Here is a 57,104-nt window from a genome sequence, read left to right as displayed (position 1 = left end):
GTGCCGCCCACCCCTTCGGGGTCGTACAGGCCGGCGTTCTCGTAACCGCGGCTCTTCAGGTCGACGATGCGTTCGGCGGCGTGTTCCTTCATGTCCTCCTTGCTGCCGAAGACGATGGCGCCGGTCGGGCAGGTCTTCACGCAGGCCGGCTCCATGCCCACCGAGACGCGGTCGGAACACAGGCTGCACTTGTAGGCCTTGTGGTCCTTCTGCGAGATCCGTGGGATGTCGAACGGGCAACCGGTGATGCAGTAGCCGCAACCGATGCACTTGTCCTGGTTGAAGTCGACGATGCCGTTGGCGTACTTCACGATCGCCCCCGGGCTCGGGCAGGCCTTCAGGCAGCCTGGCTCAGCGCAGTGCATGCAGCCGTCCTTGCGGATCAGCCACTCGAGGTTGCCGGCCTCGTTCTCGTACTCGGTGAAACGCATCACCGTCCACGAGTCGGCCGTCAGGTCCATGGGGTTGTCGTAGGTGCCGTGGTTGTGGCCGACCTCGTCGCGCAGCTCGTTCCATTCCGAGCAGGCGACCTGGCAGGCCTTGCAACCGATGCACTTGGACACGTCGATCAGTTTCGCCACTTCCTCCTGGTTCCGCACCGAGGGCATCGGCGTGGTGGTCGCGGAGCGGGCGTGGATGTCCTGACTACTCATGTTTCACCTCACGCCTTTTCCACGTTGACCAGGAACGACTTGAACTCCGGCGTCTGGGTATTCCCGTCGCCCACGAAGGGGGTCAGGGTGTTGGCCAGGAAGCCGTTGCGCGCCATGCCGGCGAAGCCCCAGTGGATCGGGATGCCGACGTGGTGCACGGTCTTGCCGTCCACCTGCAGCGGGCGGATGCGCTTGGTCACCACCGCCACCGCCTTGATGTAGCCGCGGTTGGAGGAGACCTTGACCTTGTCGCCGGCATTGATGCCCAGCTCCTTGGCCAGCGCCTCGCCGATCTCGACGAACTGCTCGGGCTGGGTGATCGCATTCAGCCGGCAGTGCTTGGTCCAGTAGTGGAAGTGCTCGGTGAGCCGGTAGGTGGTCGCTGCGTAGGGGAACTCGTCGGCCGTGCCGAACAGTTCCATGTCGTTCTTGAACACCCGTGCCGCCGGGTTGCTGATCGCCTTGCGGTTGTCGCGGTGCAAGGGGTTCACCCCGATCGGCGTCTCGAACGGCTCGTAGTGCTCGGGGAACGGGCCTTCGGCCATCTTGTCGACGGCGAACAGGCGGGCCACCCCTTCGGGGTTCATGATGAACGGGTTCATCCCGGCTTCCGGCGGTACGTCGGCCTTGTAGTCGGGCACGTCGGTGCCGCCCCAGGACTTGCCGTTCCACCACACCAGGCGCTTCTTCTCCGGGTCCCACGGCTTGCCGCTGACGTCGGCCGAGGCGCGGTTGTAGAGAATCCGCCGGTTCGCCGGCCAGGCCCAGGCCCAGCCGAGGGTCTGGCCCATGCCGTAGGGGTCGCTGTTGTCGCGGCGGCCCATCTGGTTGCCCTGCTGGGTCCAGGAGCCGGCGAAGATCCAGCAGCCGCTCGCCGTGCTGCCGTCGTCGCGCAGCAGGGCGAAGCCCGGCAACTGCTCGCCGGCCTTGGCCAGGATCATGCCGTTGGCCGGGTCGACCAGGTCGCTCAGGGCCTTGCCGTTGAACTCCCGGGCCAGTTCGTCCGGGCCCGGTTCGTCGGGCTTGAGGTAGGACCAGTCGAGGCCGAGGATCGGGTCGGGGAAGGCCCCGCCGTCCTTGCGGTACATCTCGCGCAGGCGGTGGAACAGCCCGGCCATGATGGCGATGTCCGGACGCGCCTGGCCCGGCGGCTCGGCGCCCTTCCAGTGCCACTGCAACCAGCGGCCGCTGTTGACGATCGAGCCGTCTTCCTCGGCGAAGCAGGAGGTGGGCAGGCGGAACACCGTGGTCTTGATGCTGGCGGTGTCGACGTCGTTGTACTCGCCGACGTTGCGCCAGAACTCCGAGGTCTCGGTCACCAGCGGGTCCATCACCACCATCCACTTCAGGCGCGCCAGCGCAGCGCCGACCTTGGCCTTGTTAGGGAACGAGGCGATGGGGTTGAAGCCCTGGCAGAAGTATCCGTTGACCTTGCCCTGGTACATCATGTCGAAGTAGCGCAGCACGTCGTAGCCGGCGCCCGGCATGTCGAGCTTGGGCAGCCAGTCGTAGCACCAGTTGTTTTCCTTGGTCGCCGACTTGCCGAACCAGGCCTTCATCAGGCTGACATGGAACTTGCCGTAGTTCTGCCAGTAGGACAGTTGTCCCGGGCGCAGCGGCTTGGCCGTGCGCTTGGCGATGTAGGCGTCGTAGTCCTGCTCGGCGTCCATCGCCAGGGTCAGGTAGCCCGGCAGCGAGTTGGACAGCAGGCCGAGGTCGGTCAGGCCCTGGATGTTGGAGTGGCCGCGCAGGGCGTTCATGCCGCCGCCGGGCATGCCGATGTTGCCCAGCAGCAGCTGGACCATCGCGCCGGTGCGGATCATCTGCGCGCCTACCGAGTGCTGGGTCCAGCCCAGGGCGTACATGATGGTCATGACCTTGCCCGGCTTGGAGGTCTCGGCGATTTCCGCCCAGACCTTGAGCATCATGTCCTTCGGCGTACCGCAGATGTTGCTCACCACGTCCGGGGTGTAGCGGCTGTAGTGCTGCTTGAGCAGGTTGAACACGCAGCGCGGGTGAGTCAGGGTCGGGTCGACCTTGGCATAGCCGTCCTCACCGATCTCGTAGCCCCAGGAGGACTTGTCCGGGTAGGTCCGCTTCTCGGCGTCGTAGCCGTTGAACAGGCCGTCCTCGAAGCTGAAGCCTTCCTTCACGATGAACGAGACATCGGTGTAGTTGCGCACGTATTCGTGCTGGATCTTGTCGTTTTCCAGCAGGTAGTTGATCAGGCCGCCGAGGAAGGCGATGTCGGTGCCGGTCCGGATCGGCGCGTAGTAGTCGGCGACCGAGGCGGAACGGGTGAAACGCGGATCGACCACCAGCAGCCGCGCCTTGTTGTGCGCCTTGGCTTCGGTGACCCATTTGAATCCGCACGGGTGGGCTTCGGCGGCGTTGCCGCCCATGATCAGCACCAGATCGGCATTCTTGATGTCGGTCCAGTGGTTGGTCATGGCTCCACGGCCAAACGTCGGGGCAAGACTTGCCACCGTCGGGCCGTGTCAGACACGCGCCTGGTTGTCGAATCCCAGGATGCCGAGGGAGCGCATCACCTTGTGGGTGATGTAGCCGGCCTCGTTGGACGAGGCGGACGCGGCGAGGAAGCCGGTGGTCAACCAGCGGTTGACGGTCTGGCCCTGCTCGTTCTTCTCGACGAAGTTGGCATCGCGGTCTTCCTTCATCAGCTTGGCGATGCGCTCGAGGGCTTCGTCCCACTCGATGCGCTTCCACTCGCTGGAGCCGGCCTCGCGCACTTCCGGATACTTCAGGCGGTTCGGGCTGTGGATGTAGTCCAGCAGGCCGGCGCCTTTCGGGCAGAGGGTGCCGCGGTTGACCGGATGGTCGGCGTCGCCCTCGATATGGATGATGTTCTGCGCGACGTTCTTGGCGCCGTCGCCCTGGCTGTACATGATCAGGCCGCAACCGACCGAACAGTAGGTACAGGTGTTGCGGGTCTCGACCGTGTGCGCCAGCTTGAAGTGGCGGACCTGGTCGGCGAAGGCCTCCGTGGGGGCCATCCCGAGCGCCGCAAGGCTCGATCCTCCAAGGCCTATACCGCAGACCTTGAAGAATTGCCGACGGTTCATATCCATCGTGCATCTCCTGCATCAGGCAAAGGACACCCGGGACATGGCCGGATGTCTCTGGTTAAAAGATAGCCAGCCTGGCGAGGTACGCCAGCCGGGCATGGCTACGGGGCAGCGAACCCTACACGAACGCTGGGTTTTTCTGCCTTGACCGGAGTCATTACACGGCGGCGCAAACCTTGTCCAGCAAGGTGCGCGGAATCGGGACAGGTCCGAACGCCGCGAGGCGCGCGAACAGGAGGTGATATCCAGGTGCCATTAGACCAAAGACTAATGCCGGGTCGCCTAGGGCTGCGGCGACCCGGCGAGCGGATCAGAGTCCGACGTTCCTGAGGCGATTGGCATGCTGCCGATAGACCTGGGTCGGGTCGCTCTCGAACAGGCTGACCAGGCCGAGCAACTGGTTGACTTCGTCCAGATGGTCCATCCGGTAGTTGTCCTTCACCACGCTGCCCAGGTGGCTGGAGCATTGGCCGACCAGACCGTCGTTGGCCTCGCCGAACAGCAGCCCGGTCACCGCCAGGCCGGCGGAGCTCGGGTCGAGCGCATTGGTCAGGGAGCCGGTGCCGCTCATCGAGTAGTAGCGCACCCCGGCTACCGTCTCCGCGCCCTGGCCACAGGCGCTGGCCGGGATCGCCTGCGGGAAGCGCTGGTTGAACCGCGCGGTGCCGGGAGTGTTGAGACTGTTCAGGGCAGCCAGCGCGTCGCCCTTGACCCACTCGCCGCCGTCGACGATGTCGACCACCGAGAACAGCGCCTCCACCGCCGAGGCGATCACCTCGGTGCCGATCGGCCCGAGGAACTCGCTGAAGCCGGTCACCGCGTCGGCTACCGGCGTGCCCTTGTGCGGCGTGCCCATGGTGGTGACCGAGGCCACCAGTTGCGGCGCCACCCCGGCGACGTAGCGCACGGTCATGCCGCCCTGGCTGTGGCCGATCAGGTTGACTTTCTCCGCGCCGGTCAGGGCCAGGACTTCCTCCACCTGCGCCAGTAGCTGTTCGCCGCGCACCTCGTTGCTGTTCACCGGCGACTGCGAGGTGGCGAAGACCTTCGCGCCGTCCTTCTCCAGGGCCGGCACGATAGCGTGCCAGTAGTCCACCGGGCCGACGCTCTTGAAGCCGAACAGACCGTGGGACAGCACGATGGGATAGCGCGTGCGGGTGTAGTCGGTCGCAGCGTGCACGGGAAGGCTGGCGGCCAGCGCTACCAGCGCCGCCGCGAGGAACGTCTTGTTCTTGTTCATCGTCGAGACTCCGTTCGGATTGGACAGGCAGTTGGCAAGGCACGTGCTGAGCGGGCCGGAACCCCAGCCTGACAGCGCCGCCAAAGGCGTCGAGCCGTGCTTAAGTTGGGCTCCCGGCGCACGCCATTACCCCGGGTAACAGCGCCGCCGTTCCCATTCCGCCCGCCGCGCCGCAAGTGCTGTCGGAGAGCTTTCGACGCCTGTCACCCGGGGCCACAGCGGTGCAGCGCAGCGAGCACCTATCCGATCAGCCAGTCCGCCGGCTTGACCGAAATGCCTGGCGGTTCCGGCAAGCGGGCCGCATTCGGCGGCGGCGCAACTTCCTATGGTGAAGCGTCCCTGGCTACCGGAACCGCGCCATGCGCAACCCCTACCCGCCGCTCGCCGCCGCTCCCTATCCGCACCTGCTGGCCCCGCTGGACCTGGGCTTCACCCGTCTGCGCAACCGCGTGGTGATGGGTTCGATGCACACCGGGCTGGAGGATCGTCTGTGGGACTTCGGCAAGCTCGCTGCCTACTACCGCGAGCGCGCCCGGGGCGGCGCCGGGCTGATCGTCACCGGCGGCTTCGCGCCCTGCCGCGAAGGTTGGCTGCTGCCCTTCGGCAGCAGCCTCACCAGCGCCCTGGAGGTGCCCGCCCATCGTCGCCTGACCCAGGCGGTGCATGCCGAGGGCGGCAAGATCCTGCTGCAGATCCTCCACGCCGGGCGCTATGGCTACCACCCGATGGCGGTGTCCGCCTCGCCGTTGAAGTCGCCGATCAGTTGGTTCACCCCGCGCGAACTCTCCGAGCGTGGCATCCGCAAGACCATCCGCGCCTTCGTCCGTTGCGCGCGGCTGGCCAAGGCCGCCGCCTACGACGGCGTGGAAGTGATGGGCAGCGAAGGCTACCTGCTCAACCAGTTCCTCTGCCCGCGCACCAACCGCCGCGACGACCAGTGGGGCGGCCCGCTGGAAAACCGCATGCGCCTGGCGCTGGAGATCGTCCGCGGCATCCGGCGGATCGTCGGCGAACGCTTCATCCTCTGCTATCGCCTGTCGCTGCTCGACCTGGTCGAGGGCGGCAATACCTGGGACGAAGTACGGCGCATCGCCCTGGCCCTGGAGGAAGCCGGCATCACCCTGCTCAACACCGGTATCGGCTGGCACGAGTCGCGCGTGCCGACCATCGTCACCTCGGTGCCGCGCGCGGCCTTCGCCGAGGTCAGCGCACGGCTGCGCCACGAACTGAAGGTGCCGGTGATCGCCAGCAACCGGATCAACACCCCGGAGGTCGCCGAATCCCTGCTCGCCGCCGGCAAGGCCGACCTGGTATCGATGGCCCGGCCGTTGCTGGCCGACCCGCAGTTCGTGGCCAAGGCCGGTGCCGGCCGGGCCGAGGAGATCAACACCTGCATCGCCTGCAACCAGGCCTGCCTCGATCATGCCTTCGCCAACCGCCGCGCCACCTGCCTGGTCAACCCGCGGGCGGCCTTCGAGACCGAGTTGCGCTACCGCAAGGCGCGCACGCAGAAGCGCATCGCGGTGATCGGCGCCGGCCCCGCCGGGCTCTCCGCCGCCTGCGTGGCCGCCGAGCGCGGGCATCGGGTCAGCCTGTTCGAGGCGAGCGGGGAAATCGGCGGGCAGTTCAACCTGGCCAAGCGGATTCCCGGCAAGGAAGAGTTCCGCGAAACCCTGCGCTACTTCCGCGTGCGCCTGGAACGCCTCGGCGTCGACCTGCGCCTCGGCCACCGGGTGCGCCAGGGCGAGCTGGACGGTCAGTTCGACGACGTGGTGGTGGCCACCGGCATCCAGCCACGCCGGCCAAGGATCGACGGCATCGGCGGACCGACCGTACTCAGCTACGTGGACGTGCTGCGCGGCGCGCCGGTGGGCGCGCGGGTCGCCATCGTCGGCGCCGGCGGCATCGGCTTCGACGTCGCCGCCTTCCTCGTCGCCGCACCCAGCGACGGCCAGCCGCGGGCGCTCGGCGAATGGCTCGCGGAATGGGGCGTGGACCTCGACAACAGCCAGCCCGGCGGCCTCCGCGAACCCGCTCCGACGCAGCCGGCGCGCCAGGTCTGGCTGCTCCAGCGCAAGCCCGGCGCCCCCGGCGCGCAGCTCGGCAAGACCAGCGGCTGGGTGCACCGCGCGCACCTCAGGCACAACGCCGTGCGCATGCTCGGCGGGGTGGAGTACCTGAAGATCGACGAACGCGGCTTGTTGATCCGCGTCGACGGCGAGGAACGCTGGCTGGAGGTGGAGAACGTGGTGATCTGCGCCGGCCAGGAGCCGCTGCGCGAGTTGCAGATCAGCCAGGCGGCGGAAAGCCTGCGCTTCCACCTGATCGGCGGGGCGCGGGTGGCGGGGGAACTGGATGCCAAGCGGGCAATTCGCGAGGGGGCCATGCTGGCGGCGCGCTTGTAGGGGGATAACGCCGTTGGCGGCATGGCGGCCGTAGGGCGAACAACCGCTCGCGATTACCCGCCGGGCGGAATCCGAGGGCGTGCGATGGGGCCTCGCGTTTTCCTCCCCCGCCCCCGCTTGGTGCATACTGTGCGACTCCCCGTACCACTCCGGCCCGTCCCTCGCCATGCGCGGGACGCGCTCGCCGTCATCGTTCCAGGAGTCTTGCATGCCCACTCCCCCCTGGTGGCTGTTCGTCCTGCCCCTGCTCGCCGGCGCCTGCCTGCCGCTGCAGGCGGGGATCAACGGCCAGTTGGCCAAGCAGGTGTCCAGCGTCCTCGCCGCGGCACTGATCTCGTTCTTCGTCGGCACCCTCGGGTTGCTCGCCCTGACCCTCTCGCAGCGCGAGTTTCCCGGCCTGGCGGCATTGCGCGGGCTGAGCTGGTGGCACTGGTGCGGCGGTTTCCTCGGCATGTTCTTCATCTTCATCGCCGCCTTCGCCGCGCCGCGCATCGGCGCGCTGATGTTCATGGTGCTGGTGCTCGCCGGCCAGTTGGGCATGGCCGTGAGCCTCGACCACTTCGGTTGGGCCGGCTTCCGCGAGGCACCGATCAGCGCGCTGAAACTGGGCGGGTTGGCACTGATCGGCGCCGGCATCTGGATGATCCGCAAGGGCTGAGTGCGTCTTGCCGCGGACGCGTCGGCCGGCCTATAGTCGGCCTCGGCGTTCTCCACGCCTCCCGTCCGCGGAAAGGGCAGCGCCCAGGCGATCCACCCCACGTATCGCGCATGCGACTCCAGGCCTGATGGCGGACAAGGCTGCAGAGGAGATCGTATGTCCTTTTCCCGCACTCTCGGCGACGGCCGGATCAATCTCGAACAGCAACGCAAGCGCGCCAAGGAGCTGTTGCGCCAGTGGCGCCGCGACCCGGCCAGCCGTACAGGGCTTCCGGGGCAGGAGCCGCGCCTGGCCGACGCCCAGTGGCAGGTGGCGCGCGAACTGGGCTTCGCCAGTTGGCCGCGACTCAAGGCGCATGTCGACGCCATCGCCTTCGCCAGCCGCCACCCCGATCTGGTCGGCGGCGATGAGGCCGCGACCCTGCACCTGCGTTGCGGCAACGACATCGCCCACGGCCTGAAGCTCGCCGGCTTTCGCAGCGACTTCCGGATGTTCGCCGACCCGCTGACCATGGGACCGGTGCCGAACCTGCCGTTGCCCGAGTTCCTCGCCCTGCGCAGCGACTACCTGAGCCGCGCCTTCGACCTCGACCCGGCCGACGCCCAGGCCCGCCAGCGCCAGGAATACGCCGGGCTCGAGCGGCTCGGCGAATACTCGCGGGTGGCGCTCTGGTGCGAGGCGGATGCCTACGACCAGTTGTTCCTGGTCCGGGTGCTGGCAGGAATGCAGACGCCGCCGGAGCATCTGGAACTGATCGAGATCGACCGCGTGCCAGGCGTCGAGCGCTTCGTCGGCATCGGCCAACTGGCGCCTGAGCTGCTCGCCTGGCTATGGACTCGGCGTCGCCCGCTGGACGCCGAAGCCCTGGCGCTGGCCCGCGCGGCCTGGGACGCCTACCGCGATCCGGCGCCACTGCGCTGGGCGCAACTGGCCGCCGCGCCAACCCCGGCGCTACCGTTGCTGGGGCCGGCGCTGCGTCGGCAACTGCATGAACTGCCGGCCCTGCGCGACGGCCTGTCGCTGAGCGAACGGCTGACCCTGGAGATCGTCCGCGACGGCGAGCGGCCGAGCGCCGGCCAGGTCTTCGCCGAGCTGACCGCACGGCGCGAGCCGCTGCCCTATCTCGGCGACCTGATGTTCCGCGTCCTGCTCCGCGCGCTGCTGGAAGAGCCCGGTGCGCTGCTGCGCACGCCGGCGCCGGAACTGCCCTGGGAACGCCAGCCGCTGGCGCTGACCGCTGCGGGCCGCGAGGTCCTGGCCGGGCGGCGCTACCGCCTCGACCTCGGCGCCCCCGAACGCTGGGTCGGCGGCGTACGCCTGCGCGCCGGCACCGCGCACTGGGCTCTGGACGAGCAGGACCGGCCGGTATGGCGGGAGGACCCACGGCACTGACGCTCATCGCCCGGACGAGCGCAACGGGCGCGCAGCCACTATCATTGCGCGCCCGTTTTCCCCGCCCCCGCCCGCCGATGAAGAAGATCCCGCTCGCCGCCGCCGACCCCGACCGCCTGGATACCTGGGTGAAATACCGCGAAGGCCTGTGCGGCGAGTGCAACGCGACCTGCTGCACGCTGCCGGTGGAAGTGCGCATCGACGACCTGATCCGCATGCGACTGGTCGACGAGTTCGAGCGCGAGGAGCCGGCCAAGCGAATCGCCAAGCGACTGGAAAAGGATGGCGTGATCGAGCACTTCAACCACAAGCGCGAGATCTTCACCCTCACCCGCATGGCCAACGGCGACTGCCTGTACCTCGACCGCAAGACCCGCCTGTGCACCATCTATGCCCGCCGCCCGGACACCTGCCGCAACCACCCGCGCATCGGCCCGCGTCCCGGCCACTGCGCCTACCGGCCGAAGTAGCCTCAGCCAGGCGGCGCCACGCCCTGGCATAGCTGGTACTGTCCCACCGGCGGCCGGCAGCGCAAGCGCTGGCGCACCTCGTCGGGCAAGGCGCCGAACGAACGCGAGCGGATCGCCAGCAGGGCGTCGCGACGCAACCAGCCGGCCAGTTCGCTGTCCTCCGCCCGTTGTGCCCGCCCGCCGCTGTAGAACACTGCCGAGTACGGCCGCTTCGGCCAGAACACCAGCGGCCGCTCGCGCCAGCCGGCGTCGCTGGCCAGCAGCGCGGCGGTGGACTTCTGCTCGGCGCGCGAGCCCAGCAGCAGGGAGCCGAGGAACAGCGCGAACAGCAACGGCGTCAGCGCCAGGCAGGCCAGCCCGCCACGCCGCAGCCAGGCGCTGCGCGCCAGCGGCGCGCGCAGCAGGTCGGCGGCGAGCAACGCCAGGGCCGGCAGGCCGGGCAGCACGTAGGTCCAGAGGACGTTGCCGGCGAAGGTGAAGAACAGGCACGGCGCCAGTCCCCAGAACAGCCAGTAGCGCCTGCGCGAGGCGACGCCATCGACCACCTCCCCGCGCTGGCGCCAGCCCAGCCAGAGCAGCAGCGGCAACCAGAGGCTCCAGGGAAACGCGGCGGCCAGCAGGAACAGCCAGACGCTGCCGTAGGGATAGGCGTGGGCATTGCCGTAGCGGTCGCCGTCCCAGCCGGCGGTGACGAAGCGCTGCCAATGCTCGCCGAGCAGGAAGTACTCGAGGAAGCCCGGCGTCTTCAACTCCGCCAGCAGGTACCAGGGCGCCGCCACCAGGAGCATCAGCAGGCTTCCGCGGATCCATGGCAGGCCCCGCCAGAGCGCGCGCCAGCGCCACTCCAGCAAGGCCCACAGGCCGATCGGCAGTCCGGCGAGGATCAGCGTCAGCGGCCCTTTCGCCAGCAGCCCGAGGCCGAGGCCGAGGAACATCAGCCAGCCCTCGCGGCGCCGGATTCCCTCCGCGCCATGCAGGCCCAGCCAGAAGCCGCGCATGGTCAGGACCAGGGCCAGGGCCAGGGCCATGTCGGTCATCACCGCCCCGGAGGCGACGAAGAACAGCGCCGAACTGCCCAGCAGGACGCAGGCGATCCGCGCCTGCCGACGATCTTCGCGAGCCTGCCAGTCCCATACCAGCCACAGCACCAGCACGCCCAGCAACCAGTGCGGCAGGCGGCTGGCGAACTCGTTGGCGCCGAGCAGAAGCTGGCCGCCGGCGCTGAGCCAGAAGGCCAGCGGCGGCTTGCCCCAGAACGGCACGCCGACGTCGTACCAGGGCGTGATCCAGTCGCCCAGTTCGGCCATCTTCCGCGCCACCTCGCCATAGCGGGCCTCAGTGGTGTCCATCAGCGGATAGCTGCCCAGGCTCAGCAGGCGGATGGCGAAGGCCAGGGCGAGCAGGAACCAGGCCAGCGGCCAGCCGCGCAGCGCCCTCACGGATTGGCCCCGCCGACCTGCGCCGGCAGGTAGCGGTCGATCAGGTAGAGCGGGCGGCGCCGCGCTTCCATGGTCATCCGCCCGAGGTATTCGCTACACACGCCGATGGCCAGCAGTTGCAGGCCGCCGATCAGGAACAGCGCGGCGATCACCGGCCAGTGTTCGTGGATCTCCTGCTGGCCGAAGATCCCGGCGAGCAGGGTCGCCAGGGCCGCCAGCAGGCTGAGCAGGCCGAGGTAGCCGGCGACCTTCAGCGGCGCGGTGGAAAACCCGGTGATGCCTTCCAGGGCGAAGTTCCACAGCCGCCAGTAGCGCCACTTGCTGTGGCCGGCGACGCGGGCGGCGCGGCTATAGGCGATATCGACCTGGCGGAAACCGACCCAGGCGAACAGTCCCTTCATGAAGCGATTGCCTTCCGGCAGCTCGCAAAGGGCATCGACCACCCGCCGGTCGAGCAGGCGGAAATCGCCGACGTCGCGCGGGATCGGCACCTCGCTGAGGCGGTTGATCAGCCGGTAGAAGGCGCTCGCCGAGGCGCGCTTCAGCCAGCTTTCACCGGCCCGGCTACGGCGGCGCATGTTGACCATTTCGGCGCCGCCGATCCAGGCGTCGAGCATCTGCGGGATCAGTTCCGGGGGATCCTGCAGGTCGGCATCGATGACGATCACCGCGGCGCCGCGCGACAGCTTGAGCCCGGCGCTCATCGCCTGTTCCTTGCCGAAGTTGCGGGTGAAGCGGGCCACGCCCACCCGGCGGTCGGCGGCCTGTAGCTGGGCGAGGATCGTCGCGCTGCGGTCGGTGCTGCCGTCGTCGACATAGAGCACCTCGCAATCGTCGCCAAGGTCGCCGAGCACGGCGCCGAGGCGCTGGTGGAAGGCTGGCAGCACCGCCTCCTCGTTGAACACCGGCACTACCACGCTGAGCAGGCAGGGGGCCTCGAGCTTCGACGCCAGGGAAGGTTCGATCATCATGAGAAGGTCCAGAGTCGATGAAGGTGATAGGTCGCCAACAGCAGTGCGCCGGTCGCGGCGAGCTGGGCCAGGCGGTAGTCGAGTCCGGCGAGGTCGCCGAGCAGCAACACCAGGACGGCGTTGCCGAGTACGCAAAGCAGGCTGACGGCGAAGAAGCGCGGCAGCGAACGGAACACCGGGCCACGGTGGCGGAAAGTCTTCCGGCGATGCCCCAGGTAGGCAGCCAGAGCCCCGCAGCCTGCTCCCGCCGCGGCGGCCACGGCGGCGCCGACGGCGAAGCCCTCGACCAGGAGGGTCAGCACCAGGTAATGAACGGCGGTGGCACCGGCGCCGACCGAGACGAAACGCCCCAGGAGCATGCATGGCTTCCTCTGGAAACAACCGACGCCGGCATTCTAGGAAGGTGCGCAAAGCCCCGCGGTTAGCGCTGCGCAAGCTTCCTGACAGGTTTTCGCAGGGTTCCCCGCGGCAGGCCTGGAAGCCGCGTCGGACAAGGAATACACGGCAGGCAGAGGTCTGTTACCGGATATGAAAAACGGGTTTTCCGCAGGCCTCGCCGCCGTCGCTATACTGCCCGGCCGATCCGGAGGACCCCATGAGCCTGTTGCGCGATGCCTGGCGCCACGCCCCGACCCACCACAGGGTCTGGGCGCTGGCCGGGCCGATGATTCTGTCGAACGTTTCCGTTCCCCTGGTGCACCTGGTGGACAGCACGGTGGTCGGCCACCTGCCGCACGCCTACCAGCTCGGCGCGGTAGCCGTGGGCGGCAGCCTCTACACCCTGATGGTCGGCGTGCTCGGCTTCCTGCGCATGGGCACCACCGGCTTCGCCGCCCAGGCCGCCGGCCGCGATGATGGCGGCGCGCTGCGCCTGATCCTCGCCCAGGGCCTGGGCATGGCGCTGCTCCTGGCCCTGCTGCTCGGCGCGCTGGCCCTGCCCCTGAGCGGCTGGGCCCTGCAACTGATGCAACCGTCGGCGGAACTGACCGGCGAGGCCCGCGCCTTCTTCCATACCCGCCTGCTCGGCCTGCCGGCGGCCCTGGCCAGCTACGCACTGGTCGGCTGGTTCCTCGGCACGCAGAACGCACGGGCGCCATTGGCGATCCTGTTGACCACCAACCTGAGCAACATCGCCCTGGTGCTCTGGTTCGTCCACGGCCTCGACTGGGGCGTGCAAGGCGCGGCCCGCGCCTCGGTGCTGGCGGAATGGAGCGGCGCCCTGCTCGGCCTGGCCCTGACCCGACGCGACCTGGCCCGGCGCCCCGGGCGGGCGCAGTGGCAACGCCTGCGCCACTGGCTGTCCTGGCTGCCGCTGCTGATGGTCAACCGGGATATCTTCATCCGCAGCCTGGCCCTGCAACTGGTGTTCTTCCTGCTCACCGTACAGGGCACCCGCCTCGGCGACGCCACGGTAGCCGCCAACGCCCTGCTGCTCAACGGCCTGCTCCTGACGTCCTACGCCCTCGACGGTCTCGCCCACGCGGTGGAGGCGCTCTGCGGCCACGCCATCGGCGCCCGCGACCGAACTGCCCTGCGCCGCGCGCTGGTGGTGGCCGGTGGTTGGTCGCTGCTGGCAAGCCTGGCGTTCGCCGCGCTGTTCGCTCTGTTCGGCCACCTGTTCATCGACCTGCAGAGCGACATCGCCGGCGTCCGCGAAGTCGCCTACGCCTATCTGCCGTACCTGGCCTGCCTGCCGCTGCTGGGGATGTGGAGCTATCTGCTCGACGGCCTGTTCATCGGCGCCACCCGCGCCCGCGAGATGCGTAACGCGATGCTCGTCGCGGTGGCCGCCAGCCTGCCCCTCGGCTGGCTGTTGCAGGGGCTGGGCAACCACGGGCTATGGCTGGCGTTCCTCGCCTTCATGCTGCTGCGCGGGCTGGTCCTGGCCGCCTACGGCTGGCGCCTGACCCGCCGCGATGGCTGGTTCGCCGCTCAGGGCGCCGACAGCGGGCGATAGGCGAGCATCAGCGGGACGTCGGCAGCGTGCGCGACCTGTATCAGTTCGCTGGCCAGGCGCCCACCGGGAAACACCAGCAGCAGGTCCGGCGCGGCATCGCCGAGGACGGCCTCGCCATACTCGCGCAGGGCGTTGTCGCTGCCACTGCGCTCCGGATAATCGTAGGCGCGCGAATCCGCGCCACGCTCGCGGCACCAGCGCTCGGCCTCGTCCGGCAGGCCGCTGCCGGCATGCAGCAGGTGGCCGAGCAGCGCCACCGGTTGCAGGCCGTGGCACTGGTCGAGCGCCAGGCACAGGCGTTCGGCGTCCTTGAAATGGCGTCCGGCGCAGATCAGGAGGCGCATGCCGATCCCTCCCCTTGCCCTGGCTCGTCCGGCCGCTTCGCCATCGGATCGATGCCGCTGCGTTCGAGCAGCGGATAGGCCAGGGCGGTGACATGATGGTGGATGCGTCGGTAGTCGCGGAGAATGCGCTGGAACACGTCACCGGACTCCACCCAGGCACCGCGATCGTCGCGCAGGCGACGGAAGCGCTCGCGACTGGCATCGGCCTCCAGTCGCTGCAGCAACTTCTTGCGCGCCACCAGGCGCAGCGCGGCGTCCAGGTCTTCGCGAAGGAACGCGCTGATCGCCAGGTGCAGGCTCTCCTCGATCGCCGCCTGCAACGGCAACATGCGGCCCAGCTCGAACTCGCTGCCGGCGCGGCTGCGCCCGGCCCAGCGCATCGCCAGGGGCAGCAGGCTGTTGGCGACGAGATCGCCGATGTGCTCGATGTTGATGGCGAACAGGAGGATTTCCTGGGCACGATCGGCGTCGCTGTCGCCGAGGCCGTCCTGGCCGAGGTCTGCCAGGTAGGCGCGGATCGCCGCACTCAACTGGTCGAGGGCCTGGTCCTGGCGACGGATTTCCGCCACCACCTTCGCCTCCGGTCGCTGCAACAGGCCGCTGGTGGCGCGCAGCATCAGACTGGCCATGTCGGCCAGCCGCAGGACTTCGCGAGTAGCGTTGGCCAGGCCGATGTTGGCCACCTCCAGCCCGGCTTCGTCGAGGTAGCGCGGCATGCCCGGGTCGTCGGACTGCGCCTCTTCCGGCAACAGGCGCGCGAGCAGCGCCGCAAGCGGTCCGGTGAAGCCGATCGCCAGCAGTGCCAGGGCCAGGTTGAAAGCACTGTGGAACCAGACCGCCGCCGCACCGCCGAGTGCGTTGGCCGGTTGCGCCAGCGCCGTCAGCCAGGGCAGCACCAGCAGGCAACCGAGCAGGCGCACCAGCAGGTTGCCCAACGGCAGGCGCCGCGCCACCCGGCTACCGGCCACCCCCAGCGCCGGCAAGGCGCCGCCGAGGTTGGCACCGAGCACCAGGGCCAGGGCGATGGGCAGCGAGACCAGTCCGGCCTGGGCCAGGGACGCCACCAGCAGTACCACCGCGACACTGGAATGGCAGGCCCAGGTCAGCAGCGCGGCGAGCAGCAGGGCGATCAGCGGATCGCCTTCGAGGCCGTGGATCACCGCGACAAAGGCTGGCGAGGCCTCGATCTGCTGCAGGGAATGGCCGAGCAACGCCAGCGCCAGAAGCATCAGGCCGAGTCCGATCAGGCACTGGCCAAGGCTCTCCAGGCGCGGACCGTCGCCCAGGCGGAACAGCAGCAGGCCGGACAGCAGGGCCAGCGGCGCCAGCAACGAGGTGTCGAAGCTGAGCAGTTGCACCACCAGAGTGGTGCCGACGTTGGCGCCGAGCATCACTGCCAGCGCCGGCGCCAGGCCCAGGGTGCCACTGGCGGTGAAGGACGCTGCCATCAGACTGGTGGCGGTGCTGCTCTGCAGCAGGCCGGTGATGCCGAGCCCGGCGAGCAGGGCCAGCCAGCGGTTGCCCAGGTGGCGGCCGAGCCAGTTGCGCAGCGCAGTGCCGAAACCGCGCAGCACGCCGCTGGAGACCATGTGCGTGCCCCACAACAGAAGGGCCACGGCACCGGCCAGGTTGATCAGGAGGATGGTTCCCAGCATGGCGGAACTCCCGGTTCGGAATGGATCGTGAAGGGAACGGGCTCATTGACCCATGGCCAGCCTGAGCGAGGCACGGTTGAGCGCGCTCGAGCAGTCCAGCAGGTATTTCACTTCGACCTGGCTCAGGCGGCCGCTGGCGTATGCGCGCACGCTGATCACCATCAGCAGGTGCGCGGCCTTCGCCAGCAGCCGTGCTGCCAGGCCACAGAGCGCGCGGCGAGACGCGCCCAGGCATTTGCGTACGACGTTCATGGCTGTTTCCTCGGTGGAGGAGCGTGCCGCAGCGCGGCACGCCCTTGGGCTCAGAAACGCAAGGTCGCTCCCGAGACCAGCCATCGCTCGCGCTCGCCGCGCAGGTGGCCGCCGACCAGCAGGTCGAGGTCCAGCCGTTCGCCCAGGTGCAGCCGCGGTCCGGCCTGCCAGCCGCTGTCGCCGGCCGACTCGCCGAAGCGTTCGGCGATCAGGGTCAACGGCTGGCCGACGCGGTATTCCATGCCCATGCCCCAGTTCCAGCGATGCCGGCGCTCGCCCTCGGCGTAAGCATGCCCCAGGCCGACCCCGGCGTTCAGGCGCAGGGCCTCGAACGGCTGGTAGCTCAGCGGCAGGTTGAAGCCGGCGCCTTCGAAAGCGTGCCGGCGGTCCAGGTAGAGATCCGCCGAGAGCGCCAGGGCCAACGCCAGGCCGAGGTCGTCGCGGGCCAGCAGCGGTGTCTTCAGCTCGGGGCTGAGGCGGCTGTGCCGATCGCCTGCGTCGCCCTCGCGCACCAGCGCCGCGCCGAGTTGCACCGATGGTAGGGCGGAGAAGGTGCAGGCGGGCGACAGCACCGACTGGTAGCGGTTGCCGTGGTGGCGTTCGCGCTGGTGCCAGGCGTCCAGATTGCATTCGCCGACGGGATCGATCTCGCCGTCGTCGACCCGGTAGGCGCCGCCCGCGGCGCGAGCCTCGGACAGCAGCGCCAGCAGCAGGACGCAGGCGAGCGCGGCGGCGACGAAGCCCAGGCGCCAGGACAGGGCGCGTCGCAGCGCGGCCGGCAGCGGTTGGAAAAGGGGCGCCCGCGGGCGCCGGTCGTGCAGGGTCATGATGCGTCTCTCCATGCGTGGGTCCGGTGTGCGTTGCGCGGCGCGGCGAGGCTTGCCGACGCGCCGGGAAAGGCCGGGACGAAGCCCGGCCGATCACTCAGAACCACTGGCCGAAGCGGCGGATGTAGAGGGTCTTCATGGTCTGCGCGGTGACGCAGTAGCAGAGCAGCGTGCCCACCAGCCAAGGGAAGTACTCCCACGGCAGCGGCTGCAGGCCGACCATCGCCCCCAGCGGCGAGAACGGCACGTAGATGCCCAGCGCCATCACCAGCCCGGTCATCAGCATCACCGGCAGCGCCGCGGTGCTCTGGATGAAGGGAATCTTCTGGGTACGCAGCATGTGCACCACCAGGGTCTGCGAGAGCAGGCCCTCGATGAACCAGCCGGACTGGAACAGCGACTGCATTTCCGGGCTGTTGGCGGCGAACACGAACCACATCAGCGCGTAGGTGGTGATGTCGAAGATCGACGAGGTCGGGCCGATCCAGACCATGAAGCGGCCGATGTTCTTCGAGTCCCACTTGCGCGGCTTGGCGAGGAACTCCTTGTCCATCTTGTCCCACGGCAGCGACAGCTGGGAGATGTCGTACATCAGGTTCTGCAGCAGCAGGTGGATCGCCAGCATCGGCAGGAAGGGGATGAAGGCGCTGGCCACCAGTACCGAGAACACGTTGCCGAAGTTGGAGCTGGCAGTCATGTTCAGGTACTTCATGATGTTGCCGAAGGTCTCGCGGCCCTTGATCACGCCCTCCTCCAGGACCATCAGGCTTTTTTCCAGGAGGATGATGTCGGCCGATTCCTTGGCGATGTCGGTGCCGCTGTCCACCGAGATGCCGACATCGGCATCTCGCAGCGCCGGGGCGTCGTTGATGCCGTCGCCGAGGAAGCCGACGGTGTGTCCGTTGCCCTGCAGGGCCTTGAGCACCCGCGACTTCTGCAGCGGCGTCAGCTTGGCGAACACCGTGCGCTCCTCGGCCAGGCGTTGCAGGGTGGCATCGTCCATCAGGTCGATGTCGCGACCGAGCAGCGGCTCGCCGACGTCCAGGCCGACCTCGCGGCAGATCTTCGCGCTGACCACCGGGTTGTCGCCGGTGAGCACCTTCACCGCCACGCCGTTCTCGCGCAACGCGGCGATGGCCGGGCCGGCGGTTTCCTTCGGCGGATCGAGGAAGGTCAGCAGGCCGGCGATCACCAGGTCGCGCTCGTCGCTGGCGCCGTACTGGGCCTGGGACTCCGTGCGCGAGAGGCTGCGGGTGCCGAGCAGGAGCACGCGGAAGCCGTCGCGGTTGTATTGCTCGGCCAGCGCCAGCAGGGCCCGGCGGCGTTCCTCGTCGAGCGGCAGGTCGACGCCGTCCTGGTGCACGCGGGTGGCGATCTCGAGCATTTCCTCGACCGCGCCCTTGCACACCAGCAGGTGTTCGCCGCCCTTGCCCTCGAGGATCACCGAGAGACGCCGACGGACGAAATCGAAGGGCAGTTCGTCGACCTTGTGCCAGGCATCCGGCGGCGTGATGCGCGGGTTCTGTTCGACGAAGGCGACCACCGCGCGGTCCATCAGGTTCTTCATCCCGGACTGGTGGAAGCTGTTCAGCCAGGCCATTTGCAGGACCCGGTCGCAGCGCCGGCCGGCAACGTCGACGTGATGCTCGAGGATGATCCGGTCCTGGGTCAGGGTGCCGGTCTTGTCGGTGCAGAGCACGTCCATGGCGCCGAAGTTCTGGATCGCGTTAAGACGCTTGACCACCACCTTGCGCCGCGACATCGCCACCGCGCCCTTGGCCAGGTTGGCGCTGACGATCATCGGCAGCATTTCCGGGGTCAGGCCGACCGCCACGGCGAGAGCGAACATGAACGCCTCGGTCCAGTCGCCCTTGGTGAAGCCGTTGATCAGCAACACGATCGGCACCATCACCAGCATGAAGCGGATCAGCAGCCAACTGACGCTGTTCACCCCACGGTCGAAGGCGGTCTGCGCCCGCGAACCGACGATGGAACGGGCCAGCGAACCGAAATAGGTGCGCGCACCGGTGGCGACCACCACTGCGGTGGCCGTGCCGCTGACCACGTTGGTGCCCATGAAGCAGATGTTCGGCAGTTCGAGCAGGTCCTGCTGGTCGGCGGCGATCCGCTTGGCGGACTTCTCGCGGACCGCGCCGAGGGTGTCGTATTTCTCCACCGGCAGCGCCTCGCCGGTGAGTACGGCCTGGCTGATGAACAGGTCGCGCGATTCGATCAGGCGGATGTCGGCGGGGATCATGTCGCCGGCGGACAGGCGCACGATGTCGCCGACCACCAGTTCGCCCATGGGGATTTCCCGCAGCTCCCCGCGCATCCCGCGCTCGTCGCGGCGCAGCACGGTGGCGGTGTTCCGCACCATGGCCTTGAGCGCCTCGGCGGCCTTGCCCGAGCGGTATTCCTGCCAGAAGCGCATCAGGCCGCTGACCAGGACCATGCAGAGGACGATGATGACGCCAGTGAGATCGGTTTCCTCACCGTCCTGCAGCGGCAGCCAGAAGTCGGTGAAGAAGCTGATCGCGGAGAGCGTCATCAGCACGTAGATGAAGGGGTTGTTGAACGCCTGCAGCAGTTGCACCAGGACGTGTGGCGGACGGTCGTGGGCCACTTCGTTGGGGCCGTCGGCGTGCAGCCGGGCGGCGGCCTCGGCCTGGTCGAGGCCGTCCTGGCGACCGCGGACGTTGGTGAGGGTGGTTTCCAGGCTGTTCTGCGCTTCGCGGGCGGCGCGCATGGACAGTCGGTCGTTGCGGCGCTCGGTGTCGAGCTGGGTATTGCGTTGGGTCGCTACGCTCATGACTCGGTCTCCTGTCGCGAGCTGCGCGACGGCGACACGAGTCGGTTGCCGGTCAGGTGACAGGCAAAGGCGTGCCGGGTCGCGATGTTCGCGATCGGTGGGAAGAATGTTCGGCTTGTCCGGGTGAGGCCCACTGCGCGCGGCCGCTCAGGCGGCACGCAGCAGGCCGACTTGGTGGTTCGTCCATGGCAGGCTCCTTGTGCGAAGGGTTAGGCAGGAGAAAGCGTCAGCCGCGCATCGGGCGGCGACCGCTCTCAGGGTTCTCTTCGATCTGCGTCTCCAGGCGGCGATACTCCAGGCGACCGCCGGCCGGGTCGACACGCCAGGCGAGGCTCGCAGGATGGCCGTGGCCGGGAAGGATCGCGCCGGGGGACTGCGCGGCGCGCACGCGCATCTTCGCCACGAAGGCGGATACGCCGGGGGATACCGAATTCTCGAAGTTCATGACTCACCTGTACCCGGCGTGCCGGACACGGGTGAGAAGCAGTGGGTCAGCCCAGGATGCCGCTCAACCGACCGACCCGTTGCGGGTTCCGTCGTGCGTTGGTTTGGGTCATCGCACCAGCCGGCATCTGCTGGGCCGGGCGACGACTACTGGGAATACTGTCCATGGCTCTCTTCGTAGGGGGAAAGAAAGTGCCCGGCTCTGCGGGCGGGGGTTTTATAGACCTCTTGCCAGACGAGGTCAACCGAAAAAGCCGTTTCGTTCAGGCTCCTATGGAACATCGGAAAATTCCCGCAGGAGTCCGGCGAAAAGACACCGGCCAAAAGCGCTCAGGCGGAGATCAGTCCCGCCAGCCGTCGCGCCAGCGCCGGCACTTCGGAGGCCGGGTCGAGGCGCAGGCGAAAACGGGTCTGCAGGATGTCCAGCAGTTCCTCGACGTCGCGCAGTTGGCGCTGCAGCGTCTCGCCGTTGCCGGCGCGCTGGCCGAACAGCCCGTCGGCCAGGGTCAGGCGCAGGTCGCCCTCGGTTATGGCGGCCTTCAGGCCCTGGCGGAACACGCTGTGCGGGTGGGTCGAGGTGTACCAGTTGCGCGGGATGTAATCGATCCACAACTGCGGGCGCAGGTCGAAGCGGTACAGCGGCAGCCAGCCGCTGCGACCGCGCACGGCGCTTTCGTAGAGACCGGCGTGCGGGTCGACCAGGCGCACGCAATGCACCTGTCCGGCGTCCGCCTCGTCGCCCGGCAAAGGCAGTGCTCGCGGCGGATTGGCCGAGCCGAAGCCGACATCCACCAGGAACTCGCCCTCCGCCAGGTACAGACGCAGCATCAGATGCGATTGCTGGGTCAGCGGCGCGTCCTCCGGGAGCCCCCAGCGTACCCGTGCCACCAGCAGTTCCAGCTCGTAGCCGAGGGCCAGCAGCAGGCGGGCGAACAGCGAGTTGAGTTCGAAGCAATAACCGCCGCGGCTGCCCTCGACGACCTTGGCGAAAACCTTGTCGGCGTCGATCTCGATGGGGCGGTCGAGCAGCACGTCGAGGTTCTCGAAGGCGACCCGGCGCAGATGCGCGTCGATCAGCCGGTCGAGATTCGCCAGGCTCGGCGGACCGGGATCGTCGATGCCGATATGGTGCAGGTAGGCATGGGTCTGCTCGGGCGTCAGCGGGGTCATGGCGGGCTCCGGAAAATGGCCAGCTCGATTCTAGACGCATTCTCGGGGAATACCGGAAGCGCCGTCAGGCACATTGGCCCGGGGTCTGCTTGACTGTGCCCATCCCACCCCGAGGAGCGCCGCCATGGCCCAGGCAATCGTCGCCTACCTGCACTACCTGTCGATCTTCCTGCTGTTCGCCCTGCTGGTGTTGCAGCACCGCCTGCTGCGCCTGCCGCTGGACCTGGAGCGCGCCCGCAGCCTGGCGGCGATCGACCGCGGCTACGGCCTCTGCGCCCTGGCGGTACTGGCCAGCGGGCTGGCGCGGGTGCTGTGGTACGGCAAGGGTGTCGACTACTACCTGCACAATGGCCTGTTCCACGCCAAGGTCGGGCTATTCGTCCTCGCTGCCCTGGTCTCGCTGTTGCCGACCGTTACCTTCCTTGGCTGGCGCGGCGCCCTCAAGGCCGGCGAAGTGCCGGCGGTGACGCCGGCCCGGGGCCGGCGGGTGGTCATGGCGGTGCGCCTGCAACTGCTCCTGCTGCTGGTCATTCCGTTGCTGGCTACGCTGATGGCGCGCGGCTTCGGCATGCGCGGCTGAGCCCTCAGTTCTGCATGGCCCGGCCATGCACGTCCATCGCCGCCTGGCGCAGCGCCTCGGAGCGGGTCGGATGCGGATGGCAGGTCAGCGCGAGGTCCTCCGCCGAAGCGCTGAACTCCATGGCCACGCAGGCTTCGCCGATCATCTCGCTGACGCCCGGCCCGATCATGTGCACGCCGAGCACCTGGTCGCTGCGGGCATCGGAGAGGATCTTGATGAAGCCTTCGCTCTCGTGGTTGATCTTCGCCCGGCTGTTGGCGCTGAACGGGAAGCGTCCGACCTTGTACTCGCGCCTCGCCGCCTGCAGCTGCTCCTCGCCGAGGCCGACGCTGGCCACTTCCGGCTGGGTGTAGATGACCGACGGAATCACCTCGGCGTTCATCTCCGCCGCATGCCCGGCGATCCGCTCGATGCAGACGATCGCCTCTTCCTCGGCCTTGTGCGCCAGCATCGGTCCCGAGGTCACGTCGCCGATCACCCAGACGCCCGGCGCCGCACTGCGCTGTCCCTGGTTCTCCAGCATGCCGCGACGATCGCTGGCCAGGCCGACCGTCTCCAGCCCCAGTCCTTCGGTATAGGGGCGCCGGCCGATGGCCACCAGCACGTAGTCCGCCTGCAGCGATTCCGTAGCGCCGCCGGCGGCCGGTTGCAGGTCGAGTTCGACACCCTGCTCGCCACTGCGCGCGGCGACCACGCGGGTGCCGAGGCGAAACCGCATGCCCTGGCGGGTCAGGGCGCGCTGGAGGGTCCTTGCGGTTTCCCCATCCAGCCCCGGGCAGATCCGCTCGAGGTACTCCAGCACCGTGACCTGTGCGCCCAGCCGGCGCCAGACCGAACCAAGCTCCAGGCCGATCACGCCGGCGCCGATCACCACCAGGTGGCGAGGCACTTCGGCCAACTCCAGGGCGCCGGTGGAGTCGAGGATGCGCTGGTTGTCCACCGGCACGCCGGGCAGCGGCGCCGGTTCCGAACCGGTGGCGATGACGATGTCGCGCGCCTCCAGTTGCGCGTGGCCGCCGTCGGCAAGGGCCACGCCGACCCGGCCCTCGCCTTGCAAGCGCGCCCAGCCCTTGATCCACTGCACTTTGTGCTTGCGGAAAAGGAATTCGACGCCACGGGTCAGGGCGGCGACGCTCTCGTCCTTCTGCTTCATCATCTGCGCCAGGTCCAATTCCGGGCTGACCCGGATGCCGAGCCGGGCGAACTCGCCGCCGCTCGCCGCGGCGTATAGCTCCGAAGCGTGCAACAGGGCCTTGGACGGCATACAGCCGACGTTCAGGCAAGTCCCGCCGAGGGTTTCGCGACCCTCCACGCAGGCCACCTTCAGGCCTAGCTGGCCGGCGCGAATGGCAGCGTTGTAGCCCCCCGGACCGGCGCCGATCACGATCACGTCATAGCTTTCCATCATCCTGCTCCTCGGTTGTCCCGCCACGGCCCCCTCAGCGTAGGCGACGCCGGCGCAAATAGAGGAAACGCCGCGTAGAGGGACCGAAAGCGATTGTATTTCACTCTTCATACAAAGCTTATATGATGACCGTAATTTTCCTGCAACCCTTTCCCACCACGACAGGAGCACCACCATGGAACAGCCCGGCCGCGAAGACCGCCTGAATGCCTGGATCGCCACCGAGCGGGCCGCCCGCGCCCGCCTCGGCGCCAGCGGAACCCTGGAGCTGGCGCAAGTCGCCGCGCTCTCCCCGCAGGAGTTCTTCGACCGCATCGGCAGCGGCGAGCTGCCCTGCCCGCCCTACGGCGAACTGGTCGACTTCGTTCCCATCGAGTGGTCCGAAGGGCGCTTCCTGTTCCAGGGCACCCCGGACCGCCGCCACTACAATCCGCTGGGTAGCGTGCACGGCGGCTACGCCGCGTCGCTGCTGGATTCCTGCATGGGCTGCGCGATCCATACCCGGCTCCAGGCCGGCCAGGGCTATACCACCACCGACCTGCGGATCAGCTACCTGCGCGCGCTGACCGACAAGGTCGGTCCGGTACGCGCCGAAGGCCGGGTGGTGCACCTCGGCCGCTCGACGGCGGTCGCCGAGGGCCGGTTGTACGATGTCGACGACCGTCTCTACGCCGTCGGCTCGACCACCTGCCTGGTCCTGCACATGGCCGGATGAACGCGGCTTCGCCAGGGAAGGCCGCCAGGCGTTAAGATGACGACCTGCATTCCAAGGTATCGAAGCCATGCGTTATCCCGAAGACCACAAGCAGAAGACCCGCCGGCGTATCGTCGAGGAGGCTGCCCGGCTGTTCCGCCAGGACGGCGTCGGCGCCACCGGGCTGCAACCGCTGATGAAAGCCCTGGGCCTGACCCACGGCGGCTTCTACGCGCACTTCAAGTCCAAGGACGACCTGGTGGAAACCGCGTTGCGGCATGCCGCGGCGCAACTCGACGAAGTCACCGCGCCCCTGGCGGAGGCGGAACGACCGCTGGCGCTGCTGATAGAGCAGTACCTGTCGCCGCGTCACCGCGATAACCCCGGCGCCGGCTGCCCGTTGCCTACCCTGTCGGCGGAACTCGGCCAGCGCGGCACGCCGAGCCCGACCACCGACAGCATCGTGCGCAAGCGCCTGGCGATGATCGAAGCGGCCCTGGAGGGCGAGGACGCAGGCGAGCGCGCCGTGCTGCTGCTCGCTTCGCTGGTCGGCGCGCTGCAACTGTCGCGCAGCGTGCAGGATGAGGCGCTGTCGCAACGGATACTGGAAGCGACGCGCAAGAAGCTGCTGGAGCAGATGGAGCGCTAGGGCCTCAGCCGAGGTAGCGCTCGGCCGGCCGCTGCCGCGACAGATTGGGCGCGAGCCTGGCCCGCGCCGTCATCAGCGCCTGCCAATCGGCCGCATCCGGCAACGACGGGATGGTCACCGCTTCACGCCGATCGAAACCGACCAGCGCCGCCTCCACCAGGTCCTCGACCTCCATCACCATCTCCGCGGGAATCCCGGCGATTCCGGTGCCGCTGCGCTCCCAGATCTCGGTACGGGTGACGCCGGGCAGCACCGCCTGGACGTAAACGCCGCTGCCGGCCAGCTCGTGCTGCAGCGACTGGCTCAGGCTCAGCACGTAGGCCTTGGTCGCGCTATAGACGGCATTGAACAACTCCGGCGCCAGCGCCACCACCGAACCGAGGTTGACGATGGCGCCGCCGCCACGCCGGCGGAACCCCTCCGCCGCACCGGCAGCCAGGCGGGTCAGGGCCACTACGTTGAGGGCGATCATCCGCTCCGCCCGGTCCATGTCGGCATCGGCCAGCGGACCGTTCATCGCCACGCCGGCGTTGTTCACCAGCAACGCGATCGAGGCGTCATCGCGCAACCGTCGCTCGACCCGCAACCTATCGTCGCGCTCGGACAGGTCGGCGCGCAGGATCTCCACCCTGACCCCGTGGGCTTGGCGAAGTCGATCCGCCAGGGCTTCCAGGCGTTGCCGGTCGCGCGCCACCAGCAACAGGTCGTGGCCACGGCGGGCCAAGTGCTCGGCGTAGGTCGCGCCGATTCCGGAAGAGGCGCCGGTGATCAGGGCGACGCCATTGCCAATCTGTTCGTTCATGTGGGTTCTCGCTGGAAAAAGGCCTGACCGCTAACAGCGGCTATTTATATTACACACTTAATATTATGATCGTAATTAAAACCGTCAAGCCTTTATCCGTTCCAACGAGCAGGGAAGGATGAGGAGAACCTTCATGCAACCGTCACGGAAAACGCCAATAAAAGGTCAGGACCCACGCCACCCCGACATGCCCTACCATGGCGTTGTCCATCGCGGGAGGATCATGCGTCATGTATCACGGTGAAAGACTCAATGCCTGGACCCACCTGATCGGTGCGGTCGCCGCCTGCACCGGCGCCGTCTGGCTGACGGTCCAGGCGAGCCTCAACGGCAGTCCATGGAAGATCGTCGGGGTCGGCGTCTACGGCGTCACCCTGACGCTGCTCTACAGCATCTCGACCGCCTACCACAGCGTGCGCGGGCGAGCGAAGGTGGTGATGCGCAAGCTCGACCACCTGTCCATCTACCTGCTGATCGCCGGCAGCTACACGCCTTTCTGCCTGGTCACGCTGCGCGGTCCCTGGGGCTGGACGCTGTTCGGCATCGTCTGGGGCCTGGCGGTGCTCGGCATGCTCCAGGAGATCAAGCCACGCTCCGAGGCGCGGGTGCTGTCGGTGGTGATCTACGCGGTGATGGGCTGGATCGTGCTGATCGCGGTGAAACCGCTGCTCGCCGCCCTCGGCAGCGCCGGCTTCACCTGGCTGGCGGCCGGCGGCGTGCTCTATACCGTAGGGATCGTCTTCTATGCCTATGACCACCGCTTCCGCCACTGGCATGGCATCTGGCACCTGTTCGTGATCGCCGGCAGCCTCCTCCACTTCGTGGCGATCTGGCGCTACGTACTCTAGGCGTGGTCCGGCGCGAAGCAGCGGGGAGCCGGTCGCGCCGGAGGCTCAGCCCTTCTTCGTCCGCGACAGCGCGATGCACGCCACCACGATCAGCACGCCGCCAGCGATGGTCAGCGCGTCCGGCACCTCGCTCCAGAACAGCCAGCCCCAGCCGGCGTTGAAGACGATGCCGATATAGCGGGTCACCGCAACGATGGTCGCGCTCTCGTGACTGAAGGCGCGGGTTAGGAACACCTGGCCGAGCAGCGATACCACCCCGATGGCCAGCAGCAGCCCCCACTCACGCAGCGTCGCCGGCACCACGAAGTCGCTCCACATCAGCGGGATGGCCACCAGGGTGGCCACCGCCAGGAAGTAGAAGACGATCTCGTAGGTATGGTGCCGCGCACTCAGTTGGCGGATCGCCACCGAGGCACCGGCGGCGAACACCGCGCTGAGCAGGCCGACCACGGCGTATACCGAGTAGCTGGAATAGCTGAACGGCTTGACGATCATCAGCGCGCCGAGCACCACCACCAGCAACAGCCAATAGACCGCCCGGGGAATCCGCTCGCCGAGGAACAGCGCGGAGAAGAGGATGACGAAGAACGGCGACATGTGCGCCAGGATGCTCGCGTCCGCCAGCGGGATGTGGGCGATGGCGTAGAAATAGCAGACCAGGTACAGCGCCCCCATCACCCCGCGCACCAGCAGCATCGGCACGCCCTGGCGCGACAGGGCGACACCGGCCTGGCGCATCAGCAGGTAGATCAGCAGGGTACCGATGGCGCTGCGGAAGAACACGATCTCGGCAGCCGGCAGGGTGGCGCTGGCTTCCTTGACCAGGGCGTTCATCACGCTGAAGGTGAAGGACGCCAGCACCGCCAGCAGCACCCCGCTCTTCAGCAGGTCGAGCACCACTGGCGATAGATGGCGTCCGCCGCCGGACGGCTGTCGATCGGATACAGGCTTGGATGGCACTGGCTCGCTCCTTGGCAATCGATGAATCGGGACACGGCGTTCTCGTAGCTCGCCAGCAGGCTGCGCGCCTGCGGCATGGCCAGGTCGAAGTGGGCGGCCAGCGCGACGATCAGCGCCAGCTTGCGGTAGTCCTCCAGCGGCACCCGCGGGAGCCGCCAGAGTCCATCCTCGTCGCGACTGACGCGGCGGAACGGCACGGCGGAAAAGTCGAAGTGGCGACCCTGCTCGTCGGCCGGAGAGAACGGATCGACCAGCAACGCCGCGTAGCGCACGAACAGCAGGTATTCCTGGCGCTCGGCGCCAGCCTCGGCGAAGCCGTCGATGGCCGCGCGCGGCAGCATCGTCTCGTGCACCGGGTAGTTGTCGTCGTTGAGGAACCGCAGCAGGTTCAGCGGCTCGGCGCCCATCCGCCGCAACAGTTCGCTCAGCTCGCACCACAGCCGCCGCATGGCGCCGATTGCCCCGGGGGTGATAGGTCCCTCCGGGTAGAGCTTGTACATGAAACCGGGCGGCCCCTGCTCGGAAAGTATCCGGGCGAGGGCGAACTCGCCGAGAAAGAACGGACTGTGCACGTAGGTGGTGACGTTGCGGCCCTCCGCCGCTTCCGGCGTCGCCAGGGGTACCACCTCCACCCCGCTGCCGGCCAGGACTCGCCGCCAGGTCTCCCGCGCCGGGCAGTCCGGCCGGCTGGAACCCAGGTAGACCCTGCGCTTGACCGCCTTGGTCAGGGCCCGCAGCGGTTGTGTCTCGTCGATCACCTTGGTCGCCGCGTAGTAGCTGGACAGGCTCAGCACGGTCGCCTGGCACCCCGCCGGCAGGGCGCTGCGCACCAGCAGGTTGGCGCCGATGAAGGCGGACACCAGCAGCAGCGTGCGCACCCCGCCGAGTCGCTCCCAGGGCAACCCGCGGACCACGTCCAGGTAACTGTCGGCCGGCACGCAGAGCACCAGGGTCTGCCAATCGTCGCGAAGTTCAGCGGGGTCCTGGTGGAAGACGTCCAACGCGGCGTTGCCGGACAGCCAGCGATGCTGCCCCTGCCCTTCCAATTGCAGGCAGGCGCCGCGCGCCAGGGCCTCGGCGATCCGCTGGCTGCGCCGGCCGGGATGGTTCAGCGCGCCGAGGCGACCGGCACCGTGGCGGCGCAGGTCCAGCGCGACCTGGATCGCCACCGCGCCCAGACCGACCAGCAGGACGTTGCCCAGGCTCTCATCAGCGGCGTTCATCGACCGGCCTTCTCCAGGATCAGGGTGTCGTACAGCGGCTGGCTGACCCGCTCCGCGCAAACCTGCCAGCCCTCCAGTTCGGCCGGCTCAACCGGGTAGTTGAACAGTCCCTTGATGCCGCTGCCGTGACGCAGCAGGACCTTGGCGTCGGCGCGCATGACCTGGCGGATCTGCGCCAGTACCGCGCTTTTCTGCTGCACCAGCGAAGCGATCAGGAAATGCGTGGCATCGCGGGAAAACGCCAGTTCCGCCGGCGGCAGCGAGGAAAACTGCATGCGCGCCTCCAGCCCCTGGCAGCGGGCGATCTCGCGGGCATAGCCCAGGGCCTCTTCGTCGATGTCCAGGCAGCACAAATGTGCGCCGACCTCCCGCGCCAGCACCAGGGCCGAGGTCGGCAGGGCACCGGAGCCGACGAACAGGACCCGTGCATCGGCATCTATCCCGGCGCTGTCGAGTTCGCCGCGGATGGATTCCAGCAGGCTACCCAGGTAGCGGCCCATCTCGCCGGGTTCATGTAGCACGCCCTGGCAAAGGTGCTTCTCCAGTTCGCAGAGGGCCTGCACCGCCGCGTCGCGCAGGCGCAGGCCGAGCGCCTGCAACGCAGGGTCGTCCGAATCGGCCTGCCACTGCGCCCGGCTGCAATCCTCCCCGATCAGTCCGCTCAGACGGTCGAGCTTGCGCCTGAGGATCTCGTAGCAGCCGCAACACTCGCGGGCATAGACGGTGAGCAGGCGAATCTCGCATTCCAGTTCGCGGAGGGTTTCCAGCAGCGGTGTGCGTCCTTGCATGGCATGGCTTCCTGGCGGCGGTAGAGGGCTCAGTAGTTCAGGGTCAGGCTCATGGTCAGGTTGCGCGGCTCGCCGGGGGCGACCCAGACGTTGTTATAGGAACGCTCGTAGTAGCGACGATCGAAGAGGTTGTTGACGTTCACCCCGAGGGTCGCATTGCTCGCCAGCGGATAGTGCGCGAGCAGGTCGACGGTGGTGTAGGCCGGCAGTTCGAAGCCGCTGTCGCTGCTGTCGCCGGCGCGCTCGCCGACATAGTTGACCGCCGCGCCGGCGTCGGCGCCGTGCAGCCAGCCTTCGCGGAACTCGTAGACGCCCATCAGGCTGCCGCTGTGCTTCGGCACGTTGAGCAGGCGGCTGCCACGGGCGATGTTCTCGTCCTTGGTCACTTCGGCGTCGATATAGGCGTAGGCGCCGATCAGCCGCAACTGCTCGGTGAGCTGGCCGCTGAACTGCAGGTCGAAGCCCTGGCTGCGCGCCTCGCCGGCGGTCTGCTGGTAACCGGGATTGCTCGGGTCGGCGGTGAGCACGTTCTTCTTTTTCAGGTGGAACGCGGCGAGGGTCATGCCCAGCCGGCCATCGAGCAGGTCGAGCTTCACCCCCGCCTCGTAGCCGCGCCCCTCCTCCGGGTCGAAGGCCTTGCCGGCCATGTCGGTACCGCCGTTGGGCTTGAAGGATTTCGAGGCGTTGGCGAACAGGCCGACCTCCGGGGTCGCCTGGTACAACACGCCGATGCGCGGGGTGGCGGCACGCTGGGTCTGCTGCGAGCTGGTGTCGCGGAAGCGGCCATTGTTCAGGCGCGTGGCGTTCATGTCCTGGCGGTAGCGGTCGAAGCGCACGCCGAGCAGGCCGCGCCATTTCTCGTTGAACTCGATCTGGTCCTGCAGGTTGAGGGCCATCGCGTCGACTTCCTCGTGGTTGCGGTCGTCGCGTCCGAAGGGTGGTTTCGGCTGGCCGTAGACCGGCCGGCGGATGTCGATGGCATAGGGGTTGCGCGACGGGATGCTACGCAGGATCAGTTCGTCGTTGTGGTAGCGCTCGTACTCCAGGCCCATCAGCAACTGGTGGCGGATCGAGCCGGTATGGAGGTCGCCGAGCAGGTCGAGCTGGGTGATGCTGTCGTGCCACTCGAAGTCGCGGTAGCGGTACTCCCGGCGCAGGGTGTAGCCGTCGGCGGCGAGGCTGGAGTTCTCCGAGGCGTAGCCGTCCAGGTGGCCATGCTTGTAGTGGCTGGCCAGGCGCAGGCTCCACTGCTCGTTGAGGTGATGGCGCAGGGTGGCCTGGAGGGTTTCGTTGTTGTTGTCGATCTTGCCGTCGTCCGGTTCGCCGAAGAACCGCGAGCGCGGCAGGCTGCCCAGGTGGTTGTGCGGCGCCACGGTGCCGCGGTCGAAGACCTGGCGGTTGCGCACCACCTCGGCTTCCACCAGCAACGAGGTGTCCGGGTCCAGTTGCCAGCTGAACGATGGCGCCACCAGCAGGCGCTGGCCGTCGGCGTAGTCGCGGAAGCCCTTGCTGTCCTCCACCGCCAGGTTCATCCGGTAGAGCAGGTCGCCCTCTTCGTCCAGCGGCGTGTTCAGGTCCAGGGTCGAGCGGTAGCGGTCCCAGCTGCCGGCGCTGGCATGCAAGCGGGCGAAGCGCTCGGCCTGGGGCTTCTTGGTCACCAGGTTCACCGTGCCGCCGGGATCGCCGCGCCCGTACAGGCTGGAGGCCGGTCCCTTGAGGATTTCCACGCGCTCGATGGTGGCGCTGTCCGGGGCGTTCATATAGCCGCGGTTGGCGCTGAAGCCGTCGCGGTAGAACTCCGAAGTGGTGAAGCCACGGACGTTGTACTCGAACATCGTCAGGCCGCCGAAGTTGTTCTGCCGCGAGACCCCGCCGGCGAAGTCCAGCGCCCGTTCGATACGAGCGCTGTCAAGGTCGTCGAGCACCTGGCGCGGCACCACGCTGATGGCTTGCGGGATGTCCTCGATACGGGTGTCGGTGCGCGTCGCGCTGGCCGACCGATTGGCCCGGTAGCCCTGCACCGGGCCCTCCGCGCGCTCCGCTTCGGCGGTGACAGTGAGGACCTCAAGCTCTGCGGGACTTTCCGTTTCCGCCCAGAGCGCCGGACTGCTGCAACCGAGGCCGACACCGAGGACAAGCGACACACTGACTCTCATGGGAAATCGCACCAGAAAAGAAATGATATACTATAACGCTACCAGTTCGATTCCGGCCTCGCAATACAATGCCCGGCTCTATCTCGCTTCTCGCAGCCAGGCTGTGATACTCATCCCTCTTTTCCGACGACCAGCCCAGCCATGCCCAACTCCATCTCCAATTCCTCCCGCCTGCACAGCATCGACGCCCTGCGCGGCCTGGTGATGCTGTTCATGCTGCTCGACCATGTCCGCGAGACCTTTTTCCTGCACCGCCAGGTCGGCGACCCGATGGACGTCGCCAGCACCGAGCCGGCGCTGTTCCTCAGCCGCACCCTGGCGCACCTGTGCGCGCCGGTGTTCGTCTTCCTCACCGGCCTGTCGGCATTCCTCTACGGCGAGAAGCACCAGGGACGCCGGGCGGTCTCGGCGTTCCTGTTCAAGCGCGGGTTGTTCCTGGTGGCGCTGGAACTGACCCTGGTGAACTTCGCCTGGACCTTCCAGTTGCCGCCGACGGTGATCTACCTCCAGGTGATCTGGGCGATCGGCCTGAGCATGCTCGCCCTGGCCGCCCTGCTCTGGTTGCCGCGCCCTCTGCTCGCGGCGCTCGGCGTGCTGCTGGTGGCCGGCCACAACCTGCTCGATCCGCTGCATTTCGCTCCCGGCTCGGCCTGGCACCTGCCGTGGGCGGTGCTCCACGACCGCGGCTGGATCGAAGCGGGCGACGCCCTGCGCCTGCGCACCTCCTACCCCTTGCTGCCGTGGATCGGTGTGATCGCCCTGGGCTATGCCGCAGGCAACTGGTTCAGCGGCGCCACGCCGGCGACCACGCGCCGACGCTACCTGCTGGCGGGCGGTGGCGGGCTGCTGCTCGGCTTCATCCTGCTGCGCCTGCTCAACGGCTATGGCGAGAAACCCTGGGCCTTCGGCGAGACGCCGGCGATCACCCTGATGGGCTTCTTCAACGTCACCAAGTATCCGCCGTCGCTGCTGTTCCTCGCCCTCACCCTGGGAATCGGCCTGCTGCTCCTGGCCTGGTTCGAACGCCTGGACTGGAGCGGTCGCGGCAAGGCCCTGGTGGCGTTCGGCGGAGCGCCGATGTTCTTCTACCTGCTGCATCTCTACCTACTGAAGCTGCTGTACCTGCTGGCGCTGGCGATCTGGGGCGCCAACCGGGGCGACTACTTCGGTTTCTCCTCGGTGCCGGCGCTATGGCTGTGCAGCATCCTGCTGGCCGTGGCGCTGTACCCGGCGGTGAACTGGTTCGCCGGTTTCAAGGCGCGGCGGCGGGATATCGCCTGGTTGAAGTACTTCTGAGGCGCGGAGCATCCAGGAGCCGCTGAAAAAGTCCGGCCCTTCCCCCCACGGGTAGGACGAATGACGCGAAGCGTTATCCGCCGGACACAGCAGGCAACCACGCCGACGTCCACCGCCGGCAGGGAAGCGGAAATGAAGGGGTTGCGCGGAATTCCCACATAACGAGCAGGATCTGAAACGAAATGGCCGGCGGGCGCCTCGCGCCAGCCGGCCATTGCCTGGTTCGCTTCCCGTCGCCGACGGGCTAGCCAGTCAGGACAGGTACGCCGAGCGGGTCAGCCCCAGGCGCAGCGCATCCAGGTACTGGTTGCGCTCGCGGGCGGTGAGCTTGGCCCCGGCGACCTTGTCGCGGTAGAGGGTCATCAGTTCCTCCGGCGACAGGTGCACGTAGCGCAGCATGTCCTCGATGGTGTCGTGGGTCTCGATGCCGGCGTGATAGATGCCGCCGTCTGCGCGCTGGTAGACGTTCACCGAGTCGGTGTCGCCGAACAGGTTGTGCATGTCGCCGAGGATCTCCTGGTAGGCGCCGACCAGGAACACCCCGATCAGGTAGTCCTCGCCCTCCTTCACCTCGTGCACCGGCAGGCTGGTCTCGATGCTCTGCTCGTCGACGTACTGGGTGATCTTGCCGTCGGAGTCGCAGGTCAGGTCCTGCAGTACCGCGCGCCGATCCGGCTCCTCGCCCAGTCGGTGCAGCGGCAGGATCGGCAGCACCTGGCCGATGGCCCAGGTATCCGGCAGGCTCTGGAACACCGAGAAGTTGCAGATGTACTTGTCGGCGAGCTTGTCGTTGAGTTCGTCGAGGACCTGCCGGTGGGAGCGCTGGCGGGCCTTGAGCTGGTTGTGCAGGCGCCGGCAGATAGCGAAGTAGCACTGCTCGGCGAGGGCTTTCTGCGCCAGGCTGATCTTGCCGTCGGCATACTGCGCGGCGGCGTCGCCGATGTAGTGGGTGGCGCGCCAGTAGGTCTCGGTGACCATCTCGGCATCGGTCGGGCCGAGCAGTTCGGCCAGCCAGCGGACGATCTCCGGCTGCTCGTCGAGATCGACGATCTTCGGCACGTCGTCGTTGTGCCGCTCGACGTCGGTGACCTGGGTGATCAGCACCGCATGGTGCGCGGTCAGCGCCCGGCCGCTCTCCGAGAAGATGTGCGGATGCGGCAGGCCCTGGGCGTCGCAGAACTCCTTGAGCATGCCGACCACCACGCCGGCATAGTCATCGATGTCGTAGTTGATCGAGCTGGCGTTGCGCGAATGGGTGCCGTCGTAGTCGACGCCGAGGCCACCGCCAACGTCGATGTGATCCACCGGCAGGCCGAGCGCGCGCAGCTCGCCGTAGTAGCGGATGGCTTCCTTGAAGCCGTGCTGGTAGTCGGCCAGGTTGGCGATCTGCGAGCCCATGTGGAAATGCAGCAGGCGCACGCCCTGGTCGAGACCGGCCTGGCGGAAGCGCTCGACCACCGACAGCAGCTGGGCGGCGGAAAGGCCGAACTTGGCCTTCTCGCCACCGGTGTCTGCCCACTTCGACGAAGCCAGCGAGGACAGCCGCACGCGCAGGCCGACCTGGGGCTGCACGCCGACGTTGGCGGCCTCCTCGATCACCAGCTGCACCTCGGATTCCTTCTCGATCACGATGAACACGTTGTGCCCGAGCTTCTGCCCCATCAGCGCCAGCTTGATGAACTCGCGGTCCTTGTAGCCGTTGCAGACGATGGTGCCGCCCTTCGGGGCCAGCGCCAGCACCGCCATGAGTTCCGGCTTGGAGCCTGCCTCCAGGCCGATGGAGACGTTCTCGGTGGCGATGATGTTCTCCACCACCGCTTCCTGCTGGTTGACCTTGATCGGATACAGCGCGGTATAGCGGCTCTGGTATTCGAGGCGCTCGATGTTCGCGTCGAAGGCGCCGGTGAGCTTGCGCACGCGGTCCTGCAGGATATCCGGGAAGCGCACCAGCAGCGGCAGGCTCAGGCCCGCCTCGCGCAACTGGCCGACCAGCTCGTAGAGATCGATGGGCGTCGAGTCGGCGCCCTGCGGACGCACTTCGACATTGCCGCCATCGTTGATGGCGAAATAACCCGCACCCCAGTGGCGGATGCCGTATACGCCGCGGCTGTCGGCCACGGTCCAGTTGCTGCCATCGTCTTTGCGAGTCCGTCGAGCGGCCATGCGCGGTGATCTCCTCAATGTTCGGGGTCGGGCGGGCGCCGGGATCTCCGGATGGCCCTGGGCCGGCACGCCTGTGGTGGAGGCTAGCCGGAGGATGTGACGTTGCCGTGTTGACCGCCACACTGGGCGGTAGTTTAGGAAAGCCGAGGAAATCCGCTCATGCGGGTATCCGCAGTCTCCCATCTAGGGAAAGGGCTGGCGCGGCCTTCGCGGTGCCGGACCTGCCCGCTCTCTGCAGGGGAGAATGCGGTCAGCCGCCGGACTTCTTCGCCTTGAAACCGCGCTTGAGGAGTTCGTCGATCAGCAGTTCGACATGCTCGCCCTGGATCTCCACCACGCCGTCCTTGAGACTGCCGCCAGTGCCGCAGCGCCGCTTCAGCGCGCTGGCCAGCTCCTTGAGCGCATCGCCGGCGAGCGGCAGGCCACTGATGGTGGTCACCGTCTTGCCGCCGCGGCCCTTGGTCTCGCGGCGCACGCGCGCGATCCCGTCGCCGGCAGGCGCTACGGCCTGCCCGCAGATGCAGGCGTCTTTGGGTTGCTGGCAGTCCGGGCAATGCCGGCCGCCATCCGTGGAATACACCAGCCCGCCGAGGGCGGACAGGGACGAAGCTTTTTTGACCACCGGGCGTTTCCCCCAGAATGGCCTCGACGGGCCAGGTCAACAACGATGGCCGGCGGGAGCCGACCGCGACGCCCCACTCAGGCAGGGGCTGCGCAGGGGCGGCATGGGGACCGCCCGAAAAGGTCGCGCAATTTAGCAGCATTGCGAGCAAATGCTAAGAGCGAAAATGCGCCATTGATCGGTGAAATGGCGACATCCGCGGCTCAGGCATCCAGGTACAGGCGCAACGCCTGCAGGGAATCGGGGCAGTACGGCAGGCTGCGAGCCTCTTCCAGCGCCAGTTCGGGACGGATGAAGCGGGCTTCGGAGATTTCCTCCGCCTGCAGACGCAAGGGCGCATCGGAGACGGCGGAAAACACCGCGCACCAGAGCCGGTTGCCCGGTTCGTCGAAGAAGAAGCGGCCATGTTCGCGCAGGACCGCGTCGCGGATTCCCAGCTCTTCCTCCAGTTCGCGGGCGGCGGAGTCGGCGTAGGGCTCGCCGGCCTGGACCATGCCGCCGGCGGCGAGGTCCCAGTACCCCGGATAGACCGCCTTGCTCAGGGTCCGGCGCTGCACGCACAGCTCGCCGGCGGAGTTGAACAGCAGGATGAAGGTGCCGCGACCGATCAGCCCGCGCTCGCGCAGATCCGCGCGCGGCAGGCTACCGAGCGGGCGGTCCTGCTCGTCGACCCAGGCGATGAGTTCGGCGTCGGAGGCGGCCCGGTGGGCCACCTCTTCGGCGCTGATCGGCGCGGCCATGGGTCAGCCCTGGGAAAGCAGCTGGCGCAGGTCGATCACCGCGGCGTTGGCGCGGGAAATGTAGTTGGCCATCACCAGCGAGTGGTTGGCCAGGATGCCGTAGCCGCTGCCGTTCAGCACCATCGGGCTCCACAGCGGCTCCTGCGCGGCCTCCAGCTCGCGGATGATCTGCCGCACGCTGACCGTGGCGTTCTTCTTCGCCAGCACGTCGGCGAAGTCGACCTCGATGGCGCGCAGCAGGTGCGACAGCGCCCAGGCCTGGCCACGGGCCTCGTAGAAGACGTTGTCGATCTGCAGCCAGGGGGTTTCCTGGACCACTTCCTCGACCTTGGGCGCCTCGCCCGGCTGTACTTCTTCGGGGTTCTTGATGTTGGTGTTCAGCTTGACCCGGCCGACACTCGCCGACAGGCGCTGGGACAGCGAGCCCAGGCGGGTGGCGACGTCGCCCAGCCAGTTGTTCAGGTTGTCGGCGCGGGCATAGAACTGCGCGTTGGGCTGGTTCGGGTCGGACAGGCGGGCCAGGTAGCGGTCCAGCGACTTGATGCCTTCCTGGTACTCCGACTCGGACGCCGGCAGCGCCCAGCTCTTGTTGTCGAAGTTGAAGCGCGGCTCGGCGCGAGCCAGGTCGGCGTCCTCGGTGGACTGCGACTGCGAACGGGCGAAATCCTTGCGCAGCGCCCGGCTGATGTCACGCACCTGGACCAGCACGCCATACTCCCAGCTGGGCATGTTGTCCATCCAGATGCCCGGCGGGAAGATGTCGTTGGAGATGTAGCCGCCCGGCTTGGTCAGCAGGGTGTCGACCACTTCCTTGAGGGTCTCCACCGTGGTGTAGCCGGTGACCATCTGCCGCCCGGCGCGCTCGGCGGCGGCCTGGGCGTCCTGCTGCACGGGGAACAGGTCGGGTTCCTGGCTCCAGTACCAGCCGACCAGCATCGCCACCAGCAGGTAGACGCCCAGCAGGCCTCCCACCACGCGCACCAGCCAGGGGCCGCCGAAGTAGGTACGCACATCATCCACGGAATTGTCCACGCGATCGCGCATGGTCCCACGACGCTTCTTCCAGTCCAGCATGGCAAGGGTCCTTAAAACAGCTCGATAGATGGGGGATTGGACCATGGCGAACGCGTTCCGTGCCAAGCGCCAACCCTTCCAGGACGCCGAAAACCTCGGCATCGTCGGCTTTCAGCGTAGTGGAAGCCGGTTTTGTGCCGGAATGCTCAGTGAGAATTTTCCGAAACAGGCATAAGCATGCCGTAGTCCGTCGCACAAAGGCACCCACCAACAGGTGGGGATGACATTTGGAAAAGAAAAGGCTCCTCTCGTCAGCCGCCCAACGGCCGCTGGCTTTCATGGCGATAGGTGATAGCATAGAGCCATCATTCGCAGCGACGCTCTGCCGCGAAGACCACGAAAGAAGCGCGTCATGATGACCGAGCACGATGACCCGACCCTGGACCGCCTGAAGCACCACTTCGCCCAGCGAGTGATCAACCAGGCGCGCCAGGTTCTGGAGGTCTGGCAACGCCTGACCCGCGCGGAGTGGAACAGCGACGGCATGGAAGAACTGGCCGACGCCACCCTGCGCCTGCAGCGCTACGCCGAACGCTTCGAGCAAGCCGAGCATGCCCAGCTGGCCGGTGCCATCGACCGTACCCTGGACGTCGTCGAGGCCAACCGCGGCCGGCTTTCCAGCGAGTCGATCAGCGAACTCAACCAGTTGATGCAGCGCCTGTCGCGCACCGGCCTGCGGCATGGCGACCAGCTCGAGCACACCGTCCTGCCGCCATTGCGCAAACCGGTCTACCTGGCACTGAAGGACCGCGAACGCGCCGAGCGCCTGGCCCAGCAACTGGAGTTCTTCGGTCTGCAGGCGCTGAGCTGCGAGACCGCCGACGCCTTCCGCGCCAGCATGCGCGAACGCTACCCGGCGGCGATCGTCATGGAAGTCGACTTCGCCGGCCCCGACATGGGCCTGCGACTGGCCAGCGAGGCCCAGGCCGGCCTCGAACACAAGCTGCCGGTGCTGTTCTTCAGCGACAGCGAGACCGACACCCCGACCCGCCTGGCCGCAGCCCGCGCCGGCGGCCAGGAATTCTTCACCGGCACCCTGGACGCCTCCAGCGTGCTGGAAAAGATCGAGACCCTCAGCCGCCTGAGCTTCTACGAACCCTACCGGGTACTGATCGTCGACGACTCCCGGGCCCAGGCGCTGCACACCGAGATGGTCCTCAACAGCGCCGGGATCATCACCCGCGCGCTCACCGAGCCGCTGTCGGTGATGGCCGAGCTGAGCGACTTCCAGCCCGACCTGATCATCCTCGACATGTACATGCCCGAGTGCCTGGGCACCGAGTTGGCCAAGGTGATCCGCCAGCACGAACGCCACGTCAGCGTGCCGATCATCTACCTGTCCGCCGAGGACGACCTGGACAAGCAGCTGGACGCCATGAGCGAAGGCGGCGACGACTTCCTCACCAAGCCGATCCGCCCGCGCCACCTGATCGCCACCGTGCGCACCCGCGCCAGCCGCGCGCGCAGCCTGAAGGCGCGGATGGTGCGCGACAGCCTGACCGGCCTGTACAACCACACCCATACCCTGCAACTGCTCGAGGACGCCCGCCTGCGCGCGCGTCGCGATGGCCGTCCGCTGAGCTTCGCGATGCTCGACATCGACCACTTCAAGCAGGTCAACGACCGTTTCGGCCACCCCATGGGCGACCGGGTGATCAAGGGCCTGGCGCTGTTTCTCAAGCAGCGCCTGCGCAAGACCGACCACATCGGCCGCTATGGCGGCGAGGAGTTCGCCGTGGTCCTTCCGGACACCGATCTGGACGCCGCGCGCCTGGTGCTCGACGAGATTCGCCAGCGCTTCGCCGAGATCCACTACCCGGCGCAACCGACCGACCTGCGCTGCACCTTCAGTTGCGGCATCGCCGAGCTGACCCCGGACCTCGATATCAAGAGCATGGCCAAGCAGGCCGACGAAGCGCTGTACCGGGCCAAGCACGGCGGACGCAACCGGATCGAGGTATATCGTCCCGACGCCCGGTAATGGCTCTTTGTCATCACCCGGTAACCAAACGGAAATAACCTGCGGTCTCGCCGCTCCGTAGTCGGACGAGACCCGCCATGCGCCTCAAGCAACTCACCAATCTCAACACCCTGCTCCTGCTCACCGTCTGCCTCGCCCTGGGAATCACCCTGTGGTGGTCGCAACGCGCCATGGAGCGCCCGTTCCAGTTGCTCGACCAGTACCTGGAGCTGTCGCAGCGCTTCGACGAACAGGTCGCGCGCAACGTCCGCCAGTACCTCGGCAGCGGCGACGCCGTACGCCAGCAGGCCGCGCTGCAGGCCCTGGAAAGCCTCGCCGAGGCCTTGCCGGAGCTACCGCCGGACCTCGCCCGGACCCTCGCGCCAAGCCTCGCGGAGTTGCGCGAATTCAGCGCCGGCGACCTGCTCGCCGCCGGCAAGCTCGCCGGCGACCCGCAGGGCCTGCTGCTACAGGCCGAGCGCGACCTCGCCGGCAACCTGGAACAATGGTCCGCCTACCTGGACGCCGCGACGGAGCAGCCCCAGGCCGGCGCCTACCGCACCCCGCTGCTGCTCGCCAGCCTGCACCTGACCCGCCTCAGCCTGGCCCGCGCCAAGCTGGTGGAAAGCGCCAACCCGGCCCTGGCCGGCGACGTCGAGCGCGAACTGGCCAACCTGCGCGAGCAGGCCGGGCGGATCGAGGCCTTGCCGTTGCTCGGCGTGCTCGAGGAGCAACGCTCGGCCAGCGACGACTTCGCCGCCATGATGGGGCTGGCCGGCGACGCCGAGGCTGGCGCCGGCAATGCCGAAGACCGCGGCGTGGCGCTGCGGCGCGAACTCGCCAGCCTGCTGCAACGCTATCCGGACGAGTTGCGCCGCACCCGCGACCTGATCGAGCGTCGCCAGCAACTGTCCGCCGACACCGGCGCCAGACTGGACGCGGTGCGCCAGGCCCTGGCCACCCTGGAGCCGCAGGTGCGCGGCGAGCGCCAGCGCCTGCAAAGCCAGGTACGCCTGATCCAGGGTGGGATGATCGCCCTGATCCTGCTCATCGCCCTCGCCATCGACAGCCTGCAAAGGCGCCTGGCACGGGTCCTCGGGCAACTGGTGCCGGCGCTCTCGGCCTGGGCCGACGGCGACTTCTCACGCCCCATATCCCTGCGTACCCGCACCGAGGACCTGCGCAACCTGGAAGATTCGCTGAACCGCCTGCGCAGCTTCCTCGCCGAGCTGGTCGGCGCGATCCACCGCCGCGCCGAACAGGTCGCCGGCAGCAGCCAGACCCTGGCCGAGGTCAGCAGCGGCCTGCATGCCGGGGTCGAGCGCCAGGCCGGCGATACCGGGCAGATCCGCGACGCCCTCGGCGACATGGAAGCGGCGATCCAGCAGGTCGCCGGAGACGCCAGCCAGACCGCCGACGCCAGTCGCAGCGCAGGCCAGGCAGTGGAGCACGGCCAGCGGGTGATCGGCGAGAGCCTGGGCGGCCTGCGCGAGCTGGTCGACGAGGTGCAGGGCAACGCCCAGTCGATCGAGCGCCTGGCCGAGGAGTCGGCGACCATCGGCAGCGTGCTGACGGTGATCCGCTCGATCGCCGAACAGACCAACCTGCTCGCCCTCAATGCCGCCATCGAGGCCGCCCGCGCCGGCGACCAGGGCCGCGGCTTCGCCGTGGTCGCCGAGGAAGTCCGCTCGCTGGCCCAGCGCACCGCCGGCGCCACCGAGGAGATCCAGCAGCTCATCGGCCGCCTGCAACAGGCCGCGCGGCAATCGGTGGAGGCCATGCGCAGCCAGGTCGAGCATGCCGAACGCACCGCCGAACAGGCCGGCGCGGCGGAGGGCGCGCTGGACGAAGTGGTCGCCGCGATCCATACCATCGGCGTGATGGCCGAACGCATCGCCGAAGGCTCGACCCAGCAGAGCCAGGCGGTCGGCGAGATTCGCTCGCACAGCGAACGCATCCACGCCCTGGGCGGGGAAAACCTGCGGCTGATCGGCCATAGCCGCGAACAGGGCGAGCAACTGCGGCAACTGGGCGGCGACCTGCGCACCACGGTGCAGGCCTTCCGCCTGTGACCCTGCGGCGACGTGCCGCAAGGCGCCAGAGGAACCGTCTGGCTTCGGACCGGTCGGATACCGCTCAGCGGAACCGGGGCAGGACCTGATCAGCCGCACGGGGCTCGATCGGGCCCGGCTTTCCGCTATCATTCCGGCTTTTGATCCGACGAGATATCCATGCGCCGCCTGCTGACCCTGATCCTCCTGCTGGTCGCCCTGCCCGCCGGCGCGGGCCTGTTCGACAGCCGTCCCGGCGCCTCCCTCGGCGGCGGCCTCGATGGCGGCGACTTCCTCAAGGTCGACCAGGCGTTCAAGCCCAGCGTCGAGCGCAGCGACGCGCAGCACGTGCTGCTGCGCTTCGTCAACGCCGAGGGCTACTACCTTTACCGCCACCGCTTCCAGTTCAAGGTCGAGCCAGCCCAGGTCAGCCTCGGCCAGGTGCAGCTGCCGGCGGGCAAGCAGCACCACGACGAGTACTTCGGCGATACCGAGGTCTACTACAACATCGTCGACCTGGAGATTCCCCTGAACAACCCGGCCCGGCAGCCCTATACCCTGGTGGTGACCTACCAGGGCTGCGCCGACAAGGGCCTCTGCTACCCCCCGGAAACCAGGCGCTTCGACATCGACGGCGGTGCCGCGACGCCAGCCACGAACGACGCGGCCAGCAAGGACCCGCTCGAACACAAGGGCAAGCGCAGCCTGCTGTTCTTCTTCCTCGCCGGCCTGACCCTGACCTTCACCCCCTGCGTGCTGCCGATGCTGCCGATCCTCTCCGGAGTGGTCCTGCGCGGCCGGCCGGGCGGTGGTCGCGGCTTCGTCCTGTCGCTCGCCTACGTGCTGCCGATGGCGCTCTGCTTCGCCCTGCTCGGCGCGCTGATGGGCATGTTCGGCGCCAGCCTCAATCTCCAGGCGCAATTGCAGTCGCCCTGGGTACTGGTGCCATTCGCGGCGTTCTTCGCGCTGTTCGCCGTGGCCATGTTCGGCTTCTTCGAGCTACGCCTGCCCGGCTTCATCCGCGAACCGCTCGACCGCCTGGCCGGCGATGCGCGCGGCGGCTCGATCCTCGGCGCGGCCACCCTCGGCGTGCTTTCCAGCCTGCTGGTCTCGCCCTGCGTCTCCGCCCCGCTGGCCGCCTCGCTGCTCTATATCAGCGCCAGCGGCGATGCCTGGGGGGGCGGCCTGCAACTGTTCGCCCTCGGCCTGGGCATGGGTACGCCGCTGGTGGTCTTCGGCGCCGGCGGCGGCGCCCTGCTGCCCAAGAGCGGAGCCTGGATGAACGGCGTGCGCAACGCCTTCGGCGTGCTGTTGCTGGCGGTCGCCGTGTGGCTGCTGGAGCGGGTGGTGTCCGGCCCGGTGGCGCTGATGCTCTGGGGCATGCTCGCCGGCGGCGCCGGCCTGGCCCTGGGCGCCCTCGAATTCACCCCGAAGAGCGCCGCACGCCGCCTGCTGCAACTGCTTGGCCTGATGTTCCTGACCTACGCGGTGGCCGCCTGGATCGGCGCCCTGCAGGGCGAGTCGGACCCGATCCATCCGCTGGGCCGCTCGGTGCCGTCGATCCACGCCGGGCCACCGAGCACGCCCGGCGAATGGCAGAACCTGACCACCCCGGCGCAGCTGGACGCCGCCCTGGCCGAGGCACGCCAGGCCGGCAAGCCGGTGCTGCTGGACTGGTATGCGGACTGGTGCATCAGTTGCAAGGTCATCGAGCGCCAGGTCCTCACCGATCCCACGGTGCAGGCACGACTGCCGGCCTACCGCCTGCTGCGCTTCGACATCACCGAAAGCAACCCGGCCCAGCGCGGCCTGCTGGACCGCTACAACCTGTTCGGTCCGCCGGCGATCCTGTTCTTCGCCCCGGGCGGTGACGAATGGAGCGACTTGCGCGTCATCGGAGAGATCGACGCCGCCGGGCTCGCCGAACGACTGCGCCGGGCCGCTACCCGGCAGTGACATGCGCTGACATACTTCTGCCGCAATTGCCGGCCAACATGCGGCGATCTACTGCAATCTAACAGTGACTGGACAGTCATACGGAAATTCCGGCATAGTGCCCGCTTGCCGTTTGCAGCCTGTACAGGACAATCAACAAGACAATGGCGACCCTCCTCGTATTGCACGGGCCGAATCTGAACCTGCTGGGCACCCGCGAGCCCGGCACCTACGGTTCGACCACCCTCGGGCAGATCAACCAGGACCTCGAGCGCCGCGCCCGCGAAGCCGGCCACCACCTGCTGCATCTGCAAAGCAACGCCGAATACGAACTGATCGACCGGATCCATGCCGCGCGCGACGAAGGCGTGGACTTCATCATCATCAATCCGGCGGCATTCACCCATACCAGCGTCGCGTTACGTGACGCGCTGCTTGCGGTGAGCATCCCATTCATCGAAGTGCACCTGTCGAACGTGCACAAACGTGAACCTTTCCGGCATCACTCCTACTTCTCCGACGTGGCGGTAGGGGTGATCTGCGGTCTCGGCGCCACAGGCTACCGCCTGGCCCTGGAATCCGCCCTTGAACAACTTCAACGCCCCTGACCTCACTGGGAGTGCTAGCGCTAATGGACATTCGTAAAGTCAAGAAACTGATCGAGCTGCTGGAAGAGTCCGGTATCGACGAGCTGGAAATCCGCGAAGGCGAAGAGTCGGTACGCATCAGCCGCCACAGCAAGACCGCCGCCCAGCCGGTGTACGCACAGGCTCCGGCCTTCGCCGCTCCGGTCGCCGCGCCGGCGCCGGCAGCCGCCGCTCCGGCCGCCGCTGCCGCGGAAAGCGCCCCGGCCGCTCCGAAGCTGAACGGCAACGTGGTTCGCTCGCCGATGGTCGGCACCTTCTACCGCGCCGCCTCGCCGACCTCGGCCAACTTCGTCGAAGTCGGCCAGAGCGTGAAGAAAGGCGACATCCTGTGCATCGTCGAAGCCATGAAGATGATGAACCACATCGAAGCCGAAGTTAGCGGCACCATCGAGTCGATCCTGGTGGAGAACGGCCAGCCGGTTGAGTTCGACCAGCCGCTGTTCACCATCGTCTAAGCCGCGGGGAACCTGCGATGTTGGAAAAAGTGCTGATCGCCAACCGCGGCGAAATCGCCTTGCGCATCCTTCGCGCATGCAAGGAGCTGGGGATCAAGACGGTGGCGGTACACTCCACCGCCGACCGCGAGTTGATGCACCTGTCGCTCGCCGACGAATCGGTGTGCATCGGTCCGGCCCCGGCCACCCAGTCGTACCTGCAGATCCCGGCGATCATCGCCGCGGCCGAGGTCACCGGCGCCACCGCGATCCACCCCGGCTACGGCTTCCTCGCCGAGAACGCCGACTTCGCCGAGCAGATCGAACGCTCCGGCTTCACCTTCGTCGGCCCGACCGCCGAGGTGATCCGCCTGATGGGCGACAAGGTCTCGGCCAAGGACGCCATGAAGCGCGCCGGCGTCCCCACCGTGCCGGGCTCCGACGGCCCGCTGCCGGAAGATGAAGAGACCGCCCTGGCGATCGCCCGCGAGGTCGGCTACCCGGTGATCATCAAGGCCGCCGGCGGCGGCGGTGGGCGCGGCATGCGCGTGGTCTACGACGAGTCCGAGCTGATCAAGTCGGCCAAGCTGACCCGCACCGAGGCCGGCGCGGCGTTCGGCAACCCGATGGTCTACCTGGAGAAGTTCCTGACCAACCCGCGCCACGTGGAAGTCCAGGTGCTTTCCGACGGCCAGGGCAACGCCATCCACCTCGGCGACCGCGACTGCTCCCTGCAGCGCCGCCACCAGAAGGTGATCGAAGAGGCGCCGGCCCCCGGCATCGACGAGAAGGCCCGCCAGGAAGTCTTCGCCCGCTGCGTCCAGGCCTGCATCGAGATCGGCTACCGCGGCGCCGGCACCTTCGAGTTCCTCTACGAGAACGGCCGCTTCTACTTCATCGAGATGAACACTCGCGTGCAGGTGGAGCACCCGGTATCGGAGATGGTCACCGGTGTCGACATCGTCAAGGAGATGCTGCGCATCGCCTCCGGCGAGAAGCTCTCGATCCGCCAGGAGGACGTGGTCATCCGCGGCCATGCGCTGGAATGCCGGATCAACGCCGAAGACCCGAAGACCTTCATGCCCAGCCCGGGCAAGGTCAAGCACTTCCACGCCCCCGGCGGCAACGGCGTGCGCGTCGACTCGCACCTCTACAGCGGCTACAGCGTACCGCCGAACTACGACTCGCTGGTCGGCAAGGTCATCACCTACGGTGCCGACCGCGACGAGGCGCTGGCGCGGATGCGCAATGCCCTAGACGAGTTGATCGTCGACGGTATCAAGACCAATACCGAACTGCACAAGGACCTGGTGCGCGACGCCGCCTTCTGCAAGGGCGGGGTGAACATCCACTACCTGGAGAAGAAACTGGGTATGGACAAGCACTGATCCGTCAGTCGCTGCGCACAAGGGCTGCCTCCGGGCGGCCCTTGTCGTTTCCGCCTGCCGGCCGCCCCAACGGTGCTATCCTCGTCGCCCCTCCACCACCGGACTCCTGCATGGAACGCATCCGCCGCTGGTACCGCCAATCGCTGGCCGCCGCGACCGAGGCCGCGACCTGCTTCGCCCTGGGCTTCAGGGAAAGCCTGCAACCCGCCGCACTCTTCCGCTCCGCGAGCCTGTGCATTCTCGTCAGCGTGCTGTGCACCTGGCTGTTCGTGCATTTCTTCGAACCGATCATCCGCCTCTGCGGCTGGGCCGCGCTGTACACGGCATTCAGCGTGGCCAACTTCGCCCTGATCCCCAGCGGCTCGCTGATCGAGGCCGGCAGCGGTGGCCCGTACTTCGATCCGCTGGCGGCCTTCAACGGCCTGGCAGGACTGGCGCAACTGGCGTTCTATTTCGTCGGCTATGCCGCGCTGTTCTTCGTCGCCCTGTACGCCGCCAGCATCGTCTTCGGCATCCGCCTGTGCCTGCGCATCGGCCTGCTCGGACAACTGAAGGAACAGGTCCGCCAACGCTACCCGCGACTGGCACCTGCCTCCGGCGAAAGGATCTCGCTGTGGCGTGCCGCCGGCTTCCGCCTGGCACCCTGGCTGGGCGTTTCCGGATCGATCCTGGTCGGCCTGCTGGTTCCGCTCTACAACGGTGTACTCCTGCTGCTGGCGCTGGCCTACCTGAACATCCGCTTCCTGCTGCCCGCCACGCTGGCCGGGCTGGCCGATGCCGGCGAGCAGCTCGCCGTACTTCGTGCTCGCCGCGGCAGCCTGTTGCTGTTCGGCCTGCTGATACTGCTCCTGGCGCTGGTGCCGCTGCTCAACCTGCTGCTGCCGGCGGTGCTCGGCGGCGGTACCTGCCACCTGGCCAATCGCGGCCTGGCGCAACTGCGCGGCGAGGCCACGACAGAGAGTGGCAGCGCCGGCTAGCCTCAAGTAAGCTTGCGCGGTGGAAAACGGGCCGCCCCCTGGGCGGCCCGTTTCGTTTACAGCCGCAACAGAGGTCGCCCCATGCCCTGGTTACAAGTTCGCCTGGCCATCACCCCGGAACAGGCCGAAACCTACGAAGACGCCCTGCTCGAAGTCGGCGCCGTCTCCGTGACCTTCATGGACGCCGAAGACCAGCCGATCTTCGAGCCGGACCTCGGCACCACCCCGCTGTGGTCGCGCACCCACCTGCTGGCGCTGTTCGAAGCGGACACCGACGAGACCGCCCTGCTCGCCCACCTCGCCTTGCTTACCGGCGGCGACCTGCCCGAGCACCATGTCGAGGAAATCGCCGACCAGGATTGGGAACGCAGCTGGATGGACAACTTCCAGCCGATGCGTTTCGGCCGCCGCCTGTGGATCGTGCCGAGCTGGCACGCCGCCCCCGAGCCGGACGCGGTCAACCTGCTGCTCGATCCGGGCCTGGCCTTCGGCACCGGCACCCACCCGACCACCGCGCTGTGCCTGGAATGGCTCGACGGCCAGGAACTGGCCGGCCGGCAGGTGCTCGACTTCGGTTGCGGCTCGGGAATCCTCGCCATCGCCGCGCTGCTGCTCGGCGCCGAACGGGCGGTCGGCACCGACATCGATCCACAGGCCCTGGAAGCCTCGCGCGACAATGCCTCGCGCAACGGTATCGAGCCCGCGCGGTTCCCGGTCTACCTGCCGGCGGACCTGCCGCAGCGACAGGCCGACGTGCTGGTCGCCAATATCCTCGCCGGCCCGCTGGTTTCCCTCGCCCCGCAACTGACCGGCCTGGTACGTCCCGGCGGCCTGCTGGCGCTGTCCGGCATCCTCGCCGAGCAGGCCGAGGAGGTCCGCGCGGCCTACTCCGCACACTTCGATCTCGACCCGACCGCCGAGCGCGAAGGCTGGATCCGCATCAGCGGCCGCCGCCGCGCCGATTGATGGCGCACCGCCAGCCACCACTGATCCCGCCCCACTGCCTTCGTGCAAGAAGCTTGGGGTAGACTAGCCGCCGGATTTTTCCTACGGATCGCCGCATGAGCGAAAGCGTCATCACCCAATGTCCCCATTGCAGCACCAGTTTCCGCGTCAACGACGCGCAACTGGGCGCCGCCAATGGCGCGGTCCGCTGCGGCACCTGCCTGAAAGTCTTCAACGCCCTGCAACACCAGGTCGGTGGCGCGCCGCGCGCGAACGCTCCTTCGGCAGCCGAAGCGAAGCCGGCCGCCGCTCCGCCACCCGCGCCCAGCGTCGCGGCCGCCACCTCGGCCGCGCCCCCGGCAGCGCGCCCGCGCGACGAAACCCTGTGGATCCATGACGACCTCGACCTGGACAGCCTCAACCTCGACGAGGAACTGGCCAAGCTCGACGAATTCGAGCTGAACCAGGAGTTCTCCAGCATCGAGAAGGCCCCGCGACCGGCGGAAAGCCTGCTGGCGCGCCGCGACGACGAACGCGATCCACATGACGAACGCTGGGCCGAGGCGCTGATCGCCGATGCCGAACCGGCCCAGCCGGCGCGCGGCAACCCGCGCCAGGAACCGAGCCTCGGCGAACCGCTGGCGGAAGAGCGGGTATCCTTCGTGCCGCTGCGCCGCGCCGAGGATCCGCCGGAACTTCGCCTCAGCCTCGATGACGACGATGACGACGAGCCCAGCCTCGGCAAGCGCCGCCACGGACTGAGCGCCCTGGATGAAGACGACGAGGAAAGCGCCGAGGAACAGTCCGTCGCGCCCCTGGGCAGCGCCCGCAAGCCGGACGAGGCGCCGGTCGAGAGTCTCGACCAGTTGCGCGACGAGCCGCTGCAACTGGCCTGGGAGAAGCCCCGGCGCCAATGGCCGCGGCGTCTCGGTTGGCTGCTGCTGATCCTGCTGGCGCTGGGTGGTCTCGCCGCTCAGTACGTCGCCTACCATTTCGACGAGCTGGCGCGCCAGGACGCCTATCGCCCCTGGTTCGCCCAGCTCTGCCCGGAAATCGGCTGCACCCTTCCCTCCAAGGTCGACGTGGAGCAGATCAGGAGCAGCAACCTGGTGGTCCGCAGCCATCCCGAATTCAGCGGCGCGCTGGTGGTCGACGCGATCATCTACAACCGCGCCAGCTTCTCGCAGCCGTTCCCGCTGCTGGAACTGCGCTTCGCCGACCTCAACGGCCACCTCATCGCCAATCGCCGCTTCAAGCCCGGCGAGTACCTCGGCGGCGAGCTGGCCGGACGAACGGAAATGCCACCGCAGGTACCGATCCACGTGTCGCTGGACATCCTCGACCCGGGTCCGAAGGCGGTGAACTACAGCCTGAGCTTCCATTCCCCGGAGTGACCGGAAAGACCTCGCCGGTCGCCGCCGGGCCGCTACGCCCACCCGCTCGCGCGGAGCGCCAGGCGCAAGTGCCGCTCGTCTTCCAACTGTAAGAACTAAGGAATCGGCTGTTCAGAATTTATCCAAAACAGCCTTTATCCGGTCATCCAGAGCGGGTATCATGCCCTCCCTTTTTTCGCAGCACCGCAAGACAGGGAAGCCCCATGTCGGTGGTACGCATCGGCCCATATACACTGCCCAACAGACTGATCCTCGCGCCGATGGCCGGGGTGACCGATCGTCCGTTCCGTCAGCTTTGCCGTCGCCTTGGCGCCGGGATGGTGGTATCGGAGATGGTGACCAGCGACGTCCGCCTGTGGAACAGCCGCAAGTCGCGCCTGCGCCTGATCCACGATGGCGAGGACGAGCCGCGCTCGGTGCAGATCGCCGGCGGCGATCCGGCCATGCTGGCCGAGGCCGCTCAGCGCAATGTGGAACTCGGTGCGCAGATCATCGACATCAACATGGGCTGCCCGGCGAAGAAGGTATGCAACAAGGCAGCGGGGTCCGCCCTGCTGCGGGACGAGGCGCTGGTCGCCGAGATCCTCGATGCCGTGGTCAGGGCGGTCGACGTACCGGTCACCCTGAAGATCCGGACCGGCTGGGACCGGGACAACCGTAACGGCGTCAGCGTCGCGAGGCTCGCCGAACAGGCGGGGATCCAGGCTCTTGCGGTACATGGCCGGACCCGCGCCGACCTGTACACCGGGGAGGCGGAGTACGAGACCATCGCGGCGATCAAGCAGGCCGTGTCGATACCGGTGTTCGCCAATGGCGACATCGATTCGCCGGAGAAGGCCAGGAAAGTCATCGAGCAGACCGGGGTGGATGCCCTGCTGATCGGTCGGGCCGCCCAGGGAAGACCGTGGATTTTCCGCGAGATCGACCATTACCTGCGGACCGGCGAGCACCTGCCGGCGGCGCCGCTTCCCGAAGTGCAGAGCATCCTGCTCGAACACCTCGCGGAGCTGCACCTTTTTTATGGGGAAGAAATGGGTGTGCGGATCGCCCGCAAGCATGTGGGGTGGTATCTCGCGACTCTGCCGGGCGCAAGGGAATTCCGCGCCCAGTTCAATCGTTTGCAGGACACGGATGCGCAGTGCGCCAGCGTCAGGCAGTTCTTCGCCGAGCGCCAGAACAACGGAACAGGGGTGGCCGCATGACAACGATGACGACCGAGACTTTAGTGAGTGGAACAACGCCCGTGAGCGACAACGCCAACCTGAAACAGCACCTCACCACGCCGACGCAAGAAGGGCAGACCCTGCGCGACAGCGTGGAGAAGGCATTGCACAACTACTTCGCCCACCTCGAAGGGCAGCCGGTCACGGACGTTTACAACATGGTGCTCTGCGAAGTCGAAGCGCCGCTGCTGGAAACCGTCATGAACCACGTCAAGGGGAACCAGACCAAGGCCTCCGAGCTGCTCGGCCTGAACCGCGGGACCCTGCGCAAGAAACTCAAGCAATACGACCTTCTTTAAGAGCGGCGGCGGGCTCCGGCCAAGGGCGCGCGTCCCGGCCGGCACCCGCGGCCGGAAGCCAGCCCTCAGGACCCTTGCAATGACCGACCAAACCACCCGCCTGCCCATCCGCCGCGCGCTGATCAGCGTTTCCGACAAGACCGGCGTCGTCGACTTCGCCCGTGAGCTGGTCGCCCTCGGCGTGGAAATCCTTTCCACCGGCGGCACCTACAAGCTGCTCCGGGACAACGGCATCTCTGCCGTGGAAGTGGCCGACTACACCGGCTTCCCGGAAATGATGGACGGTCGGGTGAAGACCCTGCACCCGAAGGTGCATGGCGGTATCCTCGGTCGCCGCGACCTCGACGGCGCGGTCATGGAGCAGCACGGCATCAAGCCGATCGACCTGGTGGCGGTCAACCTGTATCCCTTCGAGGCCACGGTGGTCAGGCCCGACTGCGACCTGCCTACCGCCATCGAGAACATCGATATCGGCGGGCCGACCATGGTCCGTTCGGCGGCGAAGAACCACAAGGATGTCGCCATCGTGGTCAATGCCGGCGACTACGCCGCCGTGATCGAATCCCTCAAGGCCGGCGGCCTGACCTACGCCCAGCGTTTCGACCTGGCCCTCAAGGCGTTCGAGCACACCTCCGCCTACGACGGCATGATCGCCAACTACCTGGGTACCATCGACCAGACCCGCGACACCCTCGGCACCGCCGACCGCGGCGCCTTCCCGCGCACCTTCAACAGCCAGTTCGTCAAGGCCCAGGAAATGCGCTACGGCGAGAACCCGCACCAGAGCGCGGCGTTCTACGTCGAGGCGAAGAAGGGCGAGGCCAGCGTCTCCACCGCCATCCAGTTGCAAGGCAAGGAGTTGTCGTTCAACAACGTCGCCGACACCGACGCCGCCCTGGAATGCGTGAAGAGCTTCCTCAAGCCGGCCTGCGTGATCGTCAAGCATGCCAACCCCTGCGGCGTCGCCGTGGTGCCGGAAGACGAAGGCGGCATCCGCAAGGCCTACGACCTGGCCTACGCCACCGATAGCGAATCGGCGTTCGGCGGCATCATCGCCTTCAACCGCGAGCTGGACGGCGAAACCGCCAAGGCCATCGTCGAGCGCCAGTTCGTCGAGGTGATCATCGCGCCGAAGATTTCCGCCGCCGCCCGCGAGGTGGTCGCCGCCAAGGCCAACGTACGCCTGCTCGAATGCGGCGAATGGCCAGCCGAGCGCGCCCCGGGCTGGGACTTCAAGCGGGTCAACGGCGGCCTGCTGGTACAGAGCCGCGACATCGGCATGATCAAGGCCGAGGACCTGAAGATCGTCACTCGCCGCGCACCCACCGAGCAGGAGATCCACGACCTGATCTTCGCCTGGAAGGTGGCCAAGTTCGTCAAGTCCAACGCCATCGTCTACGCCAGGAACCGCCAGACCGTCGGCGTCGGCGCCGGCCAGATGAGCCGGGTCAACTCCGCACGGATCGCCGCGATCAAGGCCGAGCACGCCGGCCTGGAAGTGAAAGGCGCGGTGATGGCCTCGGACGCCTTCTTCCCGTTCCGCGACGGCATCGACAACGCGGCCAAGGCCGGCATCACCGCGGTGATCCAGCCGGGCGGCTCGATGCGCGACAGCGAAGTGATCGCGGCGGCCGACGAGGCGGATATCGCGATGGTGTTCACTGGCATGCGCCATTTCCGCCATTGAGTATCACGGCGGCTGAGCGCGATGCGGTCAGCCGCCCTACCCACGAATTTCACGCAGGGCGGATAACGCGGCGCGTTACCCGCCGTTGCGCCAGGAGAACCCCATGAACGTACTCATCATCGGCAGCGGCGGTCGTGAACATGCCCTGGCCTGGAAAGTCGCCCAGGACCCGCGCGTGGCGAAGGTCTTCGTCGCCCCGGGCAACGCCGGCACCGCCACCGAAGCCAAGTGCGAGAACGTCGCCATCGACGTGCTGGCCCTGGAGCAACTGGCCGACTTCGCCGCGAAGAACGTCCAGTTGACCATCGTCGGTCCCGAGGCGCCGCTGGTGGCAGGCGTGGTCGACCTGTTCCGTGAGCGCGGCCTGGATATCTTCGGCCCGACCGCCGGCGCCGCCCAGCTGGAAGGCTCGAAGGCCTTCACCAAGGACTTCCTCGCCCGCCACCGGATCCCCACCGCCGCCTATCGCAACTTCACCGAGGTCGAGCCGGCCCTGGCCTACCTGCGCGAGCAGGGCGCACCCATCGTCATCAAGGCCGATGGCCTGGCCGCGGGCAAGGGCGTGATCGTCGCCATGAACCTGGACGAAGCCGAAGCCGCCGTGCGCGACATGCTCGCCGGCAATGCCTTCGGCGACGCCGGCTCGCGCGTGGTGATCGAGGAGTTCCTCGATGGCGAGGAGGCCAGCTTCATCGTCATGGTCGACGGCCAGAACGTGCTGCCGATGGCCTCCAGCCAGGACCACAAGCGCGTCGGCGATGGCGACAGCGGGCCGAACACCGGCGGCATGGGCGCCTACTCGCCGGCCCCGGTGGTCACCGCCGAGGTCCACCAGCGGGTGCTGGACGAAGTGATCTACCCGACGGTGCGCGGCATGGCCGAGGAAGGCAACGTCTATACCGGCTTCCTCTATGCCGGCCTGATGATCGACAAGAGCGGCGCGCCCAAGGTCATCGAATTCAACTGCCGCTTCGGCGACCCGGAAACCCAGCCGATCATGGTCCGCCTGGAGTCCTCCCTGGTCCTGCTGGTCGAGGCCGCCCTGGCCAAGGCGCTGGACAAGGTCGAGGCGACCTGGGACCCGCGTCCGACCGTAGGCGTGGTGCTGGCCGCCGGCGGCTATCCGGGCGACTACGCCAAGGGCGAGGTCATCGAAGGCCTGGCCGAGGCCGCCGCTCTGGACGGCAAGGTGTTCCACGCCGGCACCGCGCTGAAGGATGGCCAGGTGGTCACCTCCGGCGGCCGCGTGCTCTGCGCCACCGCCATCGGCGAGAGCGTATCCGCCGCCCAGCAACAGGCCTATCGCCTGGCCGAGAAGATCCGCTGGAACGGCTGCTTCTACCGCAAGGACATCGGCTACCGTGCCATCGCCCGCGAGCGCGGCGAGTCCTGACCGGGCCCGCGGCCGCGGGCGCCGCACGGCGCTTCCGCGGCCTATGCCGTTGCCACGGCCACTTGGCTATAATCCGGCCATTCACCTTCGAAGGGACTTCGCCGTGGTACGGCTTCGGATCGCCATAGGACTACTCGTCAGCTTCCTGCTGCTTCTGCTCGGTCCGATGTCGCCGGCGGTCGCGGACGACGCCGGCGTTTCCAGCGTTCCCCTGCAAACCACCGCCACTACTCCCAGCGCCAACCAGAACTGGCGCCTGCTGCGCGACGAGAGCGCGCAACTGCGGATCGCCGACGTCCTCCAGCGCAAGGAGCAGTTCCGCCCGCTGGCCAAGCGCTCCTTCATCTTCCCCGCCAGCCCCCAGGCGGTCTGGCTGCAGGTCCAGCTTCCCGCGCAGAAGGTGCCGAGCTGGCTGTGGATCTTCGCCCCGCGGGTGCAGTATCTGGACTACTACCTGGTGCAGGACGGCCAACTGGTGCGGGACCAGCACACCGGCGAGTCGCGACCGTTCCAGGAGCGCCCGCTGCCCTCGCGCTCCTACCTGTTCTCGCTGCCGGTCGACGGCAAGCCGATGACCCTGTACGTGCGGATGACCTCCAACCATCCACTGATGGCCTGGTTCGACCAGATCGACGAAGCCGGCCTGGTCGGCCTGGAGAAGCCCGCCTACGCCTTCGGCATGCTGCTCGGCGGCATGCTCCTGCTGCTGATGTACAACCTGATCCGCTTCGCCTACTCGCGCAGCGCCAGCAGCCTGTGGCTGGCGGCGGTGCACGCGGCGCTGGCGGTCTGCGCCGCGGCGAACCTGGGGCTGGTGGCGTTCTGGCTGCCGGGACTCAAGTTCAACCAGTCGCTGACCGCCGACCTCGGCGCCCTCGGCGCCGCGGTGAGCCTGCTGTGGTTCGCCTGCAGCTTCTTCCGCGGCACTGCGGAAAGCCGCCTGAACCGCCTCCTGCAAGGCGAGGCGCTGTTGATCCTGGCGGTCGGCGCGATCATCGCCTTCACCCAGCAACTCTGGTTCAGCTGGCTGATCTACCTGCTGGTGATCCTCAGTTCGCTCAGCGTCCCGCTGGTCGCGGCCTGGCACTGGTATCGCGGCTACCAGCCGGCGCGCCTGATCGTTGCCGGGATGATCGTGTTCAACGCCGGCTTCATGGTGTTCCTGCCGGTACTGTTCGGCACCAAGCAACTCGATCCGGGCTGGCTGGTGCTCGGCGTGTTCAGCTTCGCCACCCTCGCCGGGCTGGTCCTGAGCGTCTCGCTCACCGAACGCCAGCGGCTGATCCAGCAGCTCAACCTGCAACAGCGCACCAGCGAGGCGGCGCACACCGCGGAATTGCAGACCAAGGCCGAGTTCCTGGCCAAGATCAGCCACGAGATCCGCACGCCCATGAACGGCGTGCTGGGGATGACCGAACTGCTCCTCGGCACCCCGTTGTCGGCGAAGCAGCGCGACTACGTGCAGACCATCCACAGCGCCGGCAACGAGCTGCTCACGCTGATCAACGAGATCCTCGACATCTCCAAGCTGGAGTCCGGGCAGATCGAGCTGGACGAAGTGCAGTTCGACCTCAACGCGCTGATCGAGGACTGCCTGGATATCTTCCGGGTCAAGGCCGAGCAGCAGCGCATCGAGCTGATCAGCTTCACCCAGCCGCAGGTGCCGCGGGTCATCGGCGGCGATCCGACGCGCCTGCGCCAGGTGGTCCTGAGCCTGCTGGACAACGCGTTCAAGCAGACCGAGGAAGGCGAGATCCTGCTGGTGGTGGCCCTCGACGACCAGGGCGAGACGCCACGCCTGCGCATCGCCGTGCAGGACAGCGGCCACCCGTTCGACGCCAAGGAGCGCGAGGCGCTGCTCACCGCCGAGCTGCACAGCGGCGACTTCCTTTCCGCCAGCAAGCTCGGCAGCCACCTCGGCCTGATCATCGCCCGCCAACTGGTGCGGCTGATGGGCGGGGAGTTCGGCATCCAGTCCGGCAGCAGCCAGGGCACCACCCTGTCGCTGACCCTGCCGCTCGACCCGCAGCAACTGGAGAACCCCACCGCCGACCTCGACGGCCCGCTGCAGGGCGCCCGGCTGCTGGTGGTGGACGACAACGAAACCTGCCGCAAGGTGCTAGTGCAGCAGTGCAGCGGCTGGGGCCTGAACGTCAGCGCGGTGTCGTCCGGCAAGGAGGCGCTGGCCCAGTTGCGCACCAAGGCGCACCTGCGCGAGTACTTCGACGTGGTCCTGCTCGACCAGGACATGCCCGGCATGACCGGCATGCAACTGGCGGCGAAGATCAAGGAAGACCCCAACCTCAACCACGACATCCTGCTGATCATGCTCACCGGGATCAGCAACGCGCCGAGCAAGATCATCGCCCGCAACGCCGGGATCAAGCGCATCCTGGCCAAGCCGGTGGCCGGCTACACGCTGAAGGCGACCCTCGCCGACGAACTCGCCCAGCGCGGCGTCAGCGGCGTCACCAACTACCTGCAACCGGCCAAGGAAGCGCAGGCGCCGAGCCTGCCGAGCGATTTCCGGATCCTCGTCGCCGAGGACAACAGCATCTCCACCAAGGTCATCCGCGGCATGTTGAACAAGCTCAACCTGCAGCCGGACACCGCCAGCAACGGCCAGGAGGCGCTCAGCGCGATGAAGGCGACCCAGTACGACCTGGTGCTGATGGACTGCGAGATGCCGGTGCTCGACGGCTTCTCCGCCACCGAACAGCTACGCGCCTGGGAAGCCCACGAACAGCGCCCGCATACCCCGGTGGTGGCGCTCACCGCGCACATCCTCAGCGAACACAAGGAACGCGCGCGGCTGGTCGGCATGGACGGGCACATGGCCAAGCCGGTGGAGCTGTCGCAATTGCGTGAGCTGATCGCCTACTGGGTCGGCGAACGCGATCGCCGCCGCCAGGGCGACGCCCTGCCCTCCTGAGGGCAGCGACGTGCTCCGGCGCTGCACCCGGCCTCCGCCACGGCGGATAACCGCACGCGGTTATTCG

At 67.8% G+C, this 57,104-nt stretch carries 47 protein-coding genes (1 of these 47 running past the window's edge); 24 read left to right on the top strand and 23 right to left on the bottom strand.

Going from position 1 to position 57,104, the window contains the following annotated elements; genetic code table 11:
• The 3 genes from fdxH to lipC all read right to left on the bottom strand — a co-directional run.
• Window positions 1-653, bottom strand: partial view of a formate dehydrogenase subunit beta gene (gene fdxH, locus HMPREF2581_RS05445; protein WP_004365410.1) — the 5' portion only. 277 nt of this gene lie to the left of the window's left edge; the window shows 653 of its 930 coding nt (coding positions 1-653); it begins with the start codon at window positions 651-653; its stop codon lies off the left edge, out of view.
• Between the two features lie 8 nt (window positions 654-661).
• A complete protein-coding gene (gene fdnG / locus HMPREF2581_RS05440; RefSeq protein WP_010895684.1) occupies window positions 662-3,742 on the bottom strand; it encodes a formate dehydrogenase-N subunit alpha in 3,081 nt (1,026 codons plus the stop codon).
• A 307-nt stretch (window positions 3,743-4,049) separates the two neighbouring features.
• Window positions 4,050-4,979, bottom strand: coding sequence for a lipase LipC (gene lipC, locus HMPREF2581_RS05430; RefSeq protein ID WP_003095318.1), 930 nt, complete (start codon window positions 4,977-4,979; stop codon window positions 4,050-4,052).
• A gap of 359 nt (window positions 4,980-5,338) precedes the next feature.
• Between lipC and HMPREF2581_RS05425 the strand changes: the two genes are divergently transcribed.
• From HMPREF2581_RS05425 to HMPREF2581_RS05410, 4 genes are all read left to right on the top strand, one after another.
• On the top strand, window positions 5,339-7,384 hold the full coding sequence (locus tag HMPREF2581_RS05425) for an NADPH-dependent 2,4-dienoyl-CoA reductase (RefSeq protein ID WP_004365411.1): 2,046 nt from the start codon (window positions 5,339-5,341) through the stop codon (window positions 7,382-7,384).
• Between the two features lie 208 nt (window positions 7,385-7,592).
• The gene (locus HMPREF2581_RS05420) at window positions 7,593-8,042 is read left to right on the top strand and encodes a DMT family transporter (protein WP_003107883.1); all 450 of its coding nucleotides are present in this window, start codon (window positions 7,593-7,595) and stop codon (window positions 8,040-8,042) included.
• A 156-nt stretch (window positions 8,043-8,198) separates the two neighbouring features.
• Window positions 8,199-9,434, top strand: a complete 1,236-nt coding sequence (locus HMPREF2581_RS05415) for a DUF1835 domain-containing protein (protein ID WP_004365412.1) — start codon at window positions 8,199-8,201, stop codon at window positions 9,432-9,434.
• Complete coding sequence (locus HMPREF2581_RS05410) at window positions 9,410-9,904, top strand: YkgJ family cysteine cluster protein (RefSeq protein WP_003135287.1); 495 nt, start codon at window positions 9,410-9,412, stop codon at window positions 9,902-9,904. The genes HMPREF2581_RS05415 and HMPREF2581_RS05410 overlap by 25 nt, the downstream gene beginning before the upstream one ends.
• A gap of 2 nt (window positions 9,905-9,906) precedes the next feature.
• On the opposite strand, the gene HMPREF2581_RS05405 is transcribed toward HMPREF2581_RS05410, so the two are convergent.
• The 3 genes from HMPREF2581_RS05405 to HMPREF2581_RS05395 are packed head-to-tail and all read right to left on the bottom strand — an operon-like array spanning window position 9,907 to window position 12,673.
• Window positions 9,907-11,343, bottom strand: a complete 1,437-nt coding sequence (locus HMPREF2581_RS05405; RefSeq protein ID WP_004365413.1) for an ArnT family glycosyltransferase — start codon at window positions 11,341-11,343, stop codon at window positions 9,907-9,909.
• Window positions 11,340-12,314, bottom strand: coding sequence for a glycosyltransferase family 2 protein (locus tag HMPREF2581_RS05400; protein ID WP_003107470.1), 975 nt, complete (start codon window positions 12,312-12,314; stop codon window positions 11,340-11,342). Before HMPREF2581_RS05400 ends, HMPREF2581_RS05405 begins: the two co-directional genes overlap by 4 nt.
• Window positions 12,311-12,673, bottom strand: coding sequence for a GtrA family protein (locus tag HMPREF2581_RS05395; protein WP_004365414.1), 363 nt, complete (start codon window positions 12,671-12,673; stop codon window positions 12,311-12,313). The genes HMPREF2581_RS05400 and HMPREF2581_RS05395 overlap by 4 nt, the downstream gene beginning before the upstream one ends.
• A gap of 236 nt (window positions 12,674-12,909) precedes the next feature.
• Here HMPREF2581_RS05395 and HMPREF2581_RS05390 point away from each other — a divergent pair, with 236 nt between their 5' ends.
• Window positions 12,910-14,271: an MATE family efflux transporter gene (locus HMPREF2581_RS05390; protein WP_003111808.1), complete on the top strand. Its 1,362-nt coding sequence runs from the start codon at window positions 12,910-12,912 to the stop codon at window positions 14,269-14,271.
• Here the strand turns inward: HMPREF2581_RS05390 and HMPREF2581_RS05385 are convergent.
• The 7 genes from HMPREF2581_RS05385 to HMPREF2581_RS05355 all read right to left on the bottom strand — a co-directional run bounded on the left by HMPREF2581_RS05385 (window position 14,247) and on the right by HMPREF2581_RS05355 (window position 21,772).
• A complete protein-coding gene (locus HMPREF2581_RS05385; protein WP_011666773.1) occupies window positions 14,247-14,615 on the bottom strand; it encodes an SLOG family protein in 369 nt (122 codons plus the stop codon). The genes HMPREF2581_RS05390 and HMPREF2581_RS05385 overlap by 25 nt on opposite strands.
• A complete protein-coding gene (locus HMPREF2581_RS05380) occupies window positions 14,603-16,270 on the bottom strand; it encodes a Na/Pi cotransporter family protein (protein WP_003135295.1) in 1,668 nt (555 codons plus the stop codon). The genes HMPREF2581_RS05385 and HMPREF2581_RS05380 overlap by 13 nt, the downstream gene beginning before the upstream one ends.
• Window positions 16,271-16,312: 42 nt before the next feature.
• Window positions 16,313-16,522, bottom strand: a complete 210-nt coding sequence (locus HMPREF2581_RS05375) for a hypothetical protein (protein ID WP_003121106.1) — start codon at window positions 16,520-16,522, stop codon at window positions 16,313-16,315.
• A 50-nt stretch (window positions 16,523-16,572) separates the two neighbouring features.
• Window positions 16,573-17,349: a hypothetical protein gene (locus HMPREF2581_RS05370; protein ID WP_003135296.1), complete on the bottom strand. Its 777-nt coding sequence runs from the start codon at window positions 17,347-17,349 to the stop codon at window positions 16,573-16,575.
• Window positions 17,350-17,446: 97 nt separating this feature from the next.
• Complete coding sequence (mgtA, locus tag HMPREF2581_RS05365) at window positions 17,447-20,158, bottom strand: magnesium-translocating P-type ATPase (protein ID WP_004365415.1); 2,712 nt, start codon at window positions 20,156-20,158, stop codon at window positions 17,447-17,449.
• A 226-nt stretch (window positions 20,159-20,384) separates the two neighbouring features.
• Window positions 20,385-20,603: a hypothetical protein gene (locus HMPREF2581_RS05360; protein ID WP_004365416.1), complete on the bottom strand. Its 219-nt coding sequence runs from the start codon at window positions 20,601-20,603 to the stop codon at window positions 20,385-20,387.
• 329 nt (window positions 20,604-20,932) lie between these two features.
• Window positions 20,933-21,772 carry an arylamine N-acetyltransferase family protein gene (locus HMPREF2581_RS05355; RefSeq protein ID WP_003110506.1) on the bottom strand — a complete coding sequence of 280 codons (840 nt, stop codon included), beginning with the start codon at window positions 21,770-21,772 and terminating at the stop codon, window positions 20,933-20,935.
• A gap of 124 nt (window positions 21,773-21,896) precedes the next feature.
• Between HMPREF2581_RS05355 and HMPREF2581_RS05350 the strand changes: the two genes are divergently transcribed.
• A complete protein-coding gene (locus tag HMPREF2581_RS05350) occupies window positions 21,897-22,352 on the top strand; it encodes a DUF2214 family protein (RefSeq protein ID WP_003112336.1) in 456 nt (151 codons plus the stop codon).
• 4 nt (window positions 22,353-22,356) lie between these two features.
• Here HMPREF2581_RS05350 and lpdA read toward each other — a convergent pair whose 3' ends face one another.
• Complete coding sequence (gene lpdA, locus HMPREF2581_RS05345) at window positions 22,357-23,760, bottom strand: dihydrolipoyl dehydrogenase (protein WP_004352607.1); 1,404 nt, start codon at window positions 23,758-23,760, stop codon at window positions 22,357-22,359.
• Between the two features lie 172 nt (window positions 23,761-23,932).
• On the opposite strand from lpdA, the gene HMPREF2581_RS05340 reads away from it, so the two are divergent.
• Window positions 23,933-24,472 (top strand): PaaI family thioesterase, encoded by a 540-nt coding sequence (locus tag HMPREF2581_RS05340; protein ID WP_003135314.1) that lies wholly within the window; start codon window positions 23,933-23,935, stop codon window positions 24,470-24,472.
• Between the two features lie 67 nt (window positions 24,473-24,539).
• Entirely contained in the window at window positions 24,540-25,100 is a 561-nt protein-coding gene (locus tag HMPREF2581_RS05335) for a TetR/AcrR family transcriptional regulator (RefSeq protein WP_003110503.1), read from the top strand.
• Between the two features lie 4 nt (window positions 25,101-25,104).
• Here HMPREF2581_RS05335 and HMPREF2581_RS05330 read toward each other — a convergent pair whose 3' ends face one another.
• The gene (locus HMPREF2581_RS05330; protein WP_004365417.1) at window positions 25,105-25,902 is read right to left on the bottom strand and encodes an SDR family NAD(P)-dependent oxidoreductase; all 798 of its coding nucleotides are present in this window, start codon (window positions 25,900-25,902) and stop codon (window positions 25,105-25,107) included.
• 230 nt (window positions 25,903-26,132) lie between these two features.
• Here HMPREF2581_RS05330 and HMPREF2581_RS05325 point away from each other — a divergent pair, with 230 nt between their 5' ends.
• Complete coding sequence (locus tag HMPREF2581_RS05325) at window positions 26,133-26,750, top strand: PAQR family membrane homeostasis protein TrhA (RefSeq protein ID WP_003095352.1); 618 nt, start codon at window positions 26,133-26,135, stop codon at window positions 26,748-26,750.
• Window positions 26,751-26,795: 45 nt separating this feature from the next.
• Here HMPREF2581_RS05325 and cntI read toward each other — a convergent pair whose 3' ends face one another.
• Genes cntI through cntO form a run of 4 tightly spaced genes read right to left on the bottom strand, consistent with a single transcriptional unit; the run spans window position 26,796 to window position 31,877 of the window.
• Complete coding sequence (gene cntI / locus HMPREF2581_RS05320; RefSeq protein ID WP_004365418.1) at window positions 26,796-27,650, bottom strand: pseudopaline transport inner membrane protein CntI; 855 nt, start codon at window positions 27,648-27,650, stop codon at window positions 26,796-26,798.
• The gene (gene cntM / locus HMPREF2581_RS05315) at window positions 27,632-28,933 is read right to left on the bottom strand and encodes a pseudopaline biosynthesis dehydrogenase CntM (protein WP_003095356.1); all 1,302 of its coding nucleotides are present in this window, start codon (window positions 28,931-28,933) and stop codon (window positions 27,632-27,634) included. The genes cntI and cntM overlap by 19 nt, the downstream gene beginning before the upstream one ends.
• Window positions 28,930-29,721 (bottom strand): pseudopaline biosynthesis protein CntL, encoded by a 792-nt coding sequence (gene cntL, locus HMPREF2581_RS05310; protein WP_003095359.1) that lies wholly within the window; start codon window positions 29,719-29,721, stop codon window positions 28,930-28,932. Before cntL ends, cntM begins: the two co-directional genes overlap by 4 nt.
• Before the next feature lie 29 nt (window positions 29,722-29,750).
• Window positions 29,751-31,877 carry a pseudopaline transport outer membrane protein CntO gene (cntO, locus tag HMPREF2581_RS05305; RefSeq protein ID WP_004365419.1) on the bottom strand — a complete coding sequence of 709 codons (2,127 nt, stop codon included), beginning with the start codon at window positions 31,875-31,877 and terminating at the stop codon, window positions 29,751-29,753.
• Between the two features lie 141 nt (window positions 31,878-32,018).
• On the opposite strand from cntO, the gene HMPREF2581_RS05300 reads away from it, so the two are divergent.
• A complete protein-coding gene (locus tag HMPREF2581_RS05300; protein ID WP_003135320.1) occupies window positions 32,019-33,173 on the top strand; it encodes an acetyltransferase domain-containing protein in 1,155 nt (384 codons plus the stop codon).
• A 252-nt stretch (window positions 33,174-33,425) separates the two neighbouring features.
• Here HMPREF2581_RS05300 and speA read toward each other — a convergent pair whose 3' ends face one another.
• The 4 genes from speA to HMPREF2581_RS05280 all read right to left on the bottom strand — a co-directional run bounded on the left by speA (window position 33,426) and on the right by HMPREF2581_RS05280 (window position 37,772).
• Window positions 33,426-35,336 (bottom strand): arginine decarboxylase, encoded by a 1,911-nt coding sequence (gene speA, locus HMPREF2581_RS05295; RefSeq protein WP_003095365.1) that lies wholly within the window; start codon window positions 35,334-35,336, stop codon window positions 33,426-33,428.
• A gap of 250 nt (window positions 35,337-35,586) precedes the next feature.
• Window positions 35,587-35,958: a translation initiation factor Sui1 gene (locus tag HMPREF2581_RS05290; RefSeq protein ID WP_003095367.1), complete on the bottom strand. Its 372-nt coding sequence runs from the start codon at window positions 35,956-35,958 to the stop codon at window positions 35,587-35,589.
• Between the two features lie 203 nt (window positions 35,959-36,161).
• Entirely contained in the window at window positions 36,162-36,698 is a 537-nt protein-coding gene (locus HMPREF2581_RS05285) for an NUDIX hydrolase (protein ID WP_004365420.1), read from the bottom strand.
• Window positions 36,699-36,701: 3 nt separating this feature from the next.
• Window positions 36,702-37,772, bottom strand: a complete 1,071-nt coding sequence (locus tag HMPREF2581_RS05280; RefSeq protein WP_003095371.1) for a DUF2333 family protein — start codon at window positions 37,770-37,772, stop codon at window positions 36,702-36,704.
• 352 nt (window positions 37,773-38,124) lie between these two features.
• Between HMPREF2581_RS05280 and gcbA the strand changes: the two genes are divergently transcribed.
• The 14 genes from gcbA (at window position 38,125) to retS (ending at window position 57,037) form a co-directional block, all read left to right on the top strand.
• Window positions 38,125-39,753 carry a diguanylate cyclase GcbA gene (gene gcbA / locus HMPREF2581_RS05275; RefSeq protein ID WP_003106227.1) on the top strand — a complete coding sequence of 543 codons (1,629 nt, stop codon included), beginning with the start codon at window positions 38,125-38,127 and terminating at the stop codon, window positions 39,751-39,753.
• 77 nt (window positions 39,754-39,830) lie between these two features.
• Window positions 39,831-41,804, top strand: coding sequence for a methyl-accepting chemotaxis protein CtpL (ctpL, locus tag HMPREF2581_RS05270; RefSeq protein WP_004365421.1), 1,974 nt, complete (start codon window positions 39,831-39,833; stop codon window positions 41,802-41,804).
• Window positions 41,805-41,963: 159 nt separating this feature from the next.
• Window positions 41,964-43,739 (top strand): protein-disulfide reductase DsbD, encoded by a 1,776-nt coding sequence (locus tag HMPREF2581_RS05265; RefSeq protein WP_004365422.1) that lies wholly within the window; start codon window positions 41,964-41,966, stop codon window positions 43,737-43,739.
• Between the two features lie 143 nt (window positions 43,740-43,882).
• Entirely contained in the window at window positions 43,883-44,326 is a 444-nt protein-coding gene (gene aroQ, locus HMPREF2581_RS05260) for a type II 3-dehydroquinate dehydratase (RefSeq protein WP_003095385.1), read from the top strand.
• 23 nt (window positions 44,327-44,349) lie between these two features.
• Window positions 44,350-44,820 (top strand): acetyl-CoA carboxylase biotin carboxyl carrier protein, encoded by a 471-nt coding sequence (gene accB, locus HMPREF2581_RS05255; protein ID WP_003110495.1) that lies wholly within the window; start codon window positions 44,350-44,352, stop codon window positions 44,818-44,820.
• Between the two features lie 17 nt (window positions 44,821-44,837).
• Entirely contained in the window at window positions 44,838-46,187 is a 1,350-nt protein-coding gene (accC, locus tag HMPREF2581_RS05250; protein WP_003095391.1) for an acetyl-CoA carboxylase biotin carboxylase subunit, read from the top strand.
• A gap of 110 nt (window positions 46,188-46,297) precedes the next feature.
• Complete coding sequence (locus HMPREF2581_RS05245; RefSeq protein ID WP_004365423.1) at window positions 46,298-47,164, top strand: EI24 domain-containing protein; 867 nt, start codon at window positions 46,298-46,300, stop codon at window positions 47,162-47,164.
• An 81-nt stretch (window positions 47,165-47,245) separates the two neighbouring features.
• Window positions 47,246-48,130 carry a 50S ribosomal protein L11 methyltransferase gene (gene prmA, locus HMPREF2581_RS05240; protein WP_003112237.1) on the top strand — a complete coding sequence of 295 codons (885 nt, stop codon included), beginning with the start codon at window positions 47,246-47,248 and terminating at the stop codon, window positions 48,128-48,130.
• Window positions 48,131-48,225: 95 nt separating this feature from the next.
• Window positions 48,226-49,503 (top strand): DUF3426 domain-containing protein, encoded by a 1,278-nt coding sequence (locus HMPREF2581_RS05235; protein ID WP_003135342.1) that lies wholly within the window; start codon window positions 48,226-48,228, stop codon window positions 49,501-49,503.
• Between the two features lie 203 nt (window positions 49,504-49,706).
• Window positions 49,707-50,705, top strand: coding sequence for a tRNA dihydrouridine synthase DusB (dusB, locus tag HMPREF2581_RS05230; RefSeq protein ID WP_003111229.1), 999 nt, complete (start codon window positions 49,707-49,709; stop codon window positions 50,703-50,705).
• Window positions 50,702-51,025 carry a DNA-binding transcriptional regulator Fis gene (fis, locus tag HMPREF2581_RS05225; protein WP_003121116.1) on the top strand — a complete coding sequence of 108 codons (324 nt, stop codon included), beginning with the start codon at window positions 50,702-50,704 and terminating at the stop codon, window positions 51,023-51,025. Before dusB ends, fis begins: the two co-directional genes overlap by 4 nt.
• Before the next feature lie 79 nt (window positions 51,026-51,104).
• Window positions 51,105-52,712 (top strand): bifunctional phosphoribosylaminoimidazolecarboxamide formyltransferase/IMP cyclohydrolase, encoded by a 1,608-nt coding sequence (gene purH / locus HMPREF2581_RS05220; RefSeq protein ID WP_004365428.1) that lies wholly within the window; start codon window positions 51,105-51,107, stop codon window positions 52,710-52,712.
• Window positions 52,713-52,815: 103 nt separating this feature from the next.
• Window positions 52,816-54,105, top strand: a complete 1,290-nt coding sequence (gene purD, locus HMPREF2581_RS05215; RefSeq protein WP_004365431.1) for a phosphoribosylamine--glycine ligase — start codon at window positions 52,816-52,818, stop codon at window positions 54,103-54,105.
• 103 nt (window positions 54,106-54,208) lie between these two features.
• Window positions 54,209-57,037, top strand: coding sequence for a hybrid sensor histidine kinase/response regulator RetS (retS, locus tag HMPREF2581_RS05210; RefSeq protein ID WP_003111227.1), 2,829 nt, complete (start codon window positions 54,209-54,211; stop codon window positions 57,035-57,037).
• The last annotated feature ends 67 nt before the right edge of the window (window positions 57,038-57,104 follow it).

Source organism: Pseudomonas sp. HMSC057H01 (genome assembly GCF_001836405.1).
GTDB lineage: Bacteria > Pseudomonadota > Gammaproteobacteria > Pseudomonadales > Pseudomonadaceae > Pseudomonas > Pseudomonas aeruginosa.
This window is presented reverse-complemented; position numbering and strand designations above follow the sequence as displayed.

Bases quoted from the DNA above. Each gene is read 5' to 3' on its own strand.
- prmA (WP_003112237.1), top strand. From the start codon at position 47,246: ATGCCCTGGTTACAAGTTCGCCTGGCCATCACCCCGGAACAGGCCGAA.
- HMPREF2581_RS05380 (WP_003135295.1), bottom strand. From the start codon at position 16,270: ATGCTGGGAACCATCCTCCTGATCAACCTGGCCGGTGCCGTGGCCCTT.
- HMPREF2581_RS05340 (WP_003135314.1), top strand. From the start codon at position 23,933: ATGGAACAGCCCGGCCGCGAAGACCGCCTGAATGCCTGGATCGCCACC.
- purD (WP_004365431.1), top strand. From the start codon at position 52,816: ATGAACGTACTCATCATCGGCAGCGGCGGTCGTGAACATGCCCTGGCC.
- HMPREF2581_RS05425 (WP_004365411.1), top strand. From the start codon at position 5,339: ATGCGCAACCCCTACCCGCCGCTCGCCGCCGCTCCCTATCCGCACCTG.
- HMPREF2581_RS05395 (WP_004365414.1), bottom strand. From the start codon at position 12,673: ATGCTCCTGGGGCGTTTCGTCTCGGTCGGCGCCGGTGCCACCGCCGTT.
- gcbA (WP_003106227.1), top strand. From the start codon at position 38,125: ATGATGACCGAGCACGATGACCCGACCCTGGACCGCCTGAAGCACCAC.
- mgtA (WP_004365415.1), bottom strand. From the start codon at position 20,158: ATGAGCGTAGCGACCCAACGCAATACCCAGCTCGACACCGAGCGCCGC.
- HMPREF2581_RS05280 (WP_003095371.1), bottom strand. From the start codon at position 37,772: ATGCTGGACTGGAAGAAGCGTCGTGGGACCATGCGCGATCGCGTGGAC.
- lipC (WP_003095318.1), bottom strand. From the start codon at position 4,979: ATGAACAAGAACAAGACGTTCCTCGCGGCGGCGCTGGTAGCGCTGGCC.
- purH (WP_004365428.1), top strand. From the start codon at position 51,105: ATGACCGACCAAACCACCCGCCTGCCCATCCGCCGCGCGCTGATCAGC.
- HMPREF2581_RS05330 (WP_004365417.1), bottom strand. From the start codon at position 25,902: ATGAACGAACAGATTGGCAATGGCGTCGCCCTGATCACCGGCGCCTCT.
- HMPREF2581_RS05335 (WP_003110503.1), top strand. From the start codon at position 24,540: ATGCGTTATCCCGAAGACCACAAGCAGAAGACCCGCCGGCGTATCGTC.
- HMPREF2581_RS05350 (WP_003112336.1), top strand. From the start codon at position 21,897: ATGGCCCAGGCAATCGTCGCCTACCTGCACTACCTGTCGATCTTCCTG.
- HMPREF2581_RS05245 (WP_004365423.1), top strand. From the start codon at position 46,298: ATGGAACGCATCCGCCGCTGGTACCGCCAATCGCTGGCCGCCGCGACC.
- ctpL (WP_004365421.1), top strand. From the start codon at position 39,831: ATGCGCCTCAAGCAACTCACCAATCTCAACACCCTGCTCCTGCTCACC.
- HMPREF2581_RS05400 (WP_003107470.1), bottom strand. From the start codon at position 12,314: ATGATGATCGAACCTTCCCTGGCGTCGAAGCTCGAGGCCCCCTGCCTG.
- cntM (WP_003095356.1), bottom strand. From the start codon at position 28,933: ATGAACGCCGCTGATGAGAGCCTGGGCAACGTCCTGCTGGTCGGTCTG.
- accB (WP_003110495.1), top strand. From the start codon at position 44,350: ATGGACATTCGTAAAGTCAAGAAACTGATCGAGCTGCTGGAAGAGTCC.
- HMPREF2581_RS05265 (WP_004365422.1), top strand. From the start codon at position 41,964: ATGCGCCGCCTGCTGACCCTGATCCTCCTGCTGGTCGCCCTGCCCGCC.
- HMPREF2581_RS05235 (WP_003135342.1), top strand. From the start codon at position 48,226: ATGAGCGAAAGCGTCATCACCCAATGTCCCCATTGCAGCACCAGTTTC.
- HMPREF2581_RS05325 (WP_003095352.1), top strand. From the start codon at position 26,133: ATGTATCACGGTGAAAGACTCAATGCCTGGACCCACCTGATCGGTGCG.
- HMPREF2581_RS05370 (WP_003135296.1), bottom strand. From the start codon at position 17,349: ATGACCCTGCACGACCGGCGCCCGCGGGCGCCCCTTTTCCAACCGCTG.
- fis (WP_003121116.1), top strand. From the start codon at position 50,702: ATGACAACGATGACGACCGAGACTTTAGTGAGTGGAACAACGCCCGTG.
- HMPREF2581_RS05355 (WP_003110506.1), bottom strand. From the start codon at position 21,772: ATGACCCCGCTGACGCCCGAGCAGACCCATGCCTACCTGCACCATATC.
- HMPREF2581_RS05375 (WP_003121106.1), bottom strand. From the start codon at position 16,522: ATGAACGTCGTACGCAAATGCCTGGGCGCGTCTCGCCGCGCGCTCTGT.
- lpdA (WP_004352607.1), bottom strand. From the start codon at position 23,760: ATGATGGAAAGCTATGACGTGATCGTGATCGGCGCCGGTCCGGGGGGC.
- HMPREF2581_RS05385 (WP_011666773.1), bottom strand. From the start codon at position 14,615: ATGCGCCTCCTGATCTGCGCCGGACGCCATTTCAAGGACGCCGAACGC.
- HMPREF2581_RS05360 (WP_004365416.1), bottom strand. From the start codon at position 20,603: ATGAACTTCGAGAATTCGGTATCCCCCGGCGTATCCGCCTTCGTGGCG.
- cntL (WP_003095359.1), bottom strand. From the start codon at position 29,721: ATGCAAGGACGCACACCGCTGCTGGAAACCCTCCGCGAACTGGAATGC.
- HMPREF2581_RS05410 (WP_003135287.1), top strand. From the start codon at position 9,410: ATGGCGGGAGGACCCACGGCACTGACGCTCATCGCCCGGACGAGCGCA.
- aroQ (WP_003095385.1), top strand. From the start codon at position 43,883: ATGGCGACCCTCCTCGTATTGCACGGGCCGAATCTGAACCTGCTGGGC.
- cntO (WP_004365419.1), bottom strand. From the start codon at position 31,877: ATGAGAGTCAGTGTGTCGCTTGTCCTCGGTGTCGGCCTCGGTTGCAGC.
- HMPREF2581_RS05390 (WP_003111808.1), top strand. From the start codon at position 12,910: ATGAGCCTGTTGCGCGATGCCTGGCGCCACGCCCCGACCCACCACAGG.
- accC (WP_003095391.1), top strand. From the start codon at position 44,838: ATGTTGGAAAAAGTGCTGATCGCCAACCGCGGCGAAATCGCCTTGCGC.
- HMPREF2581_RS05420 (WP_003107883.1), top strand. From the start codon at position 7,593: ATGCCCACTCCCCCCTGGTGGCTGTTCGTCCTGCCCCTGCTCGCCGGC.
- dusB (WP_003111229.1), top strand. From the start codon at position 49,707: ATGTCGGTGGTACGCATCGGCCCATATACACTGCCCAACAGACTGATC.
- HMPREF2581_RS05415 (WP_004365412.1), top strand. From the start codon at position 8,199: ATGTCCTTTTCCCGCACTCTCGGCGACGGCCGGATCAATCTCGAACAG.
- HMPREF2581_RS05285 (WP_004365420.1), bottom strand. From the start codon at position 36,698: ATGGCCGCGCCGATCAGCGCCGAAGAGGTGGCCCACCGGGCCGCCTCC.
- speA (WP_003095365.1), bottom strand. From the start codon at position 35,336: ATGGCCGCTCGACGGACTCGCAAAGACGATGGCAGCAACTGGACCGTG.
- HMPREF2581_RS05300 (WP_003135320.1), top strand. From the start codon at position 32,019: ATGCCCAACTCCATCTCCAATTCCTCCCGCCTGCACAGCATCGACGCC.